Source organism: Arcobacter sp. L, from assembly GCF_000284235.1.
GTDB classification, from domain to species: Bacteria; Campylobacterota; Campylobacteria; order Campylobacterales; family Arcobacteraceae; genus Aliarcobacter; species Aliarcobacter defluvii.
This window is the reverse complement of the sequence record NC_017192.1, coordinates 749730-807400: the sequence shown is the minus strand read 5'-3', so window position 1 is coordinate 807400 and position 57671 is coordinate 749730. Positions and strand designations below refer to the sequence as shown.

Here is a 57671-nt window from a genome sequence, read left to right as displayed (position 1 = left end):
AGTAGATGCGATAAAAGAAAAATTAAAAAATATTGCAAATAAACCAGAAGAAAATCAATAAAGGGATTTAATATTGTTTGAAAATAATTATATACAACAAAGAATAGAAAAAGCAGAAAAGTTAAGAGAAGCAGGGATTAACCCTTATTCAAATGAAAGTTCAAGAAATTGTACAATTGCAAAATATCTAAATGTAAATAGTGATATTTTACAAATCGAAGAAAAAAGAGATGAAAATAGAAATTATACAGTTGCAGGTAGAATTAAATTTTTTAGACTTATGGGAAAAGCTGCATTTGTAAAAATAGAAGATGAAAGTGGAATGCTTCAAATTTATGTATCAAGAGATAATTTACCAGAAGGTTTTTACAATGACATTTTCAAAAAGAATGTTGAAGTTGGAGATATTATAGAAGTTTCAGGTTTCCCATTTGTTACAGGACAGGGAGAACTTTCACTTCACGCTGATGGTTTAAAAATACTTACAAAAGCCATTTCTCCACTTCCAGAAAAATATCATGGAATCCAAGATAAAGAGTTAAGATATAGACAAAGATATTTAGACTTAATTATGAATAGTGAAGTTAGAAAAACTTTCCAAATTAGAAGTAAAGTTATAAGTCTTACAAGAAGATTCTTTGAAAACAAAGGTTTCTTAGAAGTTGAAACTCCTATGATGCACCCAATTGCAGGAGGAGCGAATGCAAAACCATTTGTTACTCATCACAATGCTTTAGGTGTTGATAGATTTTTAAGAATTGCACCAGAATTATATTTAAAAAGATTAATTGTAGGTGGATTCGAAGCTGTATTTGAAATTAATAGAAATTTTAGAAATGAAGGAATGGATGCAACACATAATCCAGAATTTACTTCTATTGAATTTTATTGGGCATATAAAACTTACAAAGATTTAATTGTTATTACAAAAGAATATTTTGAATATTTATTTGAACATTTAAATTTACCAACACTTTTACCTTATGGGGAATTAAAAATTGATTTTAATAAATTTACAGAGATTCCATTAATTCAATCTTTATATGAAATTGGTGGAGTACCACAAGACATAGTTGAAGATAAAGATAAAATTCTTGCATTTTTAAGAGCAAATAATCTTGAAGCAAATGAAAATATGAATTTAGGACAACTTCAAGGTGAATTATTTGATGAATATGTTGAAGAAAAATTAATCAATCCTACATTTATAACTGAATATCCAGTAGAAATTTCTCCACTTGCAAGAAGAAATGATGAAAAACCACATTTAACAGATAGATTTGAGTTATTTATTGCAGGTAAAGAAATTGCAAATGCCTTTAGTGAGTTAAATGACCCATTAGACCAACTTCAAAGATTTGAAGGACAAATGGCAGCAAAAAATAGTGGCGATGATGAAGCACATGAAATGGATGAAGATTTTGTAAATGCATTATCTTATGGAATGGCTCCAACAGCAGGTCAAGGTATTGGAATTGATAGATTAGTAATGATGTTAACAAATGAACACTCTATTAGAGATGTATTACTTTTCCCTGCAATGAAACCAATTAAACAAGAAGTAGATCTTTTATCAGATCAAGAAATATAAAATAAAAGAAATAGGAGAGAAGATGAGTTTTGTATCAAGCGCAAATCTAAAAGAAGCAGATAATGAAGTATTTTCAATAATAGAAAATGAATTAAAAAGACAAACAAATCATTTAGAAATGATTGCTAGTGAAAACTTCACTAGTCCTGCTGTTATGCAAGCTATGGGTTCTGTTTTTACTAACAAATATGCTGAGGGTTATCCTTATAAAAGATATTATGGTGGTTGTGAGTTTGCTGATGCTGTTGAGCAATTAGCAATTGATAGAGCTTGTAAAATCTTTGGTTGTACTTATGCTAATGTTCAACCTCATTCAGGAAGCCAAGCTAATGGTGCTGTTTATGCTGCATTATTAAGTGCTGGTGATAAAATCTTAGGTATGGATTTATCTCATGGTGGACATTTAACTCATGGTTCTAAACCTTCTTTTTCTGGTAAAAACTATTCTGCTTTTTATTATGGTGTTGAATTAGATGGTAGAATCAATTATGACAAAGTTATGGAAATTGCAAAAATTTGTCAACCAAAAATCATTGTATGTGGTGCTTCTGCATACGCAAGAGAAATTGACTTTAAAAAATTCAGAGAAATAGCTGATGCTGTTGGTGCTATTTTATTTGCTGATATTGCTCACATTGCAGGACTTGTTGCTGCTGGTGAACATATGAGTCCATTTCCTTATGCTGATGTTGTTACAACTACTACTCATAAGACTTTAAGAGGTCCAAGAGGTGGTATGATTATGACAAATGATGAAGATATTGCTAAAAAAATAAATAGTGCTATTTTCCCAGGATTACAAGGTGGACCATTAGTTCATGTAATTGCTGCAAAAGCTGTTGCATTTAAAGAGATTTTAGATCCATCATGGAAAGATTATGCAAAACAAGTAAAAGCAAATGCAAAAGTATTAGCAGAAGTACTTACAAAAAGAGGATATGATATTGTTTCAGGTGGAACAGATAATCACTTAATTTTAGTAAGTTTTTTAAATAAACCATTTAGTGGAAAAGATGCAGATGCAGCTTTAGGAAATGCTGGAATTACTGTAAATAAAAACACAGTACCAGGAGAGACAAGAAGTCCATTTGTAACATCAGGAATTAGAATAGGAAGTCCAGCATTAACTGCACGTGGGATGAAAGAAAAAGAGTTTGAAATTATTGCAAACAAAATTTGTGATGTATTAGATAACATTGAAGATTCAGCATTACATGCTAAAATCAGCAAAGAGTTAGAAGAACTTGCTTCAAACTTTGTGATTTACAATCAATCGACTTTCTAGGATTTAGAGATAAAATAAGGATAAGTTATGCAAATAAAAGGTGAAGAGTTCATAAAAAAAGTTCAACTTCAACAAGAAAGAGAAGAGTTAGAGCGAAAGCTAAGTGAACTTGAAGAAGTTGAAGTTTCAATTAACGATATTAATCTTAATAATAATTTAAATATGAATAATGATTCAATTGGTTTAAATAGAAATACACAATTTGAATCAAATGAACATGAACTTGATAATATTATGCTTGGAACTTCAAATGATAATAATGAAGAAAATAAGAAAAAATACCTAATTTTAGGTATTGTTCTTGTAGTACTATTTTTATTAACTATTATTATCATAAGACTTCTTACAAATGATCCAGCTAAGGATGATCAATTCACATCAAATAATGCTAACTCTTCAGAAATAAAAAAATTATCTGAAAATAATAATATTGAGGAAAATTTCCAAAAAATTATTAATGAAAGAGTAAAAAAAGATTCAAATGAACCAATGATCCCTGAAAATGCAATTCCAGCAGATCAAAGGCTTCAAAATATGCAACAAACAACAGATAATGAGCCTCAACAGGAAAGAGAAACTATTCAAGAGGAAGCACCTTCTAATATTTCTAATGAAACTTTAGATGAAACTATAAAAAAAATAGAAGAGAAAAAATCTACTCAAAAAGAAAAAGTAGTTCAAACATCAGAAAAAAAAGCTAATACAGTAAAAGAAGTTAGTGAAAGAAATGTTGAACAAAAAAAATCTGTTAGAGATTTAATGGATTCTCCATCTTCTTCATCTATTTCATCTGGATATTTTGTTCAAGTTGGAGCTTTTACAAAAAAACCATCTGATAGTTATATAAATACAATAAGAAATGCCAAATTTAAATATAAAGTTTATCAACAAGAAATAAAAGGCGTAACATATAATAAAGTTTTAATTGGACCATATTCATCAAAAGCAGCTGCATCTGAAAGTGTGGAAGACATAAAACAAAAACTTAATCTTACAAGTGCCTTTGTTGTTAAATTTTAAAAAGAGAAAATTATGAATTTTTACACAAAAGAACTTTTTTTAGACCAATTCACACCTGTTTCAATTTATGAAAAAGTAAAATCATTATATAAAAATGAAATTACTTTTTTATTTGAAAGTACAATAAATTCAAATGAAGGAAACTATTCATATATAATCATAGGAGATAGAGAGAGAGTTTGGTATGATAAAGATACTTGTTATTATAAAAATGAAGAAGGTAATGTTCAAATTGTAGACTCAAATCCTTTAACTTTTTTAAAAAAATATTATAAAAATTTTGATAAACAACTATATAAAGACAAAGCTTTAGAACTTGGAATTGGTTTAATAGATGGTTTTATTGGGAATGTTGGTTATGATATTGGAAAAGAATTTGAACCAAAATTAAAAAATTCAATGAATAATTTAGTTGATCAACTAGATATTCCTGATTTGGATTTAATAAGACCAAATATAATTTTAGGATTTTCTCATAAAACTTCAAAACTTGTTATGGTTACATCTGTCGAATCTAAAAAAAATGAACTAGATATAATTGAAGATATTCTCTATACAACTTATTCATATGCTCCTTTAAAAAAAGCAACTATTTTAGATGAAGGTAAATTCAATTTTACAAAAGAAGAATTTTTTGAAATGGTTTCAAAATCTAAAGAGATGATTAAAGCAGGAGATGTTTTTCAAATTTTAATGTCAAATAGATTCACTCAAAAAGCTATCGTGGATCACTTAAGTTTTTATAGAGCATTAAGAAGTAAAAACCCAAGTCCATATTTATTTTTACTTGAATTTGAAAGATTTACAATTGCAGGAAGTAGTCCAGAAGTTATGATTAGACTTGTTGATGGACATTTACTTTTAAGACCTATTGCAGGTACAAGAAAAAGAGGAAAAAATCTTGATAGAGATTTAGAACTTGAACTTGAAATGGTAAATGATGCAAAAGAGAGAGCAGAACATATCATGCTTGTAGATTTAGGGAGAAATGATGTAGGACGTGTTGCACGTCCAGGAACTGTAAAAGTAACAGACTTGATGAGAGTAGAGAGATATTCTCACGTTATGCATATGGTTTCTGACGTTGAAGCTATAATTGATGACAAATACGATATGTTTGATTTATTTATGGCTACTTTTACAGCTGGAACTATGACAGGAGCTCCAAAAATAAGAGCAATGGAATTAATAGCACAATTTGAAGGAATAAAAAGAAACTTCTATTCTGGAAGTATTGCTTATTTTGGTTTTGATGGAAATATGGATAGTGCAATTACAATAAGAACTACTATGTTAACTGATGATACAGTAATTTTCCAAGCAGGTGCTGGAGTTGTTGCTGATTCTAATCCTGAACTTGAATATCTTGAAGTTCAAAATAAACTTGCAGCTAATATCTCAACTTTAAAAGACTTATCTTAATTTCTTAATTTAATATTGGCTATTATTTCATACTAAAAAGCCAATATTAAAGGATACAATTTGTTACTTGGTGTAAATATTGACCACATTGCAGTTTTGAGAGAAGCTAGAAAGATAAACGACCCTAATCCCCTTGATGCACTTAATATATGTAAACTATCTGGTGCAAACCAAATAACTATTCATCTAAGAGAAGATAGACGTCATATTCACGATGAAGATGCGATTGCTATAATAAATAATTCTTCTCTTCCAGTAAATTTAGAATGTTCAATAAATAGTGATATTATAGATATAGTTTGTAAATTAAAACCAACAAGGGCTACTCTTGTACCTGAAAATAGAAATGAAGTTACAACAGAAGGTGGACTTGATGTCAAAGGAAATTTTGAAAAATTACAAAAAGTAATAGATAAACTTCACCAAAATGAGATTGAAGTTTCTCTTTTTATTGATCCAAAAGATGAAATTATTGAATTATCAAAAGAGTTAGAAGTTGAATGGGTTGAGCTTCATACTGGAACATTTGCGAATATTTATGCAATGCTTTATTCAAATTTAAGTTCAACTCATCACTCAATAAAAGAGCTAGAATTAAGTAAAAGTGAATTAAAAACAAAACTTAATAAATCTATAAAAGAGATTGAAAATTCTTCAAAACTTGCAAAAAAATTGGGCTTAAAAGTTGCAGCGGGTCATGGATTAAACTATCAAAATGTGACTTTTATTTCAAAAGTACCTGAAATTGAAGAGTTAAATATAGGTCAAAGTATAATTGCACGTTCTGTTTTTACAGGATTAAATCAAGCAATAATTGATATGAAAGAATTAATAAAAAATGACTAAAGAACTACCTAAAATAGCTATAAGTATAGGTGATTTAAATGGTATTGGAATTGAAATAGCATTTAAATGTCATGATGATATCTCAAAAATTTGTCACCCAATTTATTGCATTAATAATAAAATGTTAAAAAAAGCTTCTGAAGAGTTGAAAACTAAAATTCCAGAAAATTTTGAAATTCATAAAACAAAAGGTGAATTTGAAATAAAACCAGGAACAGTTACAAAAAAATCAGGTAAATACTCTTATGATTCATTTATGGATGCAATAAATTTAGCAAATAAAAAAGAAGTTGATGCAATATGTACACTTCCTATTAATAAAGAATCTTGGAATAAAGCTGGAATAAGATACAAAGGTCATACAGAAGTTTTAAGAGATTATTTTGGTAAAAATGCCATTATGATGCTTGGTTGTTCTAAAATGTTTGTAGCTTTATTTACAGAACATATTGCTTTAAGAAAAGTTGCAAAAAAAATCAATGAAGAAGATCTAACTCAATTTTTAATAGATTTTTATAACAATGTAAAAAATGATAATATCGGTGTTTTAGGCTTAAATCCTCATGCTAGTGATAATGGTGTTTTAGGTGATGAAGAGGTAGAAATCTTTAAAGCTATAAAAAAAGCAAATAAACATTTAGGAAAAGATATTTTTAAAGGGCCATTAGTTCCAGATACAGCATTTTCTCCTCTTTCAAGAAAGAATTATACATATTTTGTTGCTATGTATCATGATCAAGGATTAGCTCCACTCAAAGCTTTATATTTTGATGAAAGTATAAATGTAAGCCTAAATTTACCAATAATTAGAACTTCTGTTGACCATGGAACTGCATTTAACATTGCATATAAAAATGAAAATGTAAATACTCAAAGTTATATAAATGCAATAAAAGAAGCAATAAATTTAGTATCAAAACAAAAATGAAAAATTTAGAAGCTTGCTATGAAATTAATTTTTCGAAAATTAATTTTATAGAAAGAAAAGTCAAAATTGAAAATCCAAAAACTATCATAAGTGGTGCTCCAAAGACAGGAAAAAGTTATTTGATTTATGATTTTTTATCAAATTTTAAAGCAAAAGATTATCTTTATGTAGATTTTTCTGATTTAAGAAATGATTTAAATGATATTTCAAAGAATTTACAAGAATTTATAAAAAAAAATGAAATTATTGTTTTAATTTTAGAAAATTTTGATTTTTCTTTCTTACTTCCTCAATGTGAGAACATCATAATTTCAACAACCTCTAAACAAAATATTGAAGGTTTTGAGCAAATAAATCTAAATGCATTAGATTTTGAAGAGTATCTTTTACATGATAATAAACATCAAAATATTACTCAAAGCTTTAATAGTTTTTTAAAATTTGGAAATCTTCCTGAAATTATAAATCTTGAGGAGCATAAAAAAATTCAACGATTACAAGAGATTATTAAACTTATTTGTAAAGATGAAACACAATATGAAATAATTAAAATAATGATTGAAAATATTGATGAAAAAAAATCCCTTTTTCAATTGTTTAATTCACTAAAAACAAAAATCAAACTCTCAAAAGATAAATTTTATGAAATCTGCAAAATTTTAGAAAATAATAAAATTATATTTTTTTTATCAAAATATAATCAAGAAAAAACATCAAAAAAAATCTTTTGCTACAATTACTCTTTTTTAAATGCCATATCATATACGAAAAAGTTTAAAAATGAATTTTCAAATATGATTTTTTTAGAACTTTTAAATAAAAATGACGAAATTTTTTATTTAGATAATATTGATTTTTATATAAAATCTAAAAATATAGCAATAGTTTCAATTCCATTCTTTAATACTTCTTTAAATAATAATTTAGTAAAAAAAATAATAAAAAATGCATCTGAATTAAATATAAATGAAATAAATATAATAACTATTTCAAATAGTGAAAAAATTAATGACCCAAAAATTAAAATAAATGTAATTCCTTTTTATGAATGGGCTATAAGCTAAGAATTTGTTAATATATTTTTAGATAAAATCCAAAAATTATTGAAGGAAAAAAACATATGAACAAACGGGTACTTGTTAAATTTTCTGGTGAAGCACTAGCTGGTGCTGAAGGTTATGGTATTGATACTCAAATACTTGATTATATAGCTGAAGAGATAAAAAGTTTAGTAGAAAACAATATTCAAGTTGGTATTGTTATTGGTGGTGGTAATATTATTCGGGGTGTAACTGCCGCTGCTGATGGTGTAATAAAAAGAACAAGTGCTGATTATATGGGAATGTTAGGAACTGTTATAAATGGTATAGCAATGCAAGAAGCCTTAGAGTATAAAGGGCTTAGTGCAAGACTTCAAACTGCGATAAAAATGGAACAAATAGCTGAACCATTTATTGTTAGAAAAGCAATGAGACATTTAGAAAAAGGTAGAGTTGTGATATTTGGAGCTGGAACAGGAAATCCATACTTCACAACAGATACAGGTGCAACATTAAGAGCAACAGAAATTGGTGCATCAATGTTAATAAAAGCAACAAAAGTTGATGGTGTTTATGATAAAGATCCAATGAAATATTCTGATGCAAAGAAATTAGAAACTTTATCGTATGATAAAGCATTAGAAGACCATATCAAAGTTATGGATGATACAGCAATTGCATTGGCAAAAGACAATAAACTTCCAATAGTTGTTGCAAATATGAGTGAAAAAGGCAATTTACTTAAAATCATTAGTGGTGATTATAGTAAATGTTCAATCGTTAAATAAAAAAATACAAAGGAAAGTGTATGATAAGATTAGAAGAGAGAATTTCAAAAGCATTAAAACAAGTTGATAATGACAGATATATTTTAGCAATTGCAGTTGGTCAAAGAGCAGATGAATTAAGTAAAGGTGCAAAACCTTTATTAGAATTAAATACTCAAAAAATGAAATATACAGATATTGCAATAGATGAAATTGCAAGTGGACTTCTTAAAATTGAAGGATTTGTTGATAAAAAATAAAGATAAGTTAAAAAACTTATCTTTAGGTTTCAAATAACATGGAGCAATTTTTCAAAGAAATTCAGCACATAAATAGTGTTGAAGATGCTATTAACAAACTAAAAACTCAGATTGATATATCACCTAAGTTATATGAAATTATTAACTTTATTATAGAAGCACATGAGGGTCAATTTAGAAAAAGTGGTGAGCCTTATTGTGTTCATCCAATACTAGTTGCTTGTGTAACTGCTAGTTTTTCAAAAGATGAAGCAATCATCGCAACTGCTTTACTACATGATGTAGTAGAAGATACAGAATATTCTTTAGATTTTGTAAATGATGCTTGGGGCAGTGATATTGCACATATGGTTGATGGACTTACAAAGATTGTTGAAATAAGAGAACATGAATTTGTAACTTCAAAAGATGCAAATGATTCTAAGATTATCTCTTCTGCACTAACTTTTAGAAAAATGCTTATTGCATCAATAGATGATCCAAGAGTTTTAGTTGTAAAACTGTGTGACAGACTTCATAATATGCTAACGCTTAGTGTTTTACCTCCAAATAAACAAAAAAGAATTGCTGAAGAAACATTGGTTGTTTATGTTCCAATCGCAAATAGATTAGGAATTTCAACTTTAAAAAATTCTCTTGAAGATTTAGCCTTTTTTTATATTTATCCAAATGAATATAAAAAAATTGATCTTTTTTTAAAAGAACATGAACATGCAATGCAGTTAAGTTTTAATAATTTTATTACTACTACTAAAAATTTATTAGAAAAAAATGGTTTTGATTTAGATAAAATAAAAATATACTCAAGAATAAAACATCACTATTCAATTTATTTAAAAATGCAAAGAAAAGGTATTTCTATTGAAGAAGTTTTAGATTTATTTGCAATTAGAATTTTAGTTGATAAAGACATAGATTGCTATAAAGTTTTAGGATTTATTCATTTAGAATATAAACCTTTAATTTCAAGATTTAAAGATTATGTTGCAACTCCAAAAGAGAATGGTTATCAAACAATTCATACTACAGTATTTTATAACTCTAAAGTTTATGAAATACAAATTCGTTCTTTTGAAATGAATAAGATTGCAGAATATGGAATAGCAGCACATTGGATTTATAAAACTGGTGTAAAAAATACAACAAATCTTAACTGGTTAAAATCATTAGAATTTTCAAATGAAAATATAGAAGAATTTTATCAAGAAACAAAAGCTGATTTGTATAATGAAGAGATTATAGTTTATTCACCAAAGGGAGAAGTTTTTACACTTCCAGTTGGTTCAACTGCTTATGATTTTGCTTTTGCAGTTCACACAAATATTGGTAAACGTGCTGTTTCTTGTCATATTAACAAAATAAAGAAATCTCTTTTAACTGTTTTAAAAAGTACCGATATTGTATCAATTGAAATTGGAGATGAGACTGTTGTTCGATGTTCATGGATAGAAATGATTAAAACTTCGCGTGCTAAAAAACAGATAAAACTACTTTGTGCACATAGACAAAAAGAGATTGATGAATTATCTGGTAAAAATATTATTAATACTGTTTTTTCAAGATATTATGAAGATATAACAAAAATTTATCCTGTTGAATCATTGTATAAAATACCTCAAATTTTAGATTTTTTCAAACATACAAAATTAATTATTGAAAAAAATATAATTAGAGATAAAGGTCTAATGACTAGATTTAAGATATTAACAAGTAAAATAAAAGAGTATAAATTTGACAATATCTTAATATATTCAAATTTCAGTATAAGTTCTGTATCATTTGACCATTGTTGTCATCCTAAATTTGGAGATGACATAGTAGCATTTAGAAATGGCAATGATGCTATAATTCATCACAAAATGTGTGATAAAGCTTACAATAAAATAAAAACAAATCAAGAAATGCTTTTTTGTAAATGGACTCAAAATAGTGTATATCAATACAAAATGGTAATAAGTATTCCAAATACGAGAGGTGAATTAGCCAAAGTTTTAACTTATATGGCACAATATGAATTTTATATCTTAGGTGTAGAATTTGGAAGACAAAAACATTCATATATCCAATATTGTGATATTGAATTTGAAACAAATAAATCAAGTATTGATGAAGTAAGAAGAATAATAGAGAAAAAAGTTAAAGTTATCGAGTTCTTTTCAAAAAAAGATGCTTATAATAAATAATTAAAAGGTTAAAAAATTAATGGAAAATAGAATTAAAGAAGCATTAAATGAAATAAAAAGAGGATGCGCAGAAATAATTGATATTGAAGCAATTGAAAAATTAATAAAAAAATATTTTGAAACAGGTGAAAATTTTTTTGTAAAAGCTGGTTTTGATCCAACTGCTCCTGACTTACATTTAGGACATACAGTATTAATTCAAAAACTTGCAACTTTTCAAAAATTTGGTGGAATTATTCAATTTTTGATTGGAGATTTTACTGCAACTATTGGAGATCCAACAGGAAAAAGTGAAACAAGAAAAGTTTTAAGTAGTGAACAAGTATTAAAAAATGCAGAAACATATAAAGAACAAGTATTTAAAATTTTAGATTCAAATAAAACTCAAGTAGTATTTAATAGTTCTTGGCTAAAAGAGTTAGGAACAGGTGGTTTAATTGCACTTGCTTCAAATTTAACAGTTGCAAGAATGTTAGAACGTGATGATTTTTCAAAAAGATATGCATCAAATACACCAATAGCTGTAAGTGAATTTATATATCCTTTATTGCAAGGTTATGATTCTGTTGCTATGAATACAGATATTGAACTTGGTGGAACAGACCAAAAATTCAATCTTCTAATGGGAAGAACTTTACAAAAAGCATACAATTGTAAAAAACAACAAGCTGTTTTAATGATGCCAATTCTTGAAGGATTAGATGGTGTTCAAAAAATGTCTAAATCTTTAGGTAACTATATTGGAGTTACAGATGAACCTTTTGATATGTTTGGAAAAATTCTTTCAATTTCTGATGAACTAATGTGGAGATATTTTGAATTATTATCTTCAAAATCTTTAAAAGAAATTGAAGATATTCAAAATGGTGTAAAAAATGGTACATTACATCCTAAAAAAGTAAAAGAAGAATTAGCAATGGAAATAGTAGATAGATTCCATGGTGCTGGTTTTGGTGAAAAAGCAAAAGAAGAATTTGAAAGAGTATTCGCAAAAAAAGACATTCCAACAGATATGCCAGAATTTATTTTTGAAGATTCTATCTGGATTTGTCAAGCTTTAGTTGATTCAAAATTAGTTGATTCAACTTCACAAGCAAGACGGGATATAAAAGCAAATGCTGTATCAATTAATCAAGAAAAAATAAATGATGATAAGTTAAATTTAGAAAAAGGTGAATATATTTTACAAAAAGGTAAAAAAAGTTTCGCTAAGATAGTAATAAAATAGAAAGGCTAATTTTGAGAATAGGAAAGTATGAAATAAAGCATCCAATCATACAAGGTGGAATGGGTGTAGGAATAAGTTGGGATCAATTAGCTGGAAGCGTTAGTTTAGAAGGTGGACTTGGTGTAATTTCAGCTGTTGGAACAGGATATTATAAAAATAAAAGTGAGAATGTTCACATAATTACAAAAAAAGATAAGCCTAAAGATGTAATCAATTTTTATAGTAAAGATGCTTTAAAAGAGATTTTTGATAATGCTAGAAAAATTTGTGGAGATGCTCCACTTGCTTGTAATGTATTGTATGCAATAAATGATTATGGAAGAGTTGTTCATGATGCTTGTGAAGCAGGTGCTAATATTATTATTACAGGTGCTGGACTTCCTACAAATATGCCTGAATTTACAAAAGATTATCCTGATGTTGCACTTGTACCAATAGTTTCAAGTGCAAGGGCTTTAAAACTTATTTGTAAAAAATGGGAAAGATATAACAAAATTCCTGATGCAATTATTGTTGAAGGACCTCTAAGTGGTGGACATCAAGGATTTAAATATGAAGATTGTTATAAAGAAGAGTTCCAGTTAGAAAATATTGTTCCTCCAGTAATAGAAGAAGCAAAAAAATGGGGAAATATTCCAGTTATTGCAGCTGGTGGAGTTTGGGATAAAAAAGACATAGACAAATTCTTAGCAATGGGTTGTGCTGGTGTTCAAATGGCAACTAGATTTATAGGAACATTTGAATGTGATGCTGATACAAACTTTAAAAATGTATTACTTAATGCTAAAAAAGAAGATATTCAACTTATGAAATCTCCTGTTGGACTTCCAGCACGTGGTGTAAGAACAAATCTGCAATTTTCGATTGAAAATCATACTGCACCTAAAGTTCAGTGTGTTTCAAATTGTGTAAGTCCATGTAATAGAGGTCATGAAGCTAAACTTGTTGGATATTGTATTGCAGATAGACTAGGAGCAGCATATAAAGGTGATCTTGAAACTGGTCTATTTTTCTCAGGTTCAAATGGTTATAGAATTGATAAAATAATTACAGTAAAAGAATTAATGCAAAAATTAACTATGGGAGAATAGAAATCTTTAAAAAATTTTTTATTCTAATCATCACATTTAATCTGTTATTTGCAAATTCTTATATTGATAATTTAGAACAACAATATCGAGCAGCAAAAATAGAGTTTTTAAAAGCTGCTTTGAAAAAAGATGAGCAGCTAAAGATTGATGAACTAAAAAAAGTGATTGAATTAGGTGAAAAATTAAAAAAAGATGTTCGCCCTGATAAGAAAAAATTAGAAATTCTTATCTCTCGTCAAAATAAAAATTCTCAAAACAATACATCTTCTTCAATTAATATAGAAAAAGCATCTGATAATAAGAAAAATAGTAATTCATCTAATATTATTTACTCTATAAAATCTGTTTATACGTCAAATAATCAAATTATTATTGATTTTAATGTTGATATTGATAAAAATGATATTAAATTTTTTGAGTTAAATCAAACAAGTTTATATAAAGATGTGTTTGATATAAATGGTTATTTTAAAGATGCAATACCTACTAAACTTGATATTAATGGATTAGATAAAATAACTCTTGGTCAATTTAAACCAAATGTTTTGAGAATAGTATTATCAGATAAAAAAGCTATCAGTTCATCAATAAGTATAAATAAACGGCAAATTATTATTACAGTAAATAATCTTCCAACTAATAAGATAAAAGAACCAATATTAGATAAAAAAATAGAAGAAATTACTCCTATAAAAGAAGTAAAGAATCCAACAAATGATTTTATTGATGAAAAAAATTCTATTAGATTAATAACAACTGAAGATAATAAAATTATTGTTAAATTTAATAAAAATTATTCAAAAAACAATATCAAGTTTAGAGCTTTTAAACAAAATGGAAACTATGAAAATATTTTTGATATTGATGGAAAATACAAATATATTGTTCCTTTAAAATTAAATATTCTAGGTATTGACAAAATAGTTTCAACACAAAATGGCAATAATTTAGTAAGAATTAGATTAACAAATAAAGTAAATAGTAAAATTAGTTATTCTTTAAGTCAAAGAGAATTAATAATTACAGTAAATACACCTACAGATACTGCTGTTAAAACTACACCACAAAGAATAATAAATAAAATTATTGTTATAGATGCTGGACATGGTGGAGATGATGTTGGAGCAGTTGGACCAAACAAAAAATATGAAAAAGTTATAAATCTAAATGTTTCAAAATATTTATATACTATTTTAAAACAAAGAGGTTACAAAGTATTTTTAACAAGAAACAATGATAGATTTATAAAAGTTATGAATAGAACTATTTTGGCAAATGAGAAAAATGCTGATATATTTATTTCTATTCACACTAATGCTGTACCAAAAGAAAAAGCTCATGAAGTTGCTGGAATAGAAACATTCTTCTTAAGTCCAGCAAGAAGTGAAAGAGCAAAAAGAGTAGCAGCACTTGAAAATAAATCAGATATAAGAGAAATGAGTTCTTCTTCTAAAGATGTATTTTTAGAATCATTAAATCGTCCAAGAATAACTGCATCTCATAAATTAGCAATTGATGTACAAGCTGGAATTTTGCAATCAGCTCGTACTAAATATAAAGATGTAGGTGACTCAGGTGTAAGAGAAGGACCATTTTGGGTTTTAGTTGGAGCACAAATGCCATCAATTTTAGTTGAGTTAGGATATATATCTCATCCTGAAGAGAGTCGTAGATTGTATAATAAAGAGTATCAACAACTATTAGCAAATGGAATTGCTAATGGTGTAGATTCTTACTTTTTAAAAAATCCGTAATTTCTTTTATTAAAATCTCTTGTTTATTTTTAATTCTTGGAAGATTATTTAAAGAAAAAAACTTTACTTTTGAATTTTCCCAAGATAAATAGTTACTTTTTAAAGTATCATTTAAAAAATATTTTTCTAAATCTTCAATATTTTTACTATTTACTAACCAAATACCAATATCTTTGTCTATATTTATTTGTTCAAAATAATCTTCAAATAATGCAATATCAACATTTATTGAACTCTCTTCAATAAACTCTCTTTTTGCACATTCATAAGCTGTTTCGTTTCTATTTTTTGTTCCTTTTAAACAACCCCATTTATCTTTACTTGCAATTGAACGGCATAATAATATTTTTATATCATCACCTTTTACCATATATGGTACAACACCATATGCCTTAACATGAGATCTCATTTTGTTTTAGCCTTTTAAGAATTTATTTTTTTATTATAAACAGATGTAGAGAAAATCAACCAAAATAACATTGGTAATAATAAAGATATTTCAGGAGTAATACTGCCTGAACTTGTAAGTTTGAATAACATAAAGAAAAATCCCCATACAATCAATGTTCCAAAAATTGAAAGAGAAGTAAACTTTCCAATATTAAAAAATCTACTATTTAAAGATGCATATGCATAAATTAATAATAATATAGGAATAACAAAAAATGGAATAACTAATTGATTATATAGCACTCCTCTAATTTTTTGGGTATTTATACCTTGTTCTTTTAATAAAACCAATGCAGAAATTGCATCAAAAATAGAAAAATCTGTTTTACTTTCATATACATTATCTAAAATTTTTGGTTTAAATCCATCTAAAGTATGTAAAAATTTTTCATATTTTATATCTAATTTTGAATTATCTACATCAATATTTTCGGGTTTATTTATTATTTTAACATTAACAACATACCATCTATTATTTTGAAAATATGCTTTTTCTCCTATAATACTTTCAACAACATCACTATTATTTACTCTAAAGATATGTATATTTTCAGCTCTTTTTTCTAAAGGTAATAATTTTTCAAAATATACATAATAATCATTATATTTTAAAAAAATATCATTTTTTGTACTTGTAAAATATTCATTATTTAATATCTTTCTTTTTTGATCATAAGAATAAGCAAGAGGTGTCATCTGTAAAAAAATCAATAAAAATAATAGTAAAATTGAAATTGAAACAACTGGCATAAATATCTCTTTTCTTGTAGCACCAAGAGCATTAAATGCAACAAATTCATTATTTCTTACAAAAACTACTAAAGTAATAACCCAACCAAAAACTATGGATAAGGGTAATGCTAAAGTTAAAGTAAAAAAACTGTTGTATAAAATATAAAGTAATTGTAAATTTGCTGATGTTGGAACATTTTTAAAATTTTGTAAATAATCAATTCCAACAAAAAATAGTTCAAGAGAGATTAAGACAATAATAAAATTAAGTATGTATCTTTTTAAAATATATTTTGTTAATATGCTCATGTTTACTTCAATGTAAATTTAGATTTTACATAATCGATTTCTTCAGTTTTAAGTGCTTCTATCGCTTTTATAGTATGTGGTATTATATCTTGCAATTTATTTAACTCTTCTTTTGAAAAGTTACTTAATACATAATTTGCAACATCATTTTTATCTGCTGGTTTTCCAATTCCTATTCTAACCCTAATATAATCTTTTCCAATGTGAGAATCTAAAGATCTAAGACCATTGTGTCCACCATGTCCACCACCAATTTTAAACTTTACTGTTCCAAATGGTAAATCTAAATCATCATGAATTACAATAATATTCTCTAACTCAATTTTGTAATACTCTTTTATAGCATGAACAGCAATACCCGAATTATTCATATATGTTGTTGGTTTTGCAAAAAGGTTATATCCTGATTTTAAAAGTGTTGATTGAAAATTTGAATTATTTATATTTGAAGTAGAAAGATTTTTAGTCATCTCATCGATAACTAAAAATCCTATATTATGTCTTGTTAAATGATATTTTTCACCAATATTTCCAAGACCTACGATTAAATGCATAAATTTTTATTATTTAGCTTTAATTACACCAACAACTGGTACTCTTGGATCTAAGAAACAATCTATATTTTCTGGTAAAGTTAAATCTCTAATTAAGATATTATCACCTGTATCTAAATTTGTTACATCTAAAGTAATATTGTTTGGTAATTCTTCAATTGTACATTTAACAGGTACTCTTTTTGTATGAACCATTAAAAGACCTTTATTTTTAAGACCTTTAGCAATACCTGTAGTTTTAACTGGAATTTTATATGAAGTTTTAACACCTGCTTGTGCAACCATTAAATCAACATGTAATAACTCAGAAGTTAATGGACATTTTTGATACTCTTGAACTACAACTTTTAATACATTTCCAGATAAATTAACATCAAATGCTAATGTTTCTTTATTTCTTAAGAATTTAATAAATTCATTTCTTTTAAATGCAGCTGAAATATTTTCTAAACCTTTACCGTAGATATTTGCAATTAAATATCCTTCTCTTCTTAAAGTTTTAGTAGCTTGTTTTGTCATACTATCTCTAATGATACCCTCTAACATAACGATCCTTTTGTTTAATTTTATAATTTGAGACGGGATTATATTTAATTTTAACTAAATATTGGTTTAAGTTTTTATTAATTATTTATTTAACTTTTATTAATAGAATTTTAGATAACATAATTACCTCAATAAAAAACAAATATAAGGTTAAAATCCGATGATATTATTAGATGGAAAAGCATTATCTGAAAAAATCAAAGAAGAAGTTAAAGTTGAAGTTGCCCAACTTGTAGAAGAGAAACAAATAACTCCAGGACTTGCAGTAATTTTAGTTGGAAATGATCCAGCAAGTGCAACTTATGTAGCAAGTAAAGCAAAATCATGTAAAAATGCAGGAATCTACTCTGTTGTTCATGAAATGCCTGAAAGTATAACTCAAGAAGAATTACTTGAAACAATTGCAAGAATGAATGAAAATCCAAAACTTGATGGTATTTTAGTTCAACTTCCACTTCCTAAACATATTGATACAACAATTGTTCTTGAAGCAATTAATCCTTTAAAAGATGTTGATGGTTTCCATCCATACAACGTAGGAAGAATGGTTTCAAATCTTGATGCCTTTTTGCCAGCAACTCCATTTGGTGTTATGAGAATGTTTGAAGAGTATGGGATTGAATTAAGTGGAAAAAATGTTGTAGTTATTGGAAGTAGCGATATTGTTGGAAAACCAATGGCTTCACTTTTAATCAATGCAAAAGCAACTGTAACTGTTTGTAATTCAAGAACAAAAGATTTAAAAGCTCATACACTTGCAGCTGATATTGTTGTAATTGCAGTTGGAGTTCCATATCTATTAAAAGCTGATATGGTAAAAGATGGCGCTGTTGTTATTGATGTTGGTATTAATAGACTTGAAACTGGAAAATTAGTTGGAGATGCTGATTTTGAAGGTTTAAAAGATAAATGTTCTTTTTTAACTCCAGTTCCTGGTGGAGTTGGTCCAATGACTATTGCTATGTTATTAAAAAATACTATCAAAGCTGCTAAATTAAGAGATAAAAGAGAAATAAAATAAATGTTAAAAAAAATATATAACTGGTCCTCTTCATGGACGGGAACAATAGTAATAGTTCTTGCAATTATATTTTTTATTGCACAAGCATTTGTAATTCCAAGTGGAAGTATGAAAAATACTTTACTTATTGGAGATATGCTTTTTGTAAAGAAATTTTCATATGGAATTCCAACACCAAGAATTCCATGGCTTGAAATAAAAGTTTTACCTGATTTTAATGAAAATGGTCATTTAATTGAAGGTGAAAGACCAAAACGTGGTGATATTGTTGTTTTTAGATATCCTAAAAATGAAACAATTCACTATGTAAAAAGAGCAGTTGCAACAGGTGGAGATTTAGTTGCAATAAAAGATAAACATCTTTTATTACATCCAAAAGAAGGTAATGAATTTGTAAAAGCAAATTATCCAAAAGAAAATATTATTGAAGTTGAAGATAAACTTTGGGTTGTTGATCCTTATATGCATGAACATCCTGGAATTCATCATGATCCATCTGTTGTAAATAATGGTTTAAATCCTAGTGAATTATTTAATATGATGCCTATAATTGTTCCTGAAGATGAAACATTTATGATGGGAGACAATAGAGATCACTCAAATGACTCAAGATTTTGGGGAACAGTTCCATATAAATTTATTGTAGGAACACCTTGGTTTGTATATTTTTCTTGGGATGAGAATAAAGAAATCAGATGGGATAGAGTTCTAAAAAGTGTAAAAAGTATTGAAAAAAATATGGATACAAAAAATATAGAAATAAATCATCAAGAAGGAATCTATTAATGAGATATTATATTGGTGCTGATCATGCGGGAATAGACATCAAAGCTTATGTTAAAGAACTTTTTGAGAAAAGAGGACACGAAGTTATAGATTTAGGTCCAAATAATAAAAATAGAGTTGATTATCCTGATTTTGCTGCACTTGTTTGTAAGAATGTATTAGAAAATGAAGGTTCTAAAGGAATTTTAATTTGTGGTTCAGGAATAGGTATGAGTATGGCTGCAAATAAATTTGATGGAATAAGAGCCGCTTTATGCCACAATGAATACTCTGCAAAAATGGCAAGAGAACATAACGATGCAAATGTTATTTGTTTAGGCGAAAGAGTTTCAGGTTATGGAATGATTGAAGCTATCGTTGATGCTTGGGATAAAGCTTCATTTGAAGGTGGAAGACATTCTCAAAGAGTTGAAAAAATCAATGCCTTAGGGAAAATGAGAAGTTGTAGAGCATAATATTATGCTCTACTTTACCATCAAATATCCATCACTATCTTCATAATAATCTTTTAAAACTTTTTTTATTTTAAATCCAAATTTTTCATATAATTTTATTGCTTTTATATTTGTTATTTTAACTTCTAATGAGTAATTTTTATTTTTGAGATTTTCAAAACTATATTCAAGTAATTTTGAAGCAATTCCTAAAGCTTGGAAATCACTATCAATTGCTAAAGAATATAATCTAAAATAGTTTTTTCTTTCAAGCCATAAAATATAACCAACAATTTTTTCATCTATTTCAAATACATATAAATTGTTTTTCAAAATATGATATTTAAAAGACTCTTTACTTAAAGAAAAAGGGTCATTTGTAAAAACTTTGTTTTCTAAATCATATAAAAATTTTAGATTTTCTTTTTTTGCTTTTTTAATCATTTTTGATAAATTACATATTTAGGAACAATTTTTTTAGGTCTATATGACATTTTTACTTTTTTAAGATTTTCAAATCCCATATCATCACCAACATTAATATATTCGATTGCATATTTATCTTTTAGTATTTTTGTAAACTCTCTAAAAATAAACTGAGCACAACCTAAAACTTCAAAATCTGTTTTTTCTATAATTACACTAGCTGTAGTTTCATTTATTTTTTCACCAACAGTAAAACCTTTTATTTCATCATTTATATAAATTACTAAACCTATAACATCTAATTTGTCATAATCATTCATCAGTCTTTTAACTGCAAATCTTTCAAAATATATTCCATCTAAAAAAGCTTCAACCTCTTCTTTTGGCATATAAGTTGTTCTATCTTTTACCCATTTGTTAAAAAGAGCTAAAACTTCTTTTGAATGTTTTTCTTTGTCTAAAATTTCTAATCTATGATTTGGATAAACTTTTCTAAATCTATTTATTTCATTTCTTTTTGATTTGTATGAATCGCCTTTTAAATCTATTAAATCTTCAACTTTATAAATATAATCTACAAGTTTCTTCTCTACAATAAAATCTTTTAGCATTTCATAAACTAAAGTCCCCTCTTCTAAATAATCAACAAAACCTTCGAGTAACTCTTCATGAACATACTCTATTTTTGAATAATTTCTATTACTATTATGTGCATTCATTATTTCAAAGCATTTAAGCATTGCTTCATAAGTATTCTCTTTTTTACCAATTGGAGGTAAAAGCATAGTTAATGTTCCAGAATTTAGAATAAACAGACAAAAAGTATCATTTACTATTGCATAAAATCCTGTTGCTGTTGATAACCATATGTAATTTCCAGCAAATGTATAATCACTTAAATCAACATTTATTAATTTTAAGTATTCATTCATCGTATCTTTTGCACTTAAATCAAAGTGTTCTAAAGTATGATTGTTTATTGTCAAAGTTGACATTTTGTTTTTTCCTTAAGAAATTTTTTGCGAATTATACATCTAATTTTTGATTTTGCATCAAAGTGATAAAATATTTCTTATAAGTGCCTATTTATCAATATTATGACATAATCAAACAAATTTAAAAAGGCATATTTTATGAATGATTGGCAAGTATATTTAATGATGTTTATTGTTGTTAGTTTAATGTTACTTGGCAAAAAAATGATGTTTTTTAACGATGATAAAAAAGATCCAAAGGATAAAAATTGATAAATCCAAAGATTATAGATTATATTTTCTCAAGTGCATCTATTCAAAGATGGAATGATTATCCAAGAATGGTTGAACTAGTAGAACTTGATAAACAAGCTCACAAATTTATAATTGCTTATTTTATAGCAAAACTTGAAAAAGATATAAATTTTACACACTTAATAGAAGCTGGTATTTTTGAATTTTTAAGACGTGTAGTTGTAACTGATATAAGACCTGATGTTTTTAGAAAAGCTTTACAAAAAAAATCAAAAGAGATTAATAGTTGGGTTATTTCAAAATTATCTTCTTCTATAAAAGATATAGATAATGGAACTTTTTTACAAAAATTTGAAGAGTTTTTAAACAATCCAGAAATGTATAAAAAAGAGAGATTTATTTTAAAAGCAGCTTCATATCTTGCAACAAAATGGGAGTTTTCAATAGTTTATCAAACAAGTCAATTTTTAAATGATATTGAAGATGTAAAAAAAAGTGTTGATGAAGAGCTTGAAGATTATTATGAATTAATTGGAGTGCGAAAAATTGCATTAAATAAAAAATTAGGAAAAATTGTAGATTTAAGTGGTAGATTAAGATTCCAAAAAAGATGGGCTCAAACTCCAAGAATCCCTGAAACATCTGTTTTAGGACATATGCTTACTGTTGCAATATTTGGATATTTTTTCTCACTTGAAGTAAAAGCTTGTGATAAAAGATTACAAAATAACTTCTTTACAGCTTTATTTCATGATTTACCTGAAGCTTTAACAAGAGATATAATCACTCCTGTAAAATACTGCGTTGATGAATTATCTGACATAATTGCAGAGTATGAAATAGAAAAAATTGAAGATGATATTCTGCCAAATATTCCAGAAACTTTGCATGAAGAGTTTTCTTATATCTTAGGTCTTTATGATGGAATTAAAGAAGAATTTACAAATAAGATTAAAAACAATGGAAAAATTGAAGTTGTAGAAGATATTTCAAAATATAACATTGATAAATATGAAGCAATTGATGGACTTGCATTAAAACAGTGTGATAAATTATCAGCATTTGTTGAAGCTAGTTTATCAATCTCACATGGAATAAAATCTAAAGAATTAATAAGTGGTAAAAAAGAGATTTTAAAAAGTTTAAAAGAGATTCAAGGAATAGATTTCAAAGCAATTGCTACTCAAATCGATTATGAATTTGGAACAACAGGACAAACACAAGCTAGAATGGATTTTGATTAAAATATAGCTTTTAAAAGCTATATTTTAAGTTTACATATCCATAACGTCCTGGATCATTAAGTAAAACTCTTTCTCCTCCAGCAGCAACATAAGTTATATCTTGATAAGTATTTGTTGATGCATAAGTTTTATCAAATACATTATCAAGTCCAAGTGTTAAAGCAAAGTTTTTATGTAATTGGTTTGTATATTTTAAATTTACAATAGCATAACCAGATAACTCTTGTTCTTTTGCCGAAGTATCATAACTATCCCATCTATCAACTGCAATAACCTCAGCTGTATATTTAGCTTTATCTTGTTCATAATTTAAAGCTAAATTTGCTTTTAATGGTGGAATTTCTGCTAAATCTTTATCAGTAACATCCTCATCTTTTTTACCTCTTTGATAAGCTATTCCATAATCTAAAGAAAAGTTATCATTTATTGCATATAATCCACTAATATCTAATCCATAGATTTTTGCATCAATATTTTCAAAAGTTCCTGTGTTATAAATATAATCTTTTAACACTGAATAAAATAGTTTTGGTTTGATATTAAAATTACCAATAGTTTTATCAAATCCTAAATCAGCCTCATAATTTTTTGTATCTTCTAAATCATTATTTGCACCCATATAAAGTTCTCTTGCATCAGGAACTCTCGCAGATTTTCCAATACCTGCAAAATATTTTGTATTTTCATCTGCATTATAAATACCAAAAATATTTGCATTTAATGAAGCATATTTTTTATCTGTTTTTGCAATATTTATAGAATCGATATCTGTATAATCATATCTAGCACCAAATTCTAAATCAAGTTTCCCAAATGATTTTTCTACTTTAGTAAAAATTGCTTTATTTGTAGTGTCTGTTGAATCTAAACTTGCTGTTGATGGCATTTGCATTCCCATAACAGAAGTCATATATTTTTCACCTTTCCAATTTCTTACACTTGTATCTAATCCAACTGTAACTAAAGAGTTTGCAACTTCCATACTATTTTTTATTTTAGTTCCCCAAATAGAAGATTTCATATGATTTGTCATATATCCAGTTGCACCCATTGCAGTATAGTTTCTAAGTTTTGTACTCATTGGATGATCAACTTCTGAATAGTAATAATCTATATTAAGTTCTTTTGAAAAGCTTGCTAAATTTCTTGCTGTATACCCAATTGTGTAAATATTTGAATTATCATAATCAGCGTCCATTGGTGTATTTGGATATAAAACATTATCACTTCTATTTGCTGTATATGAAAGTTTTATTTCTTGGTCATCATTTATATTAAACACACCTTTTGTTAAAAGAGTTTTTTTCTCAAATGCGTCTAAATCATCTCTTGAATATTGGTTTACAAGAGGAACACCTTTTTTTATTTGTTGTTGTAAGAAATTATCACCATTTCCATCTTCATATTGATCTCCTGTTTCTGTTGAAGTTGAAACTAAAAGTTTAAATCTATCTGTTCCACCACTTACAGTTGCACTAGCTTTTGTATAACCATAACTTCCTGCATTTAAGTTAATTTCACCATGAAGATCTTTTGTTGGTTCTTTAGTTTTAACTTGAACTAAACCACTTAAAGTTCCAAAGTTTTCAACATCATAAGGACCTTCAATTACTTTTACACTTTCAATATTATTAGTTAAAACATGAGATGTTGCTGGATCCATTCTATTTGGACAAGCTCCATAAATTTTTGCATCATCAAGTAAAATATTTATATTATCTTTTTTTTGTCCTCTTAAAATAATATCATTTGCTATTCCACTTCTTCTTACAATTGAAATTGATGGTATATTTTTCATCAATGCTTCTGCTAAATCGGCACTTTTTATTTGTTCACTGCTAACATCTTTTACTATTTTTGAGTTTGCAGTTTCAACTACACTGATAGTTTCCAATGTATTAGTTTCACTTGCAAATAAAACAGCAGTTGTTACAAGTGATAGAGAAATAATTCTATTCATAAATTTTACCTTGTATTAAAAATTTATGAAAGTATTACAAAGAGCTGTTAATTTACTGTTAATTATTAAAAATAGTTTTGAATAAACTCTTTTGCTTCAAATTTCTCTTTTTCTTTTTTTTCAATATTCCATTTCAAAATTTTTGCCATTTTTTCACAAACAATATCAACAAGTTCTAAAGAAGATTTTTTATCTACAAAACAAAGCCCTATTCTTCTTGCTAAATAATCTATTGGTTTTTGAATAAACTCTTCTTTTATACAATATTCTATCTCTTTTTTTAAATAAGGAAATCTTTCATCTAGTAAATCAAAATCTTTATTTTCATCTGCAAGTGCTAAAATCTTTGTTGAATTATCTCCATAAAGTGAAATCAAAGATTTTTTTGTTTTTTTTGAAATAGGATAAAATGAAGTTAATTTTTCTAAGTTTTTTTTCTTTTGCCTATTTCCTACAAGTTTATATTTTTTTGTTTTACACAGCTCTTTCTTTTCAATTTTTTCTTGCTTTATTAAATAATCCATCATATCATTTGCCATTTTTCTATAGGTAGTCCATTTCCCACCGCAAATTGAAACTAAACCACTTTTTGAAGTAAAAATAGAATGTTCTCTGTTTATTTGTTCTGTTTTTGATTTGTCACTTTTTACAAGAGGTCGAATTCCACTCCATGAAGATAAAATATCATCTTTTGATAAAGTTTTATCAAAATAATTATTTACCTCTTTTAATAAATACTCTATTTCTTCATCTTTTACTTTTGAATTTTCCTCATAAAAAGTTTTATTATCTGTTGTTCCTATTAAACAATGTTCTAAAAAAGGCAATACAAAAATAACTCTATTATCACTTGTATTTGGTATCAAAATTGCTTCATCAGAAGATAAAAAATCCTTTGAAACAACAATATGAATTCCACTACTTAAAGTTAAAACTTCTTTTGTTTCATTATCTAAAAATCTCATATTATCAACATTTGCACCTGTTGCATTTATGATAACTTTTGATTTGATTTCAAACTCTTCATTTTTTACTTTATCAAAATACTTCACACCTAAAATATTATGATTATCATCATATAAAAAATTTTTAACTTCACAATAATTTTTAACAACTGCACCATTTTCAAAAGCTGATTGTATAAGTGAGATTATCATTCTAAAATCTAAAAAAGTTCCATCGTAAAATGAAATACATGCTTTTAAATTCTTTTTTCTTAAATTTTGAAAATAGTAACTACTAACAACTTTATTTAAAAAAGTGTTATTACCTAAACTATTTTTAAATGAAATTAATTTATAAATAAACAAACCAATATAGTTTTTAATTAGGCTAAAATAAGAATAATTTGGAATATTTATTTTTAATTTTTTTGATATATTTGAAGCATTTTTTAAAAAAATAGCTCTTTCTTTTAAAGCTTCTTTTACTAAATTATATTGAGATTTATCAAACTCTTTGATTGCTTTTTCAAGATACCTAACTCCACCATGAACTAATTTTGAACTTTTAGAACTAGCTTTACTTCCAAAATCATCTTTTTCTAAAAGTAAAACTTTATAATCTCTAAGTGTTGCATCAAGACATATTCCACTTCCAACAGCTCCACCGCCAATCACAACAATATCATAGTTTTCATCTATTGAATTTATCATATTTTTCTCAATTAAAGGTATTTAAAAAAAGCTTTTTGCTAAGCTAGGATATAATAAAAATAAATAAAAAGGAATTAAATGCAAATAATTATTGCCATTACTATTTTAATCATAGCTACTACTTTGATATTGTATAAAGTAAATAGCCAATTTGAAAAAAGAGAGTTTATAATCCTTTTATTGATTATTATTATTTCTACTGTTGCTTTCATAGTATATGAAAAAAACCAAGAGAACTTTTTTCCTAAAATGTTTAAAGAAAAATATGAAAAAGAGAAAAATGTAAGTATAGAAGGATTGACAGCTGAACTATTAAATAACAAAGTAGTAAGTTCTAAAACAAAATTTATTTATAAATTTACATATCTTATAAAGAAAAATGACAAAGAGTTTTTATGTGTAGCTTCAAATGTTGAAATAGATAAAATAGAAAATAATTTTGTATTTAAAGATTTCTCAAATTTAAAAGAAGAATGTACGTTAAAGTAAATCTTCTTTTATGCTGGTTTAAATCCACTTTTACTTTTACAAACCTGAGGAAACAAACAATTTTCACACTCAGGTTTTACAGCTTTACAAATATATCTTCCAAATAAAACCATTGCTTGATGAAAAATATGTAAATCATGCCCTTTTAGTTTTTTAACCAAATCAGCCTCAGTTATATCGACTGTTTTTCCATCGCTAAGTCCTAGTCTATGAGAAACTCTAAAAACGTGAGTATCTACAGCCATAAGATTTGCACCTTCAAACTCAATCATAAAAACATTTGCAGTTTTGTTTCCAACACCTGCAAGTTTCATAAGCTTTTGTTGGTCATGGGGAATCTCACCATCATAATTCATCAAAACACTTTGAGCCATTTTAATGATATTTTTTGCTTTATTATTAAAAAATGAACAAGATTTTAATAACTCTTTCACATCATCAAGTTCAGCAACAGCCAACTCTTTAACACTTGGATATTTTTCAAAAAGTGCTGGAGTTATTATATTTACTCTTTTATCTGTACATTGAGCACTTAAAATAATAGCTATTAATAATTCATAATCATTTCGATAATTTAGCTCTGTAACTGCATCACTATACTTTTCAATAAAAGCTTGTTTGATTATTTCTATATCTTGTTTTGTTGCTTTTTTCATCTTATATCTCTTTTATTTTTGCTATCTCATCTCTTAATCTAATAGCTTCTTCAAAGTTTAAATCAGAAGCTGCTTTTTTCATTTGTTTATTTAATTCTATTAAGATTTTCTTTCTCTCAGCTGCTGGCATTTTTTCAAGTTTTTGTTTTTTCCAAGCCACATCATCATACTCTTCAAGTTTTAAATTTTCATCTAGTTTTCTTTTTGTAGATTTTGGAGTTATATTGTTTTTGATATTGTGTTCTTCTTGAATTTTTCTTCTTCTGTTTGTTTCATCTATTGCAAATTGCATTGAAGCTGTGATTTTTTTGGCAAATAAAATAACTCTTCCATTTTCATTTCTAGCAGCTCTTCCTATTGTTTGAATAAGTGAAGTACGACTTCTTAAAAAACCTTCTTTATCTGCATCTAAAATAGCAACTAAAGAAGTTTCAGGAATATCCAAACCTTCTCTTAAAAGATTAATTCCGATTAATACATCAAAAGTTCCAAGTCTTAATTCTCTGATTATTTGATTTCTTTCAATCGCATCAATTTCAGAGTGCATATATTTTACTTTTATTCCTAAATCAGCATAATAACTTGCTAACTCTTCAGCCATTTTTTTAGTTAAAACAGTTACTAAAACTCTTTCATTTTTTGCAATTACTTTTTTGATTTCATCGTGAAGTTTTTCCACTTGAAATTCACTATCAACAATATCAATAACTGGATCAAGAAGTCCAGTTGGTCGGATAATCTGCTCAGCTACAACTGAACTCATCTCAAGTTCAAGTTCATTTGGAGTTGCACTTACAAATACATAATGTGGAGCTTTTTTTATAAACTCATCAAATTTTAATGGTCTATTATCAAGTGCAGAAGGAAGTCTAAATCCATACTCTACTAAAACCTCTTTTCTGCTTCTATCAGCAGCATGCATTCCTCTAAATTGAGAAAGTGAAACATGTGATTCATCAACTACAAGTAAAAAATCTTTTCCCATTTGTTCAAAATAATCAAGTAAAGAATAAGGAGTTTCACCTGGTTTTTGACCTGTTAGATGTCGTGCATAGTTTTCAATTCCTTTACACATTCCAGTTCCTTCAATCATCTCTAAATCAAACTCAACTCTTTGTTTTAGCCTTTGATATTCGACTAACTTTTGCTCTTTTTGAAAGTATTCAAGTCTTTCATCTAACTCTTCTTCAATTTCTTTTACAGCATTTGCAAGTTTATCATTTGAAACAACGAAAGGATTAACTGAATAAATTATTACTTCTTGTAAATCTTTTACTCTATTATTTGTGATATATTCATGTTTTGAAATAGATTCAACCTCATCACCAAAAAATTCAACTCTAATAAATTCATCTTCAAAATAAGCAGGAAAAATATCTATTACATCTCCATTAACTCTAAAATCAGCCCTATCAAAAAATTTATCATTTCTTTTATACCCCATTTCTACAAGTTTTAATAAAAACTCTTTTTGTGAATACTCAAAACCTACTTCAACTCTTTGAACCATTGCTTTATATTCAGCAGGATTTCCTAAACCATAGTTTGCTGAAACAGATGCAATAACAATAACATCATCAAAAGATAAAAGTGAAGCTGTTGCACTAAGTCTTAATCTTTCTAATTCTTCATTTATTGAACTATCTTTTTCAATAAATAAATCACTTCTTGGAATATAAGCTTCTGGTTGATAATAATCATAATAAGAGATGAAATACTCAACATGATTGTTTGGGAAAAATTGTTTAAATTCAGAGTATAGCTGAGCTGCTAAAGTTTTATTGTGAGTCATTATAAGAGTTGGCTTTTGAACTTTTTCAATAACTTTAGCTATTGTATAAGTTTTACCACTTCCAGTAACTCCTAAAAGCGTGTTATATTGGTTTCCAGCTTCTATACTATCAGTCAAAGCCTTTATTGCTTTTGGCTGGTCTCCACTTGGTTCATAATCACTTACTACTTTAAAATTTGCTATGGGAACTCCTTTATCTATCTTTTAGGATTTCATATAAAATAATTGATACATCTCTTGCTGTCCAAATAACATCTCGACTTAAAGTATCTCTATCTTTTTCAATATTTGCATTATTCAAATATTTATTTAAAATTCTTTGCATATCTTGTTTTCTAAGTTCATCTCTTAACTCTAAAATAGTTATATGAAAAAAATTATCACTATTTGAAACTGTTAATTTACCATCAGTTTTTAAAAAATGTAAAAGAATAGAAACTTGCCAAGTATGCCACTCTATCTTATCCATTGCACTTGGCAATTTACTTACATAATCCAATGCTCTATAAGAATCTAAAATAACTCTACAAGCTTTTGATAAAGCATTAATATTCATCTTTTCCACATTTCTAGGAAATTTTATCTCTTCTAATTTTACAATTTTTATAGATTGTACCATCTCTTTTTTATTAGTAAGCTTTGTACTATTTTCATTGTTCATTAATAAATAAATTAAAATAATCAACAATAAGATAGTAATTACTATTACTATACCTATTATGGTAAGATGCATATACTTTCCTCTTCAAAATTTGAATTATTAAATTTCATATATTTTTTTTGACAGCATAATGATGGAACATTTAAATATTTCTTATTTTCAATAAAAAAAATTTTTCCTTGGTGATAATGTCCCTCTATTACAATATCTGTATTGTAATTTTTTAATCTTTTTAAAACTATCTTTTCAAAATTATCTATTTTATGGCAAATATTTTTTTTACATAATACCTCTTCTATTTTTTTTGAAATAAAAAAGTTTACATCTATAAAATTCATAAATTTCAAAAAAAATCTATTTCTTACAATTTTACAAAATAAATCATATTTCCAATTTATAAAATTGTCACCATGAGATAAACTAACAGTCTTATTTTCATATTTTGCTAAAAGTGGTTGATTCTCTCTTTTTACAATTTTTATTTCTGAAAAAAGTTCTTTCAAATTAAAATCGTGATTTCCTTCTAAATAAACAATTTCAATATCTTTAGATAATTTATTTAGAAGTTCTATTATCTCCATATTTTGTTTAACAAAATATTTACATTCACTTGAAATAAAATCTATCATATCGCCCATTAAAAAAATTTGAGGAGGTAAAATTTCTTTATTTTCTATTTTTTTTAGAAGTATCAAAAATTCTTTATTTTTTTGATTAAAATGTGAGTCAGCTACAAAAATAGCTCCTTGTTTTATAAAAAAATCCATGAGCTATCTTGCAGTTCTTCTAATATTTTGAATTATGGCATATAAAATATTAAATTTTTGATAATTATTAAAAATTTCAAAAATAATTATATTCATAGTAACGCTATATCCTTGTAACCTACAGCTAAAACTTCATAAGTTTTAACTCCACCTGGAAGAGTTGCTCTTACTTCATCACCCTCTTCTTTTCCCATTAATTGTTTTGCAAGTGGAGAATTAAAAGAAATCATTCCTTTTTCAGCATTAGACTCAACTCCACCAACTATTGTATAAGTAAATTCTTCATCTGTATTTACATCAACTAAACTAACAGTTGAACCAAAACTTACTTTATCATGAGGAAGAGTTGAAGGATCGATTATTACTGCTTTTGAAATAACCGCATTTAATTCAGCAATTTGAGAATCAATTAATGCTAATTTATCTTTTGCAGAGTGATATTCAGCATTTTCTTTTAAATCTCCTAATTGTCTAGCTTCATCTAATGCAATTACAGTTTCTGGTCTTTCAGTTTTTTTTAAAAACTCCAATTCTCCTGTAATTTTATTATATCCAGCCATTGTCATTGGTTCTTTATCCATCAACATCTCCATAAATTTATTTATGTTATAATACCTAAAAATAGTAAAAGAGAAGTTTAGATGAGATATGATAGAACAAAAAAGCTATTTGGTGATGAGGCATTTGAAAATTTGAAAAATGCCAAATTAATACTTTTAGGAGTTGGTGGTGTTGGAAGTTTTGCACTTGATGCTCTTTATAATACTGGGATTACAGATATCACAATAGTTGATTTTGATACCTATGAAGAATCAAATATGAATAGACAACTTGGTAGCCATGGAAATATTGGAAAAATAAAGGTTGAAGCTTTAAAAGAAAAATATCCAACTGTTACTCCTATTCATGTAAAAATCACGCCAGAATGGATTGATAATTTTGATTTTTCATCTTATGATTATATTTTAGATGCAATTGATGATATAAGACCAAAAGTTCATCTAATAAAAAAATACTTTACTAAAATTATTAGTACAAGTGGTGGAGCAAAAAGAATTGATCCAAGTAAAATAGAATATATTTCTATTTGGGATACATATAATGATCCATTTATTAAAAAAATTAGAGAAGAGTTAAAGAAACAAGGATTTAAGAAAAAATTTAAAGTAATTTTTTCATCGGAAAATCCAAAATGTATTGAAAAGGGTAGTTTTGAGGGAGTTACTGGTTCATTTGGTTTAATGATGGCATCTGTTACAGTACAAAAATTATTAAAAAAGATGGAAAAATAACTTAAAGATACTCAAAGTTTAAAAGATATATAATAATTAACTTACATGAAAAAGGATTCACATGAGCGGTATTAGCGGTAGTGTAGAGCAAATGACGCAAGGACATTTAAGAAATGTTCAACAATTAGCAGTATTTTACACTGGTCATAATAATATTTACGCAATTAATATAGCAAAAGTTAAAGCTTTTATAATCACAGAAGAAGTTGCAATTAATGATACTCCAAAAGATACTAATGTTATTGCAGGAATTGCAACAATCAGAGGGGAACCTGTAACATTAATCAATCTTGATGCTTGGTTAGGACTTCCTGCATTAGCTGTAAAAGATTATAAACTTATTATCTTTTGTGAATTTAATCATAAAAAAATTGGTTTTTTAGTAAAAGATATGCTTGATATAGTTGAAAAAACAACTCAGGAATTAAGACATACAGAAGAAACAAATTCAAAAATAACTTACACAACATATGTAAAAGTAAATAATAAAGATGAATTATGTACTGTATTTAATGCTGAACAACTTTTAAGAGATATTAAATGGACGGATGATGGTTCTGACGAAATCAAAAAATATGTAGAAGAAAAACTTCATTCTGATAAGTTAATTTTGGCAGCTGAAGATTCAGGTGTTGCTAGAGAAGTTTTAAGTTCATTTTTTGAAGAAACAGGTCTTGATTATGAAATTTATACAAATGGTACATTATTAATAAAAAGATTAGAAGAACTAAATCCTGATAAAATTGGTATGGTAATTACAGATATTGAAATGCCAGGAACTGATGGTTATCAAGTTGCATCATTTATAAAAAATAATAAAAACTTAGCACATATTCCAATCATTGTAAACTCTTCAATGACAACAGATGCAGTAAGAGGTAAAATGAATCAAGTTGGAGTTGATGGTTTTGTTGGAAAAACTGATATTTCAAGTCTTTTTAAATTAACTAAAAAATTCTTATTAAAATAACTTTTTTTAAATAAGATGAGTAATAAAACTCATCTTATTCATATATTTTTTAACCACTCTTCAAAAAATTTAATTTGACTTTCTGTTTGAATTGTCGAAGTTCCACCAAATGAATTTCTTGCATTCATTGAGTTTCTTAAATCTAAGTACATAACAATTTCATCACTTACATTTTTTAACTCTTCATTTGCACTTCTAATTTCATAAATATTTAATTCACTAATATCTTTATTTAATTTATTTGCAAGAGCTACAACATCTTTTGTAATATAATAAGCAGTTCTAAATGGCATATTTTGTTTTTGTACTAAATAATCAGCTAAATCAGTTGCTGTTAAATGCCCTATTTTACAAGCTTGTTCCATTTTTTCAACATTCACAATCATAGTTTTTATAACTTCATTTAAAATTGAAATTGAAATTTCTACTGTTTTAACTGAATCAAAAACTCCTTCTTTATCTTCTTGTGTATCTTTATTATAAGCTAATGGTAAACCCTTCATCACTGTTAAAAGAGAGATTAAATTTCCATAAACTCGACCTGTTTTTCCTCTTAGAAGTTCAGGCACATCTGGATTTTTCTTTTGTGGCATAATTGAACTTGTTGTTGCATATTCATCACTCATTCTTACAAATTGGAACTCATAAGATGACCATAAAATCAACTCTTCCGAAATTCTACTAATATGCATCATTGTTGTACTTATATTAAATAAAATTTCTAAAGCGAAATCTCTATCTGATACTGTATCCATTGCATGAAGTGTAGGAGAAATAAATCCCAGTTTAGAAGATGTTAATTCTCTATTTATATTGTGTGGTGTTCCAGCAAGTGCAGCACTTCCTAAAGGACAATAGTTATTTCTATCATAAGAACTTTCAAATCTTTCATAATCTCTTTTAAACATATTTGCATAAGCTAATAAATGGAAACCAAAATTAAGAGGTTGAGCATGTTGTAAATGTGTCATTCCTGGAATTAAAGTTGTTGTATATTTGCCTGCAACATTTACAAAAGTTTCAATTAACTCTTTTAATTGCTCTTTTATACTTAAAGATTTATCTTGAACATAAAGTCTAAAATCTGTTGCAACTTGATCATTTCTACTTCGTGCAGTATGAAGTCTTTTTCCAGGTTCTCCAATAATTTCAGTAAGTCTTGTTTCAACAGCCATATGAATATCTTCATAAGCTAATGTAAATTTAAATTCTCCACTTTCAATCTCTTTTTTAACTTGTAAAAGTCCAGTTTCTATTGCTTTTTGCTCTTCACTTGTTAAAATACCTTGTTGAGCTAACATTTGTGAATGAGCAATACTACCTCTAATATCTTGAGCATAAAGTTCTTTATCAAACATTATTGAAGCATTGAACTCATCTAAGATTTGTGCATTCGTATTTTTTAAAATCTGATTATTTTGATTTGCCATTTGGTTTCCTAAAATTATAATGTGCCTTTAAATTGAGGCAACATTATAACACAAGTGATATTATTTAAAAGAAGAAAAATCCATAGGATTAGTTTTTGAGATATTTATATATTTTTTTACTGCTATCATTGAATTTATAAAAAACAAAATATTTGATATTAAAAATATAATTGAAGCAACATAGATAAAAAAATTTTGAAAATATGCTATTACAAAAAATATTATTGAAAGAATATGAAGAAAGAAATGAATCCTTATATATCTTTCATCTATAAACTCTCTAATTGTTGGAATAGAAAAATATCCTTTTGAATTTAAATGAAACCATGATAAAAATGGAATTATTTTATAAACCATTCCTTGTAAAAGAGAATATAAAAATCCAAAAGCAAAAATGATTGCTAGAACATAGTTTGTATCAAAAATATCAAATAACCAAATAATCATACTTATAAATAAAGATATTAAAGAAAATTTCCAATACCATAAGGTCACATCAAAAACAGGTCTTTTTCTATTATTTAAAGATTTTAAAGCAAAATATGTAAAGAAACAAATCAATAAAACAAATAAAAATTTTAAAATTAAAAAATTTATATCAAAATAAAAAAATAAAAAAGAGATGAAAAGTAAAATAAATATTAATACTGGAAATTTATGTTGAATAAATTTTGGAAAATCTAATGCAACATAAAACATAGGAATAACTTGAAAGGAAACACCCATTATAAGTAAAAATGCAAAACCAAAAAATCCAAATAAAATATGTATATTAATAAATGCAAAATAATGCTCACCTAAATTTAAATTTATGTGACAAACTGCCAAATAAAATCCAAAAATAAAAGTAATTATTCCAGCTAGTGAAAAAAGCTTCATGGCTTTTACTGTTGAAGTCATAAATCTTACTTGAAATAAAAGTTTTATTGAAACAATAAAAAAAGTAAGAAAAGAAATAGATAAAAATACTACTCCAATATAAAGTAAAAATTTCAACTCTAAAATAAAAGAGAAACTTAAACCTAAAGTTCCAATGACTAAACAAGAATGTACAATATTTGCAAATACTTGTGGTTTTTTAATTATTGCACCTGCAAGAACTGGCATCATTTGTTGCATCGCTCCAAAAATTATCATTGTTAAAATTCCCAAAGTAAAAAGATGGACAACTCCTACTGCAAAATGTGTGTATTGATTTGATACTTCATCAAAAGGGAAAATCAAAAAAACTAAAGATATAAGTACTCCAAAAAAAGGAGCACTTAGAAAAAACCGAAATGGGATAGAAATAGGTGGTGCTTGGTCAAGACTTAGACCTTGATTAAACATAATTATAAATCCTTCATCTTTTCAAGAACTGAATTTACTAAACTTCCAAGATGTGCATCAGCCATTTTATAAAGCATTTGCTCTTCTTTCATATTATGTTGTTGCATTAACATCATCAAACTTTCACTAACTCCAAAAAAATGATTTTTATCTTTTTTCTCAATATCATTTTCTAATACACTTAAAAGTTGCCTCATTTGATTATGTTCCATAGTCATAATCATAGTTGGACCTTGAGTCATACCAGTTTTTTCTTCAAAGGTTGGAAACATCACCTTTTCTTCCATATCAAAATGATGTAATAAATCAAAAGAAAATTTTTGCATTTTTTCTTTTGCTTCTTCCCAGTTTTGAATTGCAACACTATTTTCTAAACTTGCAAAGCTTTCATCACAAGATCTATGATCAGTTGTTAAAAATTCTGAAATCGTATTCATAATATCTACCTTATTATTTTTTTTAAATTATAAAGTAATTAAAAATCTTTTTAATTGATATTAATCAATACTATTTTCATCTTCCTCAATTTCTTCTATTGCATCTTTTATAATATATAAAAGTTTACTTTTTGCATTATTTTCATCATTTTCTGGAACATCCCAACCAATAATTGACATATATTTATCAACTAATAATTTAACATCATCTACGATAGCATCGTGAAGTTGAGCCAATTCTTTATCTTGTGCTGTCATTTTTATTCCTTTTTATTTTTATTATTATTAATTAATTGCTATAATTAGTAACATTAAAAGTATAAGGTATTATTATTTGGTAAATATTAAAGAACTAACAAAAGATACACTTTTTCAATTAAAAGAAGAAAATATCGCCACTACGCCTGAACACTATTTTATAGAATTCAAAAAACAAGCAAAATTAAATAATGTAAATTTAAAAGAATTTGAATTATTTGAAAAAATAAAAGAAAATTTAACCGAAGAAGAAAAAAAATCTTCAAAACTAGAATCTTTCAATGATTTAGCAAATATCTTAATACAAAGAACAAGTACTGAAGAATTAAAACAGTTAGTTGAAGCACTTAATGATATTTTAATACCTTCTGTTGATTTTAGTTTTATTGAAGATATTGAAGAATTTATCTTGAAAATTTTAAAAGATCCTAAAAAATTAACATCAACTGACTCTATTTCAAAATTAAAAGAACTTTCAAAACATAGAATAGACGCAGATAGAAAAGTTTTAAAAGATAAAACAGATGACATAGTAAAACTTACATCTTTAATGAGTAGATATTTTGACAAAACTTTAAGTGAAGGTGAAAATTCAACAGAAGAAATATTAAAAATAAAAGATGAGTTAATCAATCTAAATATATCAAATTCTTCACATAGAGAATTAAAAATTGTACAAAAAAAACTTATTGATACTATCTATAAATTAGAAAACTCTATAAAAGAAAATCGTAAAATTATCACTAATAGTAGAGAAAAATTTGAGCATTTAAATAAACAAATAGAAGATCTTCAAAAAGAGTTAGTTTTAGTTAAAGAAGAACATCAAATTGATTATTTAACTAATATTTTAAATAGAAGAGCTTATCATCAAGAAGTTGACAAAATGGAAAAGAAATTTTCGATTTTTGATGCAGATTATGCGATAGTTTTTTATGATATTGACCACTTTAAAGATATAAATGATAAATTTGGACACTCATGCGGAGATTTAGTTTTAAAAAGTTTTGCAGGTATTTTGAAAGATTTAACAAGAAAAGAAGATATTATTGCTAGATATGGTGGTGAAGAGTTTATCGCACTTATTAATTATCAAGAAGAAGTAGAAGTTCAAAGATATTTAAAAAGAGTAAAAAGAACTATTGAAAACTGTAATTTTATATATAAAGATATTGAAATAAAAATAAAATTTTCAGCAGGAATTAGTTATAGAAATAAATATGATTCTTTTCTAGAAGCTAAAAAAAGAGCCGATGAGTTACTTTATGAAGCTAAGCATAAAGGAAGAGATAAAATAATCTTTGATAATGGAATAGAGATATAAAAAGATTATTCTATTAAGATAGAATAATCTTTATTATATTTGCAATCAGCATAAAAATTAATACAAAAATCAAAACTTTTTTTATAAAAACTTCTCCACCTTTAATTGCAAAATGACTTCCAACATAAGAACCTAACATATTTGAAATTGCCATAGGAATTGCAATCATCCATAAAACTTTTCCTGCCATTATAAAAGCAATAGCAGAACCTACATTTGTAGCTAAATTTAAAGGTTTAGTTGACGCTGTTGCAATAATATAATCTAAATGTAAAAACTTTTTCATAGAAATAGTCAAATAAGTTCCCGTTCCAGGTCCTAAAATACCATCATAAAACCCTATTGGTGCAGTTGCTAGTATTATATTTTTATTCGTTAATTTTGTATTTTCTTCAGCTATACTTTTACTCTTTTTTAATAAAAAAAATAGTGCAATTGGAATTGCTATTAATATTGCCCATTTTATAACATAATCTGGAATATACATAACAAGTTTACTTCCAATGTAAGAAGCTAATAAACAAGGAATCAAACCAATAGCAACAATTCTAAATGATATTTTTTTACTTAAAAAATATTTTATTGTTGCCATTAAAGTTCCAAATAGAGATGCAATTTTATTAGTTGCTAAAACAAAAATAGGAGGAATACCACTATAAAGTAAAACAGGAACTTGTATCATTCCTCCTCCACCAGCAATAGAATCAATATAACCTGCAACAAACCCCGTAATCATAAAAATAATAATCCACAAAGTGGTTATTTCTTGTAAAAAATCCATATATACTCTTTATTTTTTTGCGAAGTATATCAAAAAATTATATAAAAGTTATACAAAAATTTCATAAAATAATATTTTTTATGACCATAATTGTAATTTTGGAAGATGTGCAACTGCTTTTAAAATATTTGTTTGAGAAACAATTCCTAATAAAATACCATCCTCATCAACAATTGGTATTGCTTCAAGTTTAAAATCTAACATCACTTTTACAACTGTTCTTACTTCAGAAAGTGGTTCAGATGTTATTACTTCTGGAAGATAAATATCTTCTATTTTTTTATTTAAAATTGATTTTATATTTTCAATATCTTCCATCAGTAAATTAAGTATTATTTTTTTATTAATCATTCCAATTATTTTTTTTCCAAAATCAATAATTGGAGCTTGTGTAATTTTATTATCTTTCAAAAAATTATACGCATCTTCAATAGTTGCTTTATTATCCAATGAAAAAACATCTCTAGTCATAATATCTTTTATATAATATACAGGTTCAAGAGTATCAATATTTGCCATTTTTTTATATGAATTTAAAAATTCTTTTTTTTGTTCTTCTTTTTCTTCATTTGAAAAACTTTGGATTAATCCCTCATCAGGTTTAAATCTAGTTTTATCTAATTCATCAACATTTTTTAAATTATATAAATTATCAACGGTACTTCTAAAACCTACTCTTCCATTGTTATATATTGCAAACATATTTTACTCCTTATTGATAGTATGATGATACAGATTATTTGATAAATAGTTAATAATTTTTTCAAGCTATAACTTTTTTTGAATTAAAGATTAGATTTCCTATCAATTGAGTATCTTTTTGTTTTATCCAAAAGTCTTCATTTGCAACAATGATTAATCTTTTTTTCGTTCTACTTACAACTGTGTTTATTAGATTTAAACCTTTAAAGTTTTCATTTATAGTATTTGTAAAAAACATTCTTCTTTTTCCACTATTTGAATCATCTACAACACTAAAAATTACATTATCCCATTCACTTCCTTGTGATTTGTGAATTGTCATAATATTTTCAAAATATTTTCTACCTAAGTGCTCTTTTAGCAGTTTCACTTGTTTTTTATATGGAGTTAATATAACAAAAGATTTTCCTTCAAACTTTTTTACTAACTCTTTAATTATCATTACTTCTTCTAAAGATGAGCGTTCTTCAGCTTCATTTACATTTGAAGCACTATCTATAAAAAATAGATTTGTATCACTATCTAAGGCTGATTGAAAGCCAAATTTATAAACAAATTTATTTAAAACTTGTGCTAAATTTTTTCCAAATCTATGAGTTGAAAGTAGATTTACTTGTGATGTTTTTTCAAACTTTGGCGTTGTATTATTTGTAAAGTCTAAATAAATCTCTTCAACACTATTTTTCAAAAAAAGTGTCTCAAAAAAAAGTGCAGATTGACTCCATAAAAAACTCTTTTTATATGAGTTTATATCATCTGTTTTTATTTCACTAACAGGTGGAAGTTGCATATGGTCACCCAAAAATGTAATTGAACTATTAGACTTAAATAAACTCAAAGCTTTGATTGTGGACATATATCCAGCTTCATCACAAAAGATATGATTTACTTCAATATTCTCATTTATTGTGTATTGAATATATGCATCAATAGTCATTGCAATTACTAAACTATTTTTTACTCTTTGTTTTGTACTTTGTTCAATCAATAAATCTTTTTCATAGATTAAAAAAGCTAATTTCTCTTTTAATTTTTTATCATCAAAATTTTTATGATGTATATCTAAAGCTTGATTTATCAACTCATCATTTGTCTGCATTACTAAAGTTTTGATTGATTCTAAACTTCTTTTGCACCAAAGATTTAATTGGGATATTTTTTGATTAATTTGAAATTCTTTTTCATCTAGATTTGTTTGAGTTAAATCTTTAAATATCTCATTATAAATCTTTTCACTTTTTATTATTTTCTTACAAAGTGTTAATATTTCAAAGTTTTCTTGATTTATTTTTTTTATCTTTTCATCTTTATTTTCTAACTTTTTTCTAATACAATCTATATTTACAACTTCTTTTAATCTATTTTCTTCAATAAGTTTTTCATCATAATTTATACAATAATTTTTTTCATGTTTTTTAATCGCATCTTTTATCATTCTTGAATTATTTGAAAAATGATAAGCTTTTAAAGGTAAAGTTAAAAGATTTATCAAAGGTTGAAGATGCTCTTTTTCATTTTCAAGTTTTATAATTTTTATTTTGTTTTCTTGAAGTTTTGAAAAATGCTCTAAGATTTTTTCTAAATCTTCACTGATTATTTTACCTTCTCGATATTTAATCACTCTACTTAATATATTTATCTCATTTTCAAGTGATTCTAAAACTCTTTCTATTCCTTTTGTTTCACAAACTTCACTATATTTATCAAAAAAATCTTTTGAAGGAATTCCTATTCGTAAAATCTTTTCATTTTGGATTTGAAGTTTTTCAGTATTTTCTAAAACTCCAAAAAGTATCTGTTCTAAGGCAACATTTGTTGGAGCAACAATCAAAACTTTTTTATTTGAAGTTATATAGTTTATCAAAGCAGTTGATAAAACAGCCTTTGTTTTTCCAGTTCCAGGAGGTCCCCAAATGTAAGAATAAGAATTTTTAAATATAGAACTTACAGCATCCATTTGATTTTGATTTAATTTTGTATCTTTTAAAATTTCTAAATTTGGTTTTAAATCAAAAGTTAATTTATCATCAAAAGTAAGTTTATGTGAATTTTTTTCATACCATTCAATCAAATTTTTAATCAAAAAAAGTAAATCAGTAACAACAAAAAAATCATCACTTTTTATCTTTTCAAATTCAATATCAGGATTTAAAACTTGAACATACAAAAGCCTATTTTTTTCATCATACTCTTTGATTAAAATATCTTTTTTATTAAAGTAATATTCATTTGTTTGATTGTTTTTATAATAAGTCTTTTCAAAATCATAAATAGCTTTTTCGAGTTTTATTTCATAGAGTTTTGGAAAGCTATCTTTTTGGTATTTTATAGATACAACTTTGTCTATACTTTTTCCATTGTTTTCACTATATTTTTTTACATATTCATAATAAAATTGTGCCTGATTTAGGCATAGTTCTTTTAACTTTGCTATTTCCATCTGGGATTTTAACTTAGAAAAATTTACGTTTTTGTTAAAGGCTTTATAACAAATTTTACATTACTATTTTCCAATGAATAAAACACTATATTTTAGCCATGAAAAATTGGATTTTTTAGAACTTAGATACTCAATATCAAATCAATGTTATAAACAACATATTCATAATAGCCTTTCAATTGGTGCAATATTGGATGGACAAAGAATCTATACAAATAAAAATAAAACTATAACTTTAGAAAAAAATCAACTAGCTATCATAAACCCAAATACTATTCATAGTTGTAACTCCTCTTCAAAAATTGTAAATAAAATTTATATGTTATATTTAGATAAAAACTGGTGTTTTGAGCTTCAAAAAAGTATATTTCCAAACATAAATGAGTTTATTCCTTTTTCAAATGAAATATTAAAAAATAAAACTCTATATAAAAAGTTTATAACTCTTTGTGAATTACTATTTTCAAATGCTTTGATTTTGGAAAAAGAGAGTTGTATTATTGACTTTTTTTGCTCTTTATACACAAAATATAACAAAAATATACAAATAGAGTTAAAAACCAGTGAAAAAATTGAAAATATCATTTTATATATGAAAAATCATCTAAAAGAAGATATTAGTTTAAATTGTTTATCAAAAGAGTTTAATCTATCAACTTTTTATATCATAAAACTTTTCAAAAAAGAACTTAATATTTCAGCTCATTCATACTTTATAAATCTAAAAATTGAGTTTGCAAAAGAGTTACTAAAGAAAGGTTTTTCCATAGTAGAAACTGCCCTTGAATGTGGCTTTTTTGACCAAAGTCATTTTCATAGAAACTTCAAAAAAATAGTTGCAATTACTCCAAAAGAGTATCAGGACAATTTTATACAATAATTAATTCTTCTCTTTTTATACAATCTTCAAAATAAAAGGGGATTTATGGAAATAGAGATTTATTTACAAAGTTTTTTTATACTTGCTTTCGCTCATTTTTTAGCTTTGATTAGTCCTGGAGTTGATTTTTTTATTATCATTAATTCAACTATAAAAAATGGGAAAAGAACTGGAATAATAGTAGCTTTTGGAATTGCCATTGCAAATTTAGTTTATATACTTCTAGCTCTTTTTGGAATTATGTTTCTAAAAGACAATCTATTTATTTTTAACTTTTTAAAACTTTCAGGTTGTGTGTATCTATTTTATATTTCATATTATTTATTTAAATCAAAGAGAAAAAATTTGTTTGAAAATGTATCAAAAAATAAAAAAGTTGACAATCACCTATCAAGTTTTTTCAAAGGCTTTTTAAGTGCCATTTTAAATCCTAAAAATTTTATCTTTTATTTTTCCATGTTTAGTATAACATTTCAAAATAATACACCTTTTTTTATTCAAACTATTTATGGTTTATGGATGTTTTTTGCAGTTCTAATTTGGGATATTTTTATAGTTTATATTTTAAATTTAAAAAAAATAAAACAACTTTTTAATAGATATATTTATCTAATAGAAAAAATCTCTGCAGTTTTTCTTACGTTTGTAGCTTTGATAATAATTTATAAGATATAAAAAAAGGGACTTGAAAAAACAAGTCCCTTTTTTAAATTAAAAAATTGGAAAAATCAGATTGGTAAAACTCTTAAATTTTCATCAATTTTTTGTTGTAATACAGATTCAATTGCAAATAAAGTTCCTGTACTTCCAGACGAACATCCTGAACAAGAACCTAGATATCTGATATAAATATCATAATGTGGTAGATTTTCTTTGATATCAATAATCTCCATATCTCCACCATCCATAACAAGCATTGGTCTAATATCAGAATCAATTACAGCATCAACTGCTTTAATTCTTTGAACTAATGTCATTTTATCAAAACTTGCTTGACCAGAAGCACTCGCATCTGCAGCTGTTTTTAATTTATTATGTTCCATTTCAGCTCTAACATCTTTTAAAATATCTACTAAATAGATATCTTTTGCTTCATGTCCACCTGGTTTAATACATGATTTACAAAAAGCTCCTGCTTTTGTATAATCTGTAATTTCTTCAACAGTTTTTAAATCATTGATTTTGATTACTTCTTTTAAAGTAGCTAATGAAACCCTTGCACATTCGCAAACGATTTGCTCTTCCTCAAAAGATTCCATATCAACACCTTTGTATTCAGCTGCTGCTTTTTTGATAACATCATAAGCCATAACTGAACAGTGCATTTTTTGAGGTGGAACAGCTGGAACATCAGGAGTATCTCTTAATGCAAATTCAACATCAATATTTGTAATTTTTACAGCTTCATCAACTGTTTTTCCAATACATAATTCGGCCATAACATCAGATGATGCGATTGCAGTACCACAACCAAAAGATTTAAATTTTGATTCTAAAATTTTATCTGTATTTTCATCAACTGCCCAATAAAGTCTTACAGCATCACCACATGATTCCGCTCCAAAATCTGCAACAATTAATTTTGCTCCAAGTTCTGCAGCTTTTTCTTCAGTAATTTCCCCTTGATGTTTAGGGTTGTTCATTCTATTTACAACTTGATTTGAGTATTCATCCCAAATCGATCCGCTTATTAAACTATTTTTTGCCATCTTATTTTCCTTTAAATATTATTCGATTTTCTATTATAACCCAGACTTATGACACGATGGAGCATAAGCATAAGAACTTGAAATTGCTCTAAGTCTAGTAACTGCTTTTTTAATAACGTCTATTGCATAATCTATTTGCTCTTCAGTATTAAATCTACTTAAACTAAATCTAACTCCTGTATGAGCTAATTCACTATCACTTCCAAAAGCATTCATAACTGGATTTGCTTCTAAATCTTCAGAGGCACATGCACTTCCTGTACTTGCACCTATTCCTGCTTGATTTAAATCCCAAAGCATTGATTCACCCTCTACACCTCTAAAAGAGATTAAAGTTGTATTTGGAGTTCTGTTCTCTTTTCCACCAATAACAATTGTTTCAGGTAATTCTAAAATTGCTGCTTCTAATTTATCTCTTAATTTACTAACATGATTTTTTTCATAAGCAATTGCCATAGTAGATGTTGCTAATTTCATAGCCCATCCCATTCCAACCATTGAAGCCACATCAACTGTTCCAGCTCTTAATCCACCCATTTGCTCACCACCGTGAAGTAAAGGAGTTAAAGAGAAACCTTTTCTTACATATAAACCACCAACACCTTTTGGTCCATGGAATTTATGAGCTGAGAATGATAAATAGTCTACATTACAGTCTTGAACATCAACTGGAATTTTTCCAATAGCTTGAGTTGCATCTGTATGAAAAGGAACTCCTGCTTCTTTACAAATTGCTCCTATTTCTTTGATTGGGAATATTTTTCCTGTTTCATTATTTGCCCACATAATTGATACTAAAGCTGTATCTTCTTTTATAAAATCTTTAACTAAAGAAGCTTCTAAAACACCCTCTTCATTTACAGGTAAATAAGTTACACTTACACCTTGAGACTCTAAAAATTTACAAACAGCAGTAATAGATGGATGTTCTACTTCACTTGTTATAATGTGTTTTTTATCACCATTTAAAATTTTATCTATCCAAATACCTTTTAAAACAGTATTATTACTTTCTGTTGCATTTGCTGTAACGATTACATCATCTTCATCAGCTGCGTTTATACCTTCATATAAAAAATTTAATGCTTCAACCATTTTAGGATGAGTTCCAGCTCCAAATTTGTGTAATGAATTTGGATTTCCATATATGTCGCAGAAAAATGGTTTCATTTCTTCATAAACTTTGGGATCTACTATTGTTGTTGCGTTATTATCTAAATAAACTTCCATTTTTATCATTCCTATATTTTTTAATTCTATTTGCAATAACTATTCCAAAATTAATTGTTACAAATAAAAACTTTTTCGTATTTTAATGAAAATAGGATAAATCTTGTCTTAATTGTTTTTATCTTATTTATACAGTAAGTTTTATTATACTAATCAAAGTTTTAAAACCCGCTATTAAATGTGGCTAAATAGTTTACAATTTCATCTTTTCTATCTTTTAGAGTTGAGATTTTTAAATACTCATCATAAATTGTTCCATCTTTTCTTTTATTTTTCAGATGTCCATCCCATTTTCCATCTTTTCTTAACCTATTCCACATATTTTCATAAAACTCTTGATTTTGTAAACCAGAATTTAATATTGATGGATTTTTTCCATAAATATCATTTAATTCATATCCTGTAATTTGAGTAAAAGCTCTATTTACTAAGATTATATTGTTGTTTTTATCACAAATAATAATCCCTTCTAAAGCTTGTTCAAATATTTTTAATGACAATTCTACTTTAATTTGCGCATTTTTTTTATCTTTAGATTCTTCAATTAAATTTTTATATAAATTTTCTAAAGCATTATGTAATTTTCCTATTTCATCATTTGAAACATTTTTCAAAAATTTTACTTCTTTATTGTTAATAATATCATCTACTATTTGATTTAACTTATTAAGTGGTTTTGAGATTTTATTTGATATTATAATTCCAATTATCGCACCTAAAATTCCTAAAAATACGCTTATTAAAAGAATTAAACTTGTATTTTTATGAGCTATTTTAAAAGCTTCATCAACTGGTTGTCTAACTATTACTTTCCAAGAAAAACCTTTGTACTCTTCAAATCCTTTACTTACACTACTTGCAGTTAGATATTTAACATTATTATTCCAATTTAGAATTTTAAAAGATTCTTCATCTGTTTTAAGTAATTGAGCTACATTTAAAGATATATCTGAAATATTACTTCTTTCAGTATTTTCAGGTCCTACTAAAATTAATCCATCTTTAGATAATAAAAAGATTTCTACACCATGCTCTTTTTGAATACTTCTTATAACATCTCTTGTCCATTGCCAAGTTAAATGTGTACATAAAACACCAAGTGTTTTACCATTTTTATTTATAACTGGAAATGCCACATCAGAAAAATAAATAGCTTCACCACTATTATTTGGTAATAATTTAGCCAATAATAAAGCATCATGAACATCGCCAATATAAGGACCATTTAAACCATTTGGATGCCAAGGTCTAGCTTTTACATTTTTACCTTCTAAATATCCATTTGTTCCAACTTCAACTGTTCCATCAAGAAGTGCATATCCAATCCATTCATGATGATTATAATTATCTTTGATTTTTTGAATTAATTCTCTTTTTTCGTTTATTGAACTATTTTCATCTGTCATTATTGGTAAAGATGCAGCAAATCTGATTTCTCTAAATCTTTCTAACATCTCTCTATCAAGAATATCATTTACTCTTTTTGATAATTTAAGCAATGATTCACCTGAATTTACTTCAAGTTGTTGTGTTGATATATAATTAGAATAAAATCCTACCATTAAAGCAACTATAAAAGTTAAAACTCCTACTAAAAATGAAATCTTTAAATTAAAACTATTTTTCATAACATACCTTATTGTAAATTCTTTTTGTCTAAAATTATTGAAAAACAAGCACCTTTATAACTCTCAAAATTGTAATCAAAAGTTCTATTTTCAACCAAAATATTTCCATTAAATTTTTTAGTGATTATTTCATAAGCACTATATAATCCTAAGCCTATTCCCGATGAATTATGTTTTGTAGAAAAATATGGTTCAAAAATCTTTTCAATTATATTTTTTGGGATTCCCCCTGCACTATCTTGTATTTCAATTATAATTTCATTTTTTTCTTCTTTCATTTCAACAAGGATTACACCTTGTTTCGTAAAATCTTTTGCATTTTTTAATAGATTTATAAGTACATGTTTTAAATCATTTTCATAAGTAAATAATTCTATATCGATTAAATTTTCAATTAAAATTATATTTTTTGCATTCAAATCTTCTTTGAACATTGCAGTACATTGTAAAATTGTATCTTTTAAATTAAAAGCTCTCTTTTCTAAACTTTCATTAAAATAATTTCTAAAATCTTCTATCGTATTTGATAAATAAGTAGTATTATGTAGTATTCCATCCAAACTTTCAAAAAATTCTTTGTCCTCTAAAATATTAACCTCTTTTTTGAGTTTTAATCCACTTGCTAAAACAGATATAACACTTAAAGGTTGTCTCCATTGATGAGAAATATTTTGTATCATTTCACCAAGAGCTACCATTTTTGTCTGTTGAGATAAAATATACTCTTTATTCTTTTCTTCTTGTATTTTTTTGTATCTATAATTTATATAAAAAACAAAAATTATAGAGATTAAAATTAATATCAAAATCATCTTATGATAATTATTCATAACTTGTTTTATAAAATCTGAATTTTTATATAAAACCATATAAGCTGCATTTTTTTCATTTTGAGTATTTTTTATTGATAAAAATGAAATTGCAATATAATTTCCATTTATTTTTTTATAAATTGAAAAATTTTCACTATTTTTCATTTTTATTTTAATAAGATTTCTTTCTTCATTTGTATAGAAATTTTCATTTGTAAAATGATTTAACTCTTTAGTTTTATCTTCTTTATATAAATATTCATCATTTTCATTACTAATGTCAAAAATTTTCAAATACTCTTTAAAAACTCTTTCTTCAACGATAGATTTTTTAATTAAAAAATGAACATCAACATCAAAACTTGTTTCAAAATTTTTTTCAAAAAAATCTGAGCTAACAGATAATTCAACACTTCCTATATGAAAAAGTTTTTCATCAAAAAGTGGATATACAAATCTAAATCCATCAACCATTTTTCCTATTTCATAACCATATACTGGTTTTAAATTTTCATTTACTTCTTTTACACTAAATCTATCTTTTGTTAGATTATCTCCAAATTTATCTTTTTCGTGCATTCTTAAAAAACTTGTATTATCTGGGAAATGAAAATGAATTTGATAAAATTTGTACTCTTTTAATCTAATATAATCAGATATTAATTTTTGATACAAACGTTCTCGATAAAAGCTTTGAAGTTCACTATCTTGTTTGTATGCATATTTTACTAAATCATAAATTTCTGGTTTATTTATAATTCCATAAAAACTATTTTGAGAAAGTTTGTTAAAATTATCGTAAATAGTATCATATTGTGTTGCATATAATTGTTTTAAATTAGTTAAATAAGTTTGTATCTCTTTTTCTAACTGAAATTTAAAATAAAAAAAAGATGTGAATAATAAAAAGAGAAAAATAACAATTGTTAAAATTGATTCTTCTATAAAATTTCTGAATTTTTCTATGTGCATTGTGGCTTTCAATTATAAGTTTTTTTAATCTTATAACAAATTTTATTAAAATTTTATTTGAAATAAATAATATATTTTAAAAATAATCTTTATTAGATTTATATAATTTTTATAAAATAATTTATCTTTACATTGTATACTACTTTATGATAGTATTCTAAATAGGATAATTTTTATCTTATTTAAAAAATTAATATTATATTGGAGAAGTCATGAGTGAGAATCAACAAATACATGACGTAATAAATAAAGAGTATAAACTCGGATTTGAAACTTTAGTTCAAAGTGACACCTTTGAAAAAGGTTTAAATGAAGATGTAATAAGAGCCATAAGTGCAAAAAAAAATGAACCATCTTGGCTTTTAGATTTTAGATTAAAAGCATACAAAAAATGGCTAAAGATGGAAGAACCAACTTGGGCTCATTTGAAATATCCAAAAATTGATTATCAAGATATTGCTTACTATTCTGCTCCTAAACGAGCTTTAAATTCTTTGGATGAAGTTGACCCTGAAATTTTAAAAACTTATGAAAAACTTGGTATTCCACTTGAAGAACAAAAACAACTTGCAGGTGTTGCAGTTGATGCTGTTTTTGATTCTGTTTCAGTTAAAACAACATATCAAGAAGAGCTTGAAAAATTGGGAATTATATTTTGTTCAATCAGTGAAGCAGCACATAAATACCCTGAACTTGTTCAAGAATATTTAGCAAGTGTTGTTCCACCAACTGATAACTATTTTGCAGCTTTAAACTGTGCAGTATTTACTGATGGTAGTTTTGTATATATTCCACCTAATACTAGATGTCCGATGGAATTATCAACTTATTTTAGAATAAATGCTTTAAATACAGGACAATTTGAAAGAACCTTGATAATCTGTGATGAAGGAAGTTATGTTTCTTATAATGAAGGATGTTCTGCTCCAACAAGAGATGAAAGACAACTTCACGCAGCTGTTGTTGAACTATGCGCTTTAAAAGATGCACAAATAAAATACTCAACTATTCAAAACTGGTTTCCAGGTGATGATAATGGAAAAGGTGGAATATTAAACTTTGTAACAAAAAGAGGTTTATGTAAAGGTGATAACTCTAAAATTTCTTGGACACAAGTTGAAACTGGAAGTGCAATCACTTGGAAATATCCTTCTTGTATACTTCAAGGAGATAATAGCGTTGGAGAGTTTTATTCAGTTGCAATTGCCTCAAAAGCACAACAAGCAGATACTGGAACAAAAATGGTTCATTTAGGTAAAAATACTAAATCAACAATTATTTCAAAAGGTATTTCTGCAATGCACGGAGTAAATGCTTATAGAGGACTTGTTAGAGTTGGGAAAAATGCTTCAAATGCAAGAAATATTTCTGAGTGTGATTCACTTTTGATTGGAAATAAATGTCATGCGCATACTTATCCATATCATGAGATAAGAAATAGCAGTGCAAATATAGAACATGAAGCAACAACTTCAAAAATTTCTGATGAACAACTATTTTATTTAAATCAAAGAGGAATTGCAGAAGAAGATGCTATTGCTATGATAGTAAATGGTTTTTGTAAAGAAGTTTTAAAAGAATTACCAATGGAATTTGCAGCAGAAGCAAAAGAGTTATTAAATATATCGCTTGAAGGAAGTGTGGGATAAATTATGAAAAATAGATTATTAAAAATAGAAAATTTAAAAGTTAATATAAAAGATAAAGAGATTTTAAAAGGTATAGATTTAGAGATAAATGAAGGTGAAGTTCATGTTCTTATGGGAACAAATGGAGCAGGAAAATCTACTTTGGTAAAAACAATCAGTGCTCATTATGACTGTATTGTAACTGAAGGGAAAATAACTTATAAAAATAAAGATTTACTTGAAATGGATGTAGCACAAAGAGCAAATGAAGGAATTTTTATGAGTTTTCAAACTCCTGTTGAAGTTCCAGGTGTTAACAATAGCTACTTTTTAAAAACAGCAATAAATGAAAAAAGAGCATATGAAGGACAAAAAGAGCTTGATGCAATGGAATTTTTAAAACTTGTAAAAGAAGAGACATCAAAATTTAATATTGATAGAAAACTACTACAAAGAGATTTAAATGATGGATTTAGTGGTGGGGAGAAAAAAAGAAATGAATTAATCCAACTACTTATGCTAAAACCTGATTTAATAATACTTGATGAGATAGATTCAGGGCTTGATGTAGATGCTATAAAAACTGTTGCAAATGTTATAAACTCAATGCTTGATGGAAAACGATCAATTTTAATGATTACACACTATGATAGACTTTTAGAACTTATTAAACCTGATTTTGTTCATATTTTAAATGATGGAAAAATTGCTAAAACAGGAGATTATAACTTAGCTTTAGAACTAGATGAAAAAGGTTATGAAGCAATAGGAATAAAAGATGAAAATAAATGAATTAAACACTAATCTTCCAAATAAAAAAGATGAAGAGTTTTTAAAAATAAATTTTGATTCTTTGTTTTCTACTGAATTTAAAGAAACTAAAACTTATGAATTTGATATTATGGGTTTAAAAACTATAAAAGATGAAAATTCTTATGAATCTGTTTTATTTAATATTATAAAAAGTTTAGATGAAAATCAGAAAGTTTTAACTATAGATAAAAATATCGCTGAACCTATTTTTTTAATTCATAAAATAAAAGAAGATGAAACACTTTTTTCTAACTCTTTAAAAATAGAAGTAAAAGAAAATATCAAAGCTCAAGTTGTAGAAGTTTTTGTAAACAGTTCTACAAACTCTGCTTTTACAGTAAATAGAAATATAGTTTTAGAAGAAAATGCCTCTTTAGAATATGTAAAAATTCAAGATATAAATGCTTCAAATTCTATGATTTTTGCAAATAGTATAAAACAAGAAAAAAGCTCAAATCTTGAAATAACAAATCTTGAGTTTGGTGATGGATTTATAGTAAATAGTTTTGAAAATATTATAAATAAAGAGTTTGTAAACTATGAATTAAACGGATTGACTAAATTATCAAATGATTCAACAACTGCAACTTTAGTAAAAACTGTTCATAATGAAAAAAATTCTACAAGTTCAATAAACTATAAAAATTCTTTAAAAGATAGTTCAAAAGCTGTTGTAAAAATAAAATCTATTGTAAATGAAACAGCACCATTTACAAAAGCATTTCAAAACTGTAATACTATATTATTAAGTGATGATGCAACAATTTTTGCTCAACCTCATCTTGAAATTTTAATAGATGAGCTTGAAGCTTCACACGGGGCAACGACAGGAACTTTAAACCAAGAACAACTTTTATATCTTTGTTCACGTGGTATAAAAAAAGAAAAAGCTTATGAAATGTTATTAAATGCTTTTGAAAGTACAATAAAATCTAATATAAAAAATGAGATAATAAAAGAGTTTGTAGAAAATTATAAAAGGGAAAAATATGTTTAAAAATGATTTTCCATACTTCCAAAACTCAAAAACTATTTATTTGGATAATGGAGCAACAACTCAAAAACCAAAAAGTGTTATAGATTCGCAAGTTGAATATTATGAACATTATTGCTCAAACACTCATAGAAGTAACTTTGGCGATGCAAATAGAGCAACTTTGGAGTTTGAGAAAGTAAGAATCCTTTTAAAAGAGTTTATAAATGCTTCAGCAAAAGAGGAAATTGTTTTTACAAAAGGTGTAACAGAATCTTTAAACTTTATAGCAACATCTTTTGCAAAAGATTTTAAAACTGTAATAATTTCTAGTTTAGAACACCACTCAAATATCGTACCTTGGCATATGCAAGGAAGAACTTTGGGAAATGGTCTTGAAGTTGTAAATTGTAATGAAAATTTAGATTTTGATATGAACCATTTTGAAGAACTTTTAAAAGCTAATCCAAATGCTTTTGTAAGTATTACTCATATTTCAAATGCTTTTGGAAAAATCCATGATATAGAAGCTATTACAAAACTAGCTCACTCTTATGGTGCTGTTGTTATGTGTGATGGAGCTCAAAGTTTGGCTCATCTAAAAGTAGATATGCAAAAACTTGATGTTGATTTTTTTGCAATTTCTGGTCATAAAACATTTGGACCAACTGGTGTTGGAGCAATTTATATAAAAGAAAAATATTTAAAAGATATAAAACCTTATCAAACTGGTGGAGCAACTATACATGAAGTTGATTTTAATGGTTCAACTTTACTTGATTCTCCATATAAATTTGAAGCAGGAACACAAAATATTGCTGGTGTTATAGGTTTTGGAAAAGCATTAGAATATATAAATCATGTAAGATATGAAAATATTGAAAATTTAGAACATAAAGTTTTTAAATATTTAGATGAAGAGTTAGCAAAACTTCCTGATATTGTATTTTACAATGACATTACAAATGCAATTGGAAGTAGAAGTTTCAACTTCAAAGGAATAGTTCACGACGATATTGGAATACTTCTTGATAAAATGGGAGTTGCTCTAAGAGTTGGTCATCACTGTGCACAACCTATTATGAAAAAACTTGGAGTAAAAGGAACTATTAGAGTTAGCACAGCTTTTTATAATGATTATGTTGATGTTGATAAATTAATTGAGGCATTAAAAAGAGCCTTAACGATGTTAAAGGGATAAAATGAGTAGCATTGAAGAAAGAGTTGAAGAAATAAAAGAAGATTTAGATTTTTTTGATGATGAACTTGCAAAATATGAATATATTATTGATTTAGGGAAAAAACTTGAAGAATTCAATGAAGCTGATAAAATACCAGCAAATATAGTTCATGGTTGTACTTCTCAGGTTTGGTTAACACATGAAATAAAAGATGGAAAAATGTATTTTCACGGTACAAGTGATGCAATAATTGTAAAAGGTTTAGTTTATATGATATTAAAAATTTTTTCTGGTGCAACTATACAAGAATTAAAAGATATTGATATGGATATTGTTCATGAACTGAAACTTAGTGAAGTTATAACTCCAAATAGACAAAGTGGAGTTATTGGAATGATGAAAAAAATAAAAGAGTATGCTTTAAAAGCATAAAGGATTTAAAATGGATGATAAAATTTTTGATTTAGAAAATATAAAAGAAAAAATAATAGAAAATTTAAAAAAAGTATATGACCCGGAAATTCCAGCTGATATTTATAATCTTGGATTAATTTATGATATAAGACTTGAAGAAAGAGGAAATTATCTTAATTGTGAAATAGATATGACACTTACAAGTCCAGCTTGTCCAGTTGCAGATAGTTTACTTGAACAAGTAAAATATGTAACTTTGGCAGTTGATGAAGTTGATGAAGTAAAAGTAAATCTAGTGTTTGAACCTGTTTGGGATCCATCAATGATGAGTGAAGATGCGAAAGAGATTATGGGAGCAAGTGGAGCAGCTATGTCTTACTAAGACATAGCTATATTAACTAAACTATTTCTTCTTCAATTTCAAAAAAATTGCCTATTGGAACATCTAAAATTTTACTAATTTTATATAAATGCTCTATATTAAAATGCTTTCCATTACTACAAGGTTCACAAGCAGAAACTAAACTTACTGATTTATTACCCATTTCATAAGATAAATCTAATTGAGTCAAACCTCTTAAAACTCTATATTTTTTTACATTTTTTCCTACAATTTTATGTATTTCTTCTATTTCTTTATTTGTAAAATCAAATTTTGCCACTTCAAAACCTACTATAGTAATTTATTTTATGTTAAGTTTAGTTGTAATATAGTTTCATAACAAACTACTATAGTAGTTTTATTTCTAAGGACATTAAATGTATAAAGAAAATCATACTTATCTATTTTTTTATATAGAAACAAAAAATGATAAAAAAATTAACAAAATAAAATTCAATAATCAAAAATTTTATAAAAAAAATCTAAAAATTGAAGATTATCTTAGTTCTGATTTGATTGATTTGTCTAAAATTTCAAATTATAAAAAAGAGGATAAAAAATGATTAAAAAAATATTAGAAAAAATAGATAATTTGCCACCATTACCTAAAACTATTTCTAAAATTGAAGAATTTAGGAAAAAAGTAGATAAGGATGCAGAAGAATTAGTAAAAATAATAGAAAAGGATGCTTTAGCTGTTTCAACTTTATTAAAAATATCAAATTCTTCTATTTTTGGTTTTCGTTCAAAGGTTGAAACTCCAAGTAGAATTATCAACTTATTAGGAATAAAATTTACTATTTATATTACAATAAATGAAACTATACAAAATTTATTAAAAACTGATCTAGAGCCCTATCAAATTACAAATGATAACTTTATGGAAGCTTCAAATTTATCATCTATATTAGCTAATACTTGGTTATCAAAAGTTGATGAGAAATTGAAAGAAGAGATTTTATTAGCTTCGTTATTACAAGAAACAGGAAAGTTTATTTTATCTGAACTAATTATTTCAGAAAATAAAAGTAAATTATTTATTCAAGCATTAAATAATGGAGAAGATTTAATAGAAGTTGAAAAAAGATTTTTGGGAATTACAACTTCAAAAGCAACTGCTGAAATATTTAAATATTGGAAACTAAGCAGTAATTTAATAAAAACAATTGAGTTTGTTGATGACATTGAAAATTGTCCTATTGAATATAAACAAAAAGCACAAATCTTAAACATAATAAAAACTGTTTGTAATCCAAAAGAACCTTTTTCTGAAACAAGTATCGAAAAAGCTCTTCAAAAATCATATAAATATAATATTGAAAAAAAACCACTTATTGACTCAATTATTTTTATAAGAAATAAACTAAGAGATTCAACAAATGTTTAATAAATATCTTATTCATTCATAAATCCATGTTCAAAATCACTGATTTCTACTCTTACATTTTCTTTTATAGATAGAATTTCTTTCATTTTTTGAGTATCAAAACTATCTTCTTTTTTTGCAAAAATTATCTTTGTATCAATTTTTGATTCAATATTCAAATTATTCCTAATTTGAGAAGGATAGAAACAAACTATTTTTTTTAATTTATTAAATCTGTTTTCACTCAATCTCCAAGCAATTGTTCCACCTACACTAAAACCAATAATTATTTCTATATTTTCTTTTTTGAAATTTCAAAAGCTTTTTCATAATACTTTTCTTGACTACAAGATTTTATATAATAATCATTAGCTATTTCTTCATTTTCAAAAAATAAACTATTATCATAAAGATCTAATAAAATATAAACTTAAAAACTCTTCTATTAATCAAAATAACTAAAAAAACTGTAGAATAGAGTTTTAAACTTAGGAAAAATTATGAAATTAAAAATATATCAAATAGATGCTTTTACTGATAAAATATTCAAAGGAAATTACGCAGCTGTTATAATACTTGATGAATGGTTAGATGAAAAACTTATGCAAGCAATTGCAACAGAAAATAATCTATCAGAAACAGCATTTGCTAAAAAAATTGCCAACAATAATTATGAAATAAGATGGTTTTCACCTATAACTGAGATTGATTTTTGCGGTCATGCTACACTTGCTACTGCTTATGTATTATTTGAAGAAAATCAAACACTAAATGAAATAATATTTGAAACTAGAACTGTAGGAAATCTTTGTATAAAAAAATTAGAAGGTGATTATATAGAAATGACTTTTCCAAATAAAAAACCCAAAAAAGTAGAAAATATCCCTATTGAATTAATAAATGGTCTTTCGATAAAACCTAAAGAAGTTTATATAAATCAACAAGCATATTTTATAGTTTATGAAAATGAAAATGAAGTTTTAAATATAAAAGTTGATTTAGAAGAGATAAAAAAATTAGCTCCACGGGATGTAAGTATTACATCAGATTCTAAAACTTATGATTTTATTTCTCGATATTTCTGGCCAGCAAATGGAGGAATAGAAGATCCAGTGACAGGTTCAATTCATACAGGACTTGCTCCGTTATGGGCAGAAAAATTAGATAAAAATGAATTGCTTGCATATCAAGCATCTATGCGTGGTGGTTTACTAAAATGTATTGTATCAGATGATAAAGTAGTTATTTTAGGGAAAGCTGTAAAATATCTTGAAGGTTTTATTTATATATAAAATTTTTTGATTAAAAAACATAAAAGCCATATTAAAAAAATACCTTTTTTTATATACTTAAATAAAAAGGTTTTTTTATGGCAAAAATTTTCAAACTTCTAATACTTTTTTGTTTTACAATCTTACTCACAGCTTGTTCTTCAAAAAATCCCCCTTTACAAACCGTACAAAAAGTAGAACTAAATAAGTATTTAGGTACTTGGTACGAAATAGCAAGATATGAACATTTTTTTGAAAGAAATTGTAAAAATGTAACTGCAAACTACTCTATGATGAATGAAGAGACAATCAAAGTAATCAAT

At 26.1% G+C, this 57671-nt stretch carries 60 protein-coding genes (2 of these 60 cut by a window edge); 34 read left to right on the top strand and 26 right to left on the bottom strand.

Annotation, left to right across the window (positions count from 1 at the left end; all coding sequences use genetic code 11):
- From ABLL_RS04070 to ABLL_RS04005, 14 genes are all read left to right on the top strand, one after another.
- Positions 1-61 carry the end of a CvpA family protein gene (locus tag ABLL_RS04070; RefSeq protein WP_014473511.1) on the top strand. The gene continues 674 nt to the left of window position 1, outside the view, so only the last 61 of its 735 coding nucleotides appear in the window; the start codon falls outside the window, past its left edge; the stop codon is at positions 59-61.
- A gap of 12 nt (positions 62-73) precedes the next feature.
- On the top strand, positions 74-1591 hold the full coding sequence (lysS, locus tag ABLL_RS04065) for a lysine--tRNA ligase (RefSeq protein WP_014473510.1): 1518 nt from the start codon (positions 74-76) through the stop codon (positions 1589-1591).
- A 22-nt stretch (positions 1592-1613) separates the two neighbouring features.
- Positions 1614-2876 (top strand): serine hydroxymethyltransferase, encoded by a 1263-nt coding sequence (locus ABLL_RS04060; protein WP_014473509.1) that lies wholly within the window; start codon positions 1614-1616, stop codon positions 2874-2876.
- 27 nt (positions 2877-2903) lie between these two features.
- Complete coding sequence (locus tag ABLL_RS04055) at positions 2904-3896, top strand: SPOR domain-containing protein (RefSeq protein WP_014473508.1); 993 nt, start codon at positions 2904-2906, stop codon at positions 3894-3896.
- A 12-nt stretch (positions 3897-3908) separates the two neighbouring features.
- Entirely contained in the window at positions 3909-5318 is a 1410-nt protein-coding gene (locus ABLL_RS04050) for an anthranilate synthase component I family protein (protein WP_014473507.1), read from the top strand.
- Positions 5319-5378: 60 nt separating this feature from the next.
- Entirely contained in the window at positions 5379-6164 is a 786-nt protein-coding gene (locus ABLL_RS04045; RefSeq protein ID WP_014473506.1) for a pyridoxine 5'-phosphate synthase, read from the top strand.
- On the top strand, positions 6157-7092 hold the full coding sequence (pdxA, locus tag ABLL_RS04040; protein WP_014473505.1) for a 4-hydroxythreonine-4-phosphate dehydrogenase: 936 nt from the start codon (positions 6157-6159) through the stop codon (positions 7090-7092). The genes ABLL_RS04045 and pdxA overlap by 8 nt, the downstream gene beginning before the upstream one ends.
- Entirely contained in the window at positions 7089-8156 is a 1068-nt protein-coding gene (locus tag ABLL_RS04035) for an ATP-binding protein (protein WP_014473504.1), read from the top strand. The genes pdxA and ABLL_RS04035 overlap by 4 nt, the downstream gene beginning before the upstream one ends.
- 56 nt (positions 8157-8212) lie before the next feature.
- Positions 8213-8920: a UMP kinase gene (pyrH, locus tag ABLL_RS04030; protein ID WP_014473503.1), complete on the top strand. Its 708-nt coding sequence runs from the start codon at positions 8213-8215 to the stop codon at positions 8918-8920.
- A gap of 20 nt (positions 8921-8940) precedes the next feature.
- Entirely contained in the window at positions 8941-9159 is a 219-nt protein-coding gene (locus ABLL_RS04025; RefSeq protein ID WP_014473502.1) for a DNA-directed RNA polymerase subunit omega, read from the top strand.
- Positions 9160-9197: 38 nt separating this feature from the next.
- The gene (locus ABLL_RS04020) at positions 9198-11342 is read left to right on the top strand and encodes a bifunctional (p)ppGpp synthetase/guanosine-3',5'-bis(diphosphate) 3'-pyrophosphohydrolase (RefSeq protein WP_014473501.1); all 2145 of its coding nucleotides are present in this window, start codon (positions 9198-9200) and stop codon (positions 11340-11342) included.
- Positions 11343-11361: 19 nt separating this feature from the next.
- Entirely contained in the window at positions 11362-12570 is a 1209-nt protein-coding gene (gene tyrS / locus ABLL_RS04015) for a tyrosine--tRNA ligase (protein ID WP_014473500.1), read from the top strand.
- A gap of 11 nt (positions 12571-12581) precedes the next feature.
- Positions 12582-13661 carry a nitronate monooxygenase gene (locus tag ABLL_RS04010; protein ID WP_014473499.1) on the top strand — a complete coding sequence of 360 codons (1080 nt, stop codon included), beginning with the start codon at positions 12582-12584 and terminating at the stop codon, positions 13659-13661.
- A 119-nt stretch (positions 13662-13780) separates the two neighbouring features.
- On the top strand, positions 13781-15415 hold the full coding sequence (locus tag ABLL_RS04005; RefSeq protein ID WP_014473498.1) for an N-acetylmuramoyl-L-alanine amidase: 1635 nt from the start codon (positions 13781-13783) through the stop codon (positions 15413-15415).
- On the opposite strand, the gene ABLL_RS04000 is transcribed toward ABLL_RS04005, so the two are convergent.
- The 4 genes from ABLL_RS04000 to ABLL_RS03985 are packed head-to-tail and all read right to left on the bottom strand — an operon-like array spanning position 15378 to position 18006.
- Positions 15378-15824: an NUDIX domain-containing protein gene (locus tag ABLL_RS04000; RefSeq protein WP_041654664.1), complete on the bottom strand. Its 447-nt coding sequence runs from the start codon at positions 15822-15824 to the stop codon at positions 15378-15380. The genes ABLL_RS04005 and ABLL_RS04000 overlap by 38 nt on opposite strands.
- Positions 15825-15838: 14 nt before the next feature.
- Entirely contained in the window at positions 15839-16906 is a 1068-nt protein-coding gene (locus ABLL_RS03995; protein ID WP_014473496.1) for an LptF/LptG family permease, read from the bottom strand.
- 2 nt (positions 16907-16908) lie between these two features.
- Positions 16909-17460, bottom strand: a complete 552-nt coding sequence (gene pth / locus ABLL_RS03990; RefSeq protein ID WP_014473495.1) for an aminoacyl-tRNA hydrolase — start codon at positions 17458-17460, stop codon at positions 16909-16911.
- A gap of 9 nt (positions 17461-17469) precedes the next feature.
- Positions 17470-18006, bottom strand: a complete 537-nt coding sequence (locus ABLL_RS03985; RefSeq protein WP_014473494.1) for a 50S ribosomal protein L25/general stress protein Ctc — start codon at positions 18004-18006, stop codon at positions 17470-17472.
- Between the two features lie 160 nt (positions 18007-18166).
- Here ABLL_RS03985 and folD point away from each other — a divergent pair, with 160 nt between their 5' ends.
- From folD to rpiB, 3 genes are read left to right on the top strand one after another with little or no spacing between them, the layout of a single operon-like run.
- Positions 18167-19027 (top strand): bifunctional methylenetetrahydrofolate dehydrogenase/methenyltetrahydrofolate cyclohydrolase FolD, encoded by an 861-nt coding sequence (folD, locus tag ABLL_RS03980; protein WP_014473493.1) that lies wholly within the window; start codon positions 18167-18169, stop codon positions 19025-19027.
- Positions 19028-19813 (top strand): signal peptidase I, encoded by a 786-nt coding sequence (gene lepB, locus ABLL_RS03975; RefSeq protein WP_014473492.1) that lies wholly within the window; start codon positions 19028-19030, stop codon positions 19811-19813.
- Entirely contained in the window at positions 19813-20268 is a 456-nt protein-coding gene (rpiB, locus tag ABLL_RS03970; protein ID WP_014473491.1) for a ribose 5-phosphate isomerase B, read from the top strand. The genes lepB and rpiB overlap by 1 nt, the downstream gene beginning before the upstream one ends.
- Positions 20269-20277: 9 nt before the next feature.
- Here the strand turns inward: rpiB and ABLL_RS03965 are convergent, their stop codons facing one another.
- A complete protein-coding gene (locus tag ABLL_RS03965; protein WP_014473490.1) occupies positions 20278-20691 on the bottom strand; it encodes a GNAT family N-acetyltransferase in 414 nt (137 codons plus the stop codon).
- Positions 20688-21668, bottom strand: coding sequence for a DUF2156 domain-containing protein (locus ABLL_RS03960; protein WP_014473489.1), 981 nt, complete (start codon positions 21666-21668; stop codon positions 20688-20690). The genes ABLL_RS03965 and ABLL_RS03960 overlap by 4 nt, the downstream gene beginning before the upstream one ends.
- Positions 21669-21916: 248 nt before the next feature.
- Here ABLL_RS03960 and ABLL_RS03955 point away from each other — a divergent pair, with 248 nt between their 5' ends.
- Positions 21917-23146 carry an HD domain-containing protein gene (locus ABLL_RS03955; protein ID WP_014473488.1) on the top strand — a complete coding sequence of 410 codons (1230 nt, stop codon included), beginning with the start codon at positions 21917-21919 and terminating at the stop codon, positions 23144-23146.
- Positions 23147-23156: 10 nt separating this feature from the next.
- Here the strand turns inward: ABLL_RS03955 and ABLL_RS03950 are convergent, their stop codons facing one another.
- Together ABLL_RS03950 and ABLL_RS03945 are read right to left on the bottom strand one after the other, a co-directional pair.
- On the bottom strand, positions 23157-25106 hold the full coding sequence (locus tag ABLL_RS03950) for a TonB-dependent siderophore receptor (RefSeq protein ID WP_014473487.1): 1950 nt from the start codon (positions 25104-25106) through the stop codon (positions 23157-23159).
- A gap of 65 nt (positions 25107-25171) precedes the next feature.
- Positions 25172-26761 carry a glycerol-3-phosphate dehydrogenase/oxidase gene (locus ABLL_RS03945; RefSeq protein ID WP_014473486.1) on the bottom strand — a complete coding sequence of 530 codons (1590 nt, stop codon included), beginning with the start codon at positions 26759-26761 and terminating at the stop codon, positions 25172-25174.
- A gap of 78 nt (positions 26762-26839) precedes the next feature.
- Here ABLL_RS03945 and ABLL_RS03940 point away from each other — a divergent pair, with 78 nt between their 5' ends.
- Positions 26840-27250, top strand: coding sequence for a hypothetical protein (locus ABLL_RS03940; protein WP_014473485.1), 411 nt, complete (start codon positions 26840-26842; stop codon positions 27248-27250).
- Positions 27251-27258: 8 nt separating this feature from the next.
- On the opposite strand, the gene nth is transcribed toward ABLL_RS03940, so the two are convergent.
- The 5 genes from nth to greA all read right to left on the bottom strand — a co-directional run bounded on the left by nth (position 27259) and on the right by greA (position 31707).
- A complete protein-coding gene (gene nth, locus ABLL_RS03935; RefSeq protein WP_014473484.1) occupies positions 27259-27906 on the bottom strand; it encodes an endonuclease III in 648 nt (215 codons plus the stop codon).
- Position 27907: 1 nt separating this feature from the next.
- Positions 27908-29881 carry an excinuclease ABC subunit UvrB gene (uvrB, locus tag ABLL_RS03930; protein ID WP_041654661.1) on the bottom strand — a complete coding sequence of 658 codons (1974 nt, stop codon included), beginning with the start codon at positions 29879-29881 and terminating at the stop codon, positions 27908-27910.
- A gap of 10 nt (positions 29882-29891) precedes the next feature.
- Positions 29892-30431, bottom strand: a complete 540-nt coding sequence (locus ABLL_RS03925) for a hypothetical protein (RefSeq protein WP_014473482.1) — start codon at positions 30429-30431, stop codon at positions 29892-29894.
- A complete protein-coding gene (locus tag ABLL_RS03920) occupies positions 30416-31126 on the bottom strand; it encodes a UDP-2,3-diacylglucosamine diphosphatase (RefSeq protein ID WP_014473481.1) in 711 nt (236 codons plus the stop codon). The genes ABLL_RS03925 and ABLL_RS03920 overlap by 16 nt, the downstream gene beginning before the upstream one ends.
- 92 nt (positions 31127-31218) lie before the next feature.
- Positions 31219-31707: a transcription elongation factor GreA gene (greA, locus tag ABLL_RS03915; RefSeq protein WP_014473480.1), complete on the bottom strand. Its 489-nt coding sequence runs from the start codon at positions 31705-31707 to the stop codon at positions 31219-31221.
- Positions 31708-31767: 60 nt separating this feature from the next.
- On the opposite strand from greA, the gene ABLL_RS03910 reads away from it, so the two are divergent.
- Together ABLL_RS03910 and ABLL_RS03905 are read left to right on the top strand one after the other, a co-directional pair.
- Positions 31768-32418 (top strand): tRNA cyclic N6-threonylcarbamoyladenosine(37) synthase TcdA, encoded by a 651-nt coding sequence (locus tag ABLL_RS03910; protein WP_014473479.1) that lies wholly within the window; start codon positions 31768-31770, stop codon positions 32416-32418.
- Between the two features lie 61 nt (positions 32419-32479).
- Positions 32480-33388, top strand: coding sequence for a chemotaxis protein CheV (locus tag ABLL_RS03905; RefSeq protein WP_014473478.1), 909 nt, complete (start codon positions 32480-32482; stop codon positions 33386-33388).
- A gap of 38 nt (positions 33389-33426) precedes the next feature.
- Here the strand turns inward: ABLL_RS03905 and argH are convergent, their stop codons facing one another.
- The 4 genes from argH to ABLL_RS03885 are packed head-to-tail and all read right to left on the bottom strand — an operon-like array spanning position 33427 to position 36842.
- Entirely contained in the window at positions 33427-34818 is a 1392-nt protein-coding gene (argH, locus tag ABLL_RS03900) for an argininosuccinate lyase (RefSeq protein ID WP_014473477.1), read from the bottom strand.
- 60 nt (positions 34819-34878) lie between these two features.
- Positions 34879-36147 carry a hypothetical protein gene (locus ABLL_RS03895; RefSeq protein ID WP_014473476.1) on the bottom strand — a complete coding sequence of 423 codons (1269 nt, stop codon included), beginning with the start codon at positions 36145-36147 and terminating at the stop codon, positions 34879-34881.
- 2 nt (positions 36148-36149) lie between these two features.
- Positions 36150-36584, bottom strand: a complete 435-nt coding sequence (locus ABLL_RS03890; protein WP_014473475.1) for a hemerythrin domain-containing protein — start codon at positions 36582-36584, stop codon at positions 36150-36152.
- 60 nt (positions 36585-36644) lie between these two features.
- A complete protein-coding gene (locus tag ABLL_RS03885; RefSeq protein WP_014473474.1) occupies positions 36645-36842 on the bottom strand; it encodes a hypothetical protein in 198 nt (65 codons plus the stop codon).
- Between the two features lie 76 nt (positions 36843-36918).
- Here ABLL_RS03885 and ABLL_RS03880 point away from each other — a divergent pair, with 76 nt between their 5' ends.
- Complete coding sequence (locus ABLL_RS03880) at positions 36919-38166, top strand: GGDEF domain-containing protein (protein WP_014473473.1); 1248 nt, start codon at positions 36919-36921, stop codon at positions 38164-38166.
- 13 nt (positions 38167-38179) lie between these two features.
- Here the strand turns inward: ABLL_RS03880 and ABLL_RS03875 are convergent, their stop codons facing one another.
- The 3 genes from ABLL_RS03875 to ABLL_RS03865 all read right to left on the bottom strand — a co-directional run bounded on the left by ABLL_RS03875 (position 38180) and on the right by ABLL_RS03865 (position 42089).
- Positions 38180-38947, bottom strand: a complete 768-nt coding sequence (locus ABLL_RS03875) for a TSUP family transporter (protein WP_014473472.1) — start codon at positions 38945-38947, stop codon at positions 38180-38182.
- A gap of 78 nt (positions 38948-39025) precedes the next feature.
- Complete coding sequence (locus tag ABLL_RS03870; protein WP_014473471.1) at positions 39026-39649, bottom strand: HPP family protein; 624 nt, start codon at positions 39647-39649, stop codon at positions 39026-39028.
- Positions 39650-39710: 61 nt separating this feature from the next.
- On the bottom strand, positions 39711-42089 hold the full coding sequence (locus ABLL_RS03865) for an AAA domain-containing protein (protein ID WP_014473470.1): 2379 nt from the start codon (positions 42087-42089) through the stop codon (positions 39711-39713).
- A 73-nt stretch (positions 42090-42162) separates the two neighbouring features.
- Between ABLL_RS03865 and ABLL_RS03860 the strand changes: the two genes are divergently transcribed.
- Together ABLL_RS03860 and ABLL_RS03855 are read left to right on the top strand one after the other, a co-directional pair.
- Positions 42163-42969 carry an AraC family transcriptional regulator gene (locus ABLL_RS03860; RefSeq protein ID WP_014473469.1) on the top strand — a complete coding sequence of 269 codons (807 nt, stop codon included), beginning with the start codon at positions 42163-42165 and terminating at the stop codon, positions 42967-42969.
- A gap of 45 nt (positions 42970-43014) precedes the next feature.
- Complete coding sequence (locus ABLL_RS03855) at positions 43015-43644, top strand: LysE family translocator (RefSeq protein WP_014473468.1); 630 nt, start codon at positions 43015-43017, stop codon at positions 43642-43644.
- Between the two features lie 53 nt (positions 43645-43697).
- Here ABLL_RS03855 and ABLL_RS03850 read toward each other — a convergent pair whose 3' ends face one another.
- The 4 genes from ABLL_RS03850 to ABLL_RS14640 form a co-directional block, all read right to left on the bottom strand.
- Entirely contained in the window at positions 43698-44678 is a 981-nt protein-coding gene (locus ABLL_RS03850) for an iron-sulfur cluster assembly scaffold protein NifU (protein ID WP_014473467.1), read from the bottom strand.
- Positions 44679-44711: 33 nt separating this feature from the next.
- Positions 44712-45908 carry a NifS family cysteine desulfurase gene (locus ABLL_RS03845; RefSeq protein ID WP_014473466.1) on the bottom strand — a complete coding sequence of 399 codons (1197 nt, stop codon included), beginning with the start codon at positions 45906-45908 and terminating at the stop codon, positions 44712-44714.
- A 161-nt stretch (positions 45909-46069) separates the two neighbouring features.
- Positions 46070-47536: a sensor histidine kinase gene (locus ABLL_RS03840; protein WP_014473465.1), complete on the bottom strand. Its 1467-nt coding sequence runs from the start codon at positions 47534-47536 to the stop codon at positions 46070-46072.
- Between the two features lie 8 nt (positions 47537-47544).
- Positions 47545-49320: an ATP-binding protein gene (locus ABLL_RS14640; protein WP_014473464.1), complete on the bottom strand. Its 1776-nt coding sequence runs from the start codon at positions 49318-49320 to the stop codon at positions 47545-47547.
- Between the two features lie 212 nt (positions 49321-49532).
- Here ABLL_RS14640 and sufB point away from each other — a divergent pair, with 212 nt between their 5' ends.
- From sufB to ABLL_RS03805, 6 genes are read left to right on the top strand one after another with little or no spacing between them, the layout of a single operon-like run.
- Positions 49533-50969 (top strand): Fe-S cluster assembly protein SufB, encoded by a 1437-nt coding sequence (gene sufB / locus ABLL_RS03830; RefSeq protein WP_014473463.1) that lies wholly within the window; start codon positions 49533-49535, stop codon positions 50967-50969.
- 3 nt (positions 50970-50972) lie between these two features.
- A complete protein-coding gene (gene sufC / locus ABLL_RS03825; protein ID WP_014473462.1) occupies positions 50973-51740 on the top strand; it encodes a Fe-S cluster assembly ATPase SufC in 768 nt (255 codons plus the stop codon).
- Positions 51727-52758 carry a SufD family Fe-S cluster assembly protein gene (locus tag ABLL_RS03820; protein WP_014473461.1) on the top strand — a complete coding sequence of 344 codons (1032 nt, stop codon included), beginning with the start codon at positions 51727-51729 and terminating at the stop codon, positions 52756-52758. Before sufC ends, ABLL_RS03820 begins: the two co-directional genes overlap by 14 nt.
- Positions 52751-53935 carry an aminotransferase class V-fold PLP-dependent enzyme gene (locus ABLL_RS03815; protein ID WP_014473460.1) on the top strand — a complete coding sequence of 395 codons (1185 nt, stop codon included), beginning with the start codon at positions 52751-52753 and terminating at the stop codon, positions 53933-53935. The genes ABLL_RS03820 and ABLL_RS03815 overlap by 8 nt, the downstream gene beginning before the upstream one ends.
- Before the next feature lies 1 nt (position 53936).
- Positions 53937-54347, top strand: a complete 411-nt coding sequence (locus ABLL_RS03810) for a SufE family protein (RefSeq protein WP_014473459.1) — start codon at positions 53937-53939, stop codon at positions 54345-54347.
- Positions 54348-54357: 10 nt separating this feature from the next.
- The gene (locus ABLL_RS03805) at positions 54358-54711 is read left to right on the top strand and encodes a metal-sulfur cluster assembly factor (RefSeq protein WP_014473458.1); all 354 of its coding nucleotides are present in this window, start codon (positions 54358-54360) and stop codon (positions 54709-54711) included.
- A 16-nt stretch (positions 54712-54727) separates the two neighbouring features.
- Here ABLL_RS03805 and ABLL_RS03800 read toward each other — a convergent pair whose 3' ends face one another.
- A complete protein-coding gene (locus tag ABLL_RS03800; RefSeq protein WP_014473457.1) occupies positions 54728-54991 on the bottom strand; it encodes a helix-turn-helix transcriptional regulator in 264 nt (87 codons plus the stop codon).
- 97 nt (positions 54992-55088) lie between these two features.
- Between ABLL_RS03800 and ABLL_RS03795 the strand changes: the two genes are divergently transcribed.
- Positions 55089-55274, top strand: a complete 186-nt coding sequence (locus ABLL_RS03795; RefSeq protein ID WP_041654653.1) for a hypothetical protein — start codon at positions 55089-55091, stop codon at positions 55272-55274.
- On the top strand, positions 55271-56098 hold the full coding sequence (locus tag ABLL_RS03790) for an HDOD domain-containing protein (RefSeq protein ID WP_014473456.1): 828 nt from the start codon (positions 55271-55273) through the stop codon (positions 56096-56098). Before ABLL_RS03795 ends, ABLL_RS03790 begins: the two co-directional genes overlap by 4 nt.
- Positions 56099-56106: 8 nt before the next feature.
- On the opposite strand, the gene ABLL_RS14885 is transcribed toward ABLL_RS03790, so the two are convergent.
- The gene (locus ABLL_RS14885; protein WP_258239376.1) at positions 56107-56361 is read right to left on the bottom strand and encodes a dienelactone hydrolase family protein; all 255 of its coding nucleotides are present in this window, start codon (positions 56359-56361) and stop codon (positions 56107-56109) included.
- A 216-nt stretch (positions 56362-56577) separates the two neighbouring features.
- Between ABLL_RS14885 and ABLL_RS03780 the strand changes: the two genes are divergently transcribed.
- Both ABLL_RS03780 and ABLL_RS03775 read left to right on the top strand, forming a co-directional pair.
- Entirely contained in the window at positions 56578-57369 is a 792-nt protein-coding gene (locus ABLL_RS03780; RefSeq protein ID WP_014473454.1) for a PhzF family phenazine biosynthesis protein, read from the top strand.
- Between the two features lie 77 nt (positions 57370-57446).
- Positions 57447-57671: the 5' portion of a lipocalin family protein gene (locus ABLL_RS03775; protein ID WP_014473453.1), read on the top strand. The gene runs 297 nt beyond the window's last position; the window shows 225 of its 522 coding nt (coding positions 1-225); it begins with the start codon at positions 57447-57449; its stop codon lies off the right edge, out of view.

What these genes read in the sequence shown, in the direction of transcription:
- ABLL_RS04060 (WP_014473509.1), top strand. Translation starts at nt 1,614, where the DNA reads ATGAGTTTTGTATCAAGCGCAAATCTAAAAGAAGCAGATAATGAAGTA.
- ABLL_RS04055 (WP_014473508.1), top strand. Translation starts at nt 2,904, where the DNA reads ATGCAAATAAAAGGTGAAGAGTTCATAAAAAAAGTTCAACTTCAACAA.
- ABLL_RS04050 (WP_014473507.1), top strand. Translation starts at nt 3,909, where the DNA reads ATGAATTTTTACACAAAAGAACTTTTTTTAGACCAATTCACACCTGTT.
- pdxA (WP_014473505.1), top strand. Translation starts at nt 6,157, where the DNA reads ATGACTAAAGAACTACCTAAAATAGCTATAAGTATAGGTGATTTAAAT.
- ABLL_RS04035 (WP_014473504.1), top strand. Translation starts at nt 7,089, where the DNA reads ATGAAAAATTTAGAAGCTTGCTATGAAATTAATTTTTCGAAAATTAAT.
- pyrH (WP_014473503.1), top strand. Translation starts at nt 8,213, where the DNA reads ATGAACAAACGGGTACTTGTTAAATTTTCTGGTGAAGCACTAGCTGGT.
- ABLL_RS04025 (WP_014473502.1), top strand. Translation starts at nt 8,941, where the DNA reads ATGATAAGATTAGAAGAGAGAATTTCAAAAGCATTAAAACAAGTTGAT.
- ABLL_RS04020 (WP_014473501.1), top strand. Translation starts at nt 9,198, where the DNA reads ATGGAGCAATTTTTCAAAGAAATTCAGCACATAAATAGTGTTGAAGAT.
- tyrS (WP_014473500.1), top strand. Translation starts at nt 11,362, where the DNA reads ATGGAAAATAGAATTAAAGAAGCATTAAATGAAATAAAAAGAGGATGC.
- ABLL_RS04000 (WP_041654664.1), bottom strand. Translation starts at nt 15,824, where the DNA reads ATGAGATCTCATGTTAAGGCATATGGTGTTGTACCATATATGGTAAAA.
- ABLL_RS03995 (WP_014473496.1), bottom strand. Translation starts at nt 16,906, where the DNA reads ATGAGCATATTAACAAAATATATTTTAAAAAGATACATACTTAATTTT.
- pth (WP_014473495.1), bottom strand. Translation starts at nt 17,460, where the DNA reads ATGCATTTAATCGTAGGTCTTGGAAATATTGGTGAAAAATATCATTTA.
- ABLL_RS03985 (WP_014473494.1), bottom strand. Translation starts at nt 18,006, where the DNA reads ATGTTAGAGGGTATCATTAGAGATAGTATGACAAAACAAGCTACTAAA.
- folD (WP_014473493.1), top strand. Translation starts at nt 18,167, where the DNA reads ATGATATTATTAGATGGAAAAGCATTATCTGAAAAAATCAAAGAAGAA.
- lepB (WP_014473492.1), top strand. Translation starts at nt 19,028, where the DNA reads ATGTTAAAAAAAATATATAACTGGTCCTCTTCATGGACGGGAACAATA.
- rpiB (WP_014473491.1), top strand. Translation starts at nt 19,813, where the DNA reads ATGAGATATTATATTGGTGCTGATCATGCGGGAATAGACATCAAAGCT.
- ABLL_RS03965 (WP_014473490.1), bottom strand. Translation starts at nt 20,691, where the DNA reads ATGATTAAAAAAGCAAAAAAAGAAAATCTAAAATTTTTATATGATTTA.
- ABLL_RS03960 (WP_014473489.1), bottom strand. Translation starts at nt 21,668, where the DNA reads ATGTCAACTTTGACAATAAACAATCATACTTTAGAACACTTTGATTTA.
- ABLL_RS03950 (WP_014473487.1), bottom strand. Translation starts at nt 25,106, where the DNA reads ATGAATAGAATTATTTCTCTATCACTTGTAACAACTGCTGTTTTATTT.
- ABLL_RS03945 (WP_014473486.1), bottom strand. Translation starts at nt 26,761, where the DNA reads ATGATAAATTCAATAGATGAAAACTATGATATTGTTGTGATTGGCGGT.
- ABLL_RS03940 (WP_014473485.1), top strand. Translation starts at nt 26,840, where the DNA reads ATGCAAATAATTATTGCCATTACTATTTTAATCATAGCTACTACTTTG.
- nth (WP_014473484.1), bottom strand. Translation starts at nt 27,906, where the DNA reads ATGAAAAAAGCAACAAAACAAGATATAGAAATAATCAAACAAGCTTTT.
- ABLL_RS03925 (WP_014473482.1), bottom strand. Translation starts at nt 30,431, where the DNA reads ATGCATCTTACCATAATAGGTATAGTAATAGTAATTACTATCTTATTG.
- ABLL_RS03920 (WP_014473481.1), bottom strand. Translation starts at nt 31,126, where the DNA reads ATGGATTTTTTTATAAAACAAGGAGCTATTTTTGTAGCTGACTCACAT.
- greA (WP_014473480.1), bottom strand. Translation starts at nt 31,707, where the DNA reads ATGGATAAAGAACCAATGACAATGGCTGGATATAATAAAATTACAGGA.
- ABLL_RS03910 (WP_014473479.1), top strand. Translation starts at nt 31,768, where the DNA reads ATGAGATATGATAGAACAAAAAAGCTATTTGGTGATGAGGCATTTGAA.
- ABLL_RS03905 (WP_014473478.1), top strand. Translation starts at nt 32,480, where the DNA reads ATGAGCGGTATTAGCGGTAGTGTAGAGCAAATGACGCAAGGACATTTA.
- argH (WP_014473477.1), bottom strand. Translation starts at nt 34,818, where the DNA reads ATGGCAAATCAAAATAATCAGATTTTAAAAAATACGAATGCACAAATC.
- ABLL_RS03895 (WP_014473476.1), bottom strand. Translation starts at nt 36,147, where the DNA reads ATGTTTAATCAAGGTCTAAGTCTTGACCAAGCACCACCTATTTCTATC.
- ABLL_RS03890 (WP_014473475.1), bottom strand. Translation starts at nt 36,584, where the DNA reads ATGAATACGATTTCAGAATTTTTAACAACTGATCATAGATCTTGTGAT.
- ABLL_RS03885 (WP_014473474.1), bottom strand. Translation starts at nt 36,842, where the DNA reads ATGACAGCACAAGATAAAGAATTGGCTCAACTTCACGATGCTATCGTA.
- ABLL_RS03875 (WP_014473472.1), bottom strand. Translation starts at nt 38,947, where the DNA reads ATGGATTTTTTACAAGAAATAACCACTTTGTGGATTATTATTTTTATG.
- ABLL_RS03870 (WP_014473471.1), bottom strand. Translation starts at nt 39,649, where the DNA reads ATGTTTGCAATATATAACAATGGAAGAGTAGGTTTTAGAAGTACCGTT.
- ABLL_RS03865 (WP_014473470.1), bottom strand. Translation starts at nt 42,089, where the DNA reads ATGGAAATAGCAAAGTTAAAAGAACTATGCCTAAATCAGGCACAATTT.
- ABLL_RS03860 (WP_014473469.1), top strand. Translation starts at nt 42,163, where the DNA reads ATGAATAAAACACTATATTTTAGCCATGAAAAATTGGATTTTTTAGAA.
- ABLL_RS03855 (WP_014473468.1), top strand. Translation starts at nt 43,015, where the DNA reads ATGGAAATAGAGATTTATTTACAAAGTTTTTTTATACTTGCTTTCGCT.
- ABLL_RS03850 (WP_014473467.1), bottom strand. Translation starts at nt 44,678, where the DNA reads ATGGCAAAAAATAGTTTAATAAGCGGATCGATTTGGGATGAATACTCA.
- ABLL_RS03845 (WP_014473466.1), bottom strand. Translation starts at nt 45,908, where the DNA reads ATGGAAGTTTATTTAGATAATAACGCAACAACAATAGTAGATCCCAAA.
- ABLL_RS03840 (WP_014473465.1), bottom strand. Translation starts at nt 47,536, where the DNA reads ATGAAAAATAGTTTTAATTTAAAGATTTCATTTTTAGTAGGAGTTTTA.
- ABLL_RS14640 (WP_014473464.1), bottom strand. Translation starts at nt 49,320, where the DNA reads ATGCACATAGAAAAATTCAGAAATTTTATAGAAGAATCAATTTTAACA.
- sufB (WP_014473463.1), top strand. Translation starts at nt 49,533, where the DNA reads ATGAGTGAGAATCAACAAATACATGACGTAATAAATAAAGAGTATAAA.
- sufC (WP_014473462.1), top strand. Translation starts at nt 50,973, where the DNA reads ATGAAAAATAGATTATTAAAAATAGAAAATTTAAAAGTTAATATAAAA.
- ABLL_RS03820 (WP_014473461.1), top strand. Translation starts at nt 51,727, where the DNA reads ATGAAAATAAATGAATTAAACACTAATCTTCCAAATAAAAAAGATGAA.
- ABLL_RS03815 (WP_014473460.1), top strand. Translation starts at nt 52,751, where the DNA reads ATGTTTAAAAATGATTTTCCATACTTCCAAAACTCAAAAACTATTTAT.
- ABLL_RS03810 (WP_014473459.1), top strand. Translation starts at nt 53,937, where the DNA reads ATGAGTAGCATTGAAGAAAGAGTTGAAGAAATAAAAGAAGATTTAGAT.
- ABLL_RS03805 (WP_014473458.1), top strand. Translation starts at nt 54,358, where the DNA reads ATGGATGATAAAATTTTTGATTTAGAAAATATAAAAGAAAAAATAATA.
- ABLL_RS03795 (WP_041654653.1), top strand. Translation starts at nt 55,089, where the DNA reads ATGTATAAAGAAAATCATACTTATCTATTTTTTTATATAGAAACAAAA.
- ABLL_RS03790 (WP_014473456.1), top strand. Translation starts at nt 55,271, where the DNA reads ATGATTAAAAAAATATTAGAAAAAATAGATAATTTGCCACCATTACCT.
- ABLL_RS03780 (WP_014473454.1), top strand. Translation starts at nt 56,578, where the DNA reads ATGAAATTAAAAATATATCAAATAGATGCTTTTACTGATAAAATATTC.